We start from the raw sequence: 56,928 nt of genomic DNA on the forward strand, positions 1-56,928 counted from the left end.
ACCTGCCGGTCAACTCCGCCTCGCGTCGGGAGGCCACCTTCTAAGCCCTCACAACAACACCGTCAAACACTTTTTTGAAGTTTTTTCGTCGGTTCCAAAAAAGCGGGGATTCGTAAGGCCGGACCTTGGATTATAGCACATTCTCGCCCTCCGCCAGGAAAACCCGACTCGGTGCCCCGACCCCCATCCCCTGGTGGCCGGGCTCCTGCCGACACCCATCCTTTAGGGGCGGCCCGCTCGGGTGGTTCCGCGGCGCGCTCAGGCGCGGCCGAATCCGGGGATCGCCAGGCCGCGTTCGAGGCGGCGCAGCACCAGCGTGGCGACCGACACCAGCGCCAGATAGTAGAGACCGACCACGAAGAACACCTCGGTGAAGCGGAAGGTCTGGCTGGCGACGATCTTGCCCTCGCCGGTCAGCTCGACGCAGGTGACGACGTAGGCGAGCGAGGAGTACTTGATCAGGTAGATGATCTCGTTGCCGATGCCGGGCAGCGCGCGGCGCACCGCCTGGGGCACCACCACCCACACCAGCGATTGCAGGGTGGAAAAGCCGAGCGCCTGCGCGGCGAGGAACTGGCCGCGCCGCGTCGCCTTCAGCCCGCCGCGGATGTATTCCGACTGGTACGAGGCGGTGCACAGGGTGAAGCCGATCACCGCCGCCGTGTAGGGCTCGAAATAGATGCCGAGGTTGGGCAGGCCGAAATACAGCACGAACAGCTGGCACACCAGCGGCGTGCCGCGGAACACCGCGACGAAGCCGTCGCCCAAACGCCTGATCCACGGCGCGCCGTAGGTGCGCGCCGCGCCGAGGACGACGCCGAAGACCAGGCCGAACGCCACCGAAGGCACGATCAGCTTGAGGCTCATCCAGAGGCCCTGGTTGAGCATCGGCACCACCTCGGACCAGACGAAGCGGAGGCTCTCGTTCATTCCGCGCCCCCGCTTTCGAACTCCGCGAGGTGGGAGCAGAAGTCCAGCGTGCGGCTGCCGCTCTCGATGTCGAGCAGCATCTCGGGCGTGCCCTGCTCGATCACCCGGCCCTCCTGCATGAACAGGATCTCATCCGCCATCGAGCGCACGAAGCCCATCTGGTGGGTGGCCATGATCATCGTCATGCCGGAACGCGCAAGCTCGCGGATCACCGTCAGCACCTCGCCGATCAGCTCCGGGTCGAGCGCCGCGGTGGGCTCGTCGAGCAGCATCACCTGCGGGTCCATGGCGAGCGCGCGGGCGATCGAGACGCGCTGCTTCTGTCCGCCGGAAAGCTCCGCCGGGTAGAGCTTTTCCTTATCCGCCAGGCCGACGCGGGCGAGCTCCGCGCGGGCGCGGCCCTCGGCCTCGGCGCGGGAGAGCTTCTTCACCTTGCGCAGCGCCAGCGACACGTTGTCGAGCGCGTTGAGGTGGTCGAACAGGTTGTAGTCCTGGAAGATCATCCCGACCTTCTGGCGGTAGGCGTAGAGCGGCTTGCGCTGCCGCGGGTCCACCGCCTGCCCGGCGAGGCGCACCACCCCGGCATCCGGCACGTGCAGGAAGTTGAGGCATTGCAGCAGCGTGCTCTTGCCGCCGCCGGAGGGGCCGATCAGCACCTTCATCTCGCCCTTGCGCACCGAGAACGACACGCCGGAGAGGATCGGCTTGCCGCCCAGGGCCTTGCACAGGCCTTCGACTTCGAGGATCGGAGACTGGGTCATCGGCTCAGCGGGCCTCCTGGTTGCCGAAACCCGGGACCGCGACACGGCGTTCCAGCGCGCGCAGGGCGCGCACGCCCACCCAGGTGAGGATGAAATAGATGCCGCAGGCGGCAAGAGAGAGCGCCAGATGCTGGTAGGTGCGCGTCGCCACGAACTGGGTGCGCGCCATGATCTCGGTGGCCCCGAGCACGAAGGCGAGCGCGGAATCCTTCAACAGGATGGAATACTCGTTGGACCAGCCGGGCAGCGAAAGGCGCAGCGCCTGGGGCAGCACGATGCAGCGGATCGCCTGCCTGTCGGACAGGCCGAGCGCGCTTGCGGCGCGGAACTGGCCGCGCGCCAGGGAAAGAATGGCGCCGCGGAAGATCTGCGACTGGTAGGCGCCGCTGGTCATTCCCAGGACCACGGTGGCGGCGGTGAGCGCGCCGATATTCCACTGGAAAAGCTGGAACAGGCCGAAATAGAACAGGAACAGCAGCACCAGGATCGGCACGCCGCGGAAGAACCAGACATAGAGCCCGGCCGCGGCGCGCAGCGGCGCGGGGCCATAGACCTGCGCCACCGCCATCGGCAGGCCGATGATGAGGCCGAGCCCCATGCCGCCCACCACCGCCACGATGGTCAGGCCCGCCCCACCGATGAGGTAGGGGATCGCCTGGAGCAGGACCTCGATCGCCTGGTGCATGCCGCTTGCCGCCGTTTCGTCACATCTTCCCGCGCGGTGTTTATACCACTCGGGCGAAAAATCAAAGGCGCGGTTTGCGCCGCGCCTTCGATCGCCTTGCGGAGCGGGTCCGCTCAGGGCTTGTACTTCGCCTTCAGCTCTTCCCACTTCGGGCTGGCCTTGAGCATCTTATAGCCCTCGTTGAGCTTCTTCAGGATCTCGGCATCGCCCTTGCGCACCGCGCAGCCGTAGTTCTCCGGATAGCCCATGGGCCCGGCGATCTTCACCGCGACGCCGTTCTTGATCGCGTCGTTGGCCGGGGCGTCGTTCATTCCCGCGGCATCGACGCGGCCGTTCAACAGGTCGCCGAGGATCATCTGGGCGGAGCTGTACTGCCGCACCGTGAAGTTCCACTCCTTGTGCTTCTTGGCGTTATCGGAGAGCCACGATTCCTCCGCCGTGCCCTGCTGCACGCCGAGCTTCTTCTTGCCGGTGAGAATCTGCTCCGGCTTCAGCTTGGAGTCCTTCTTCACCACATAGACGTTCTGGGTGGACCAGTAGGGATCGGTGAAGTTGACCTGCTGGGCGCGCTTTTCGGTAATGCCCATGCCCGAGCAGATGAAGTCGATCTTCTTCGCCATCAGGCTCGGAATGATGCCCTCCCAGGCGACCGCCTGGTGCTTCACGGTGAAGCCCATCTTCGCGGCGATCCAGTCCACCGCCTCGACGTCGAAGCCCTTGGGCTTGCCGTCGGTATCGACGTAGGCGAACGGCGGAAAGGCCGCGTCGATGCCGTTGATCAGGGTTTCGGCGCGCGCCGGAACCGAGGCCAGAGCCGCCGCCGCGACCCCTGCCAGCAGAAGGGAGGTCAGTTTCGTCATCTTGCACCCCTGTCGATGATCCGTAAGGAGCGGACGGAGAACCGGAAACTCCCCCCGATCCGCGATTTCGCGGCTCAGACTACCTCCGGCCAACCGCGGAGTCCATGCTCCGATGTCGCGGTTCTGCAACACGTCGCTTGCAGGGAGGGGGGCGGCGGGTTACCTCCTAGGCAGGACTGGACGAGGAGGGGTTCCGATGCGCATGGAAACCGAGGTGAAGCTCGACTACAAGGACGTGCTGATCCGCCCGAAGCGATCGCGCCTGACCTCGCGCTCCAACGTGGATCTCGCCCGCACCTTCCGCTTCCCGCATGCGGAGGGCACCTGGACCGGCGTTCCCATTCTCGCCGCCAACATGGACACCGTGGGCAGCCTGGGCATGGCCGCGGCGCTCGCCCCCCACGGCCTGATGACGGCGCTGCACAAGTTCTACGCCCCCACCGATTATGCCGACTGGCTGCTGCAACAGGCGGCGCTGCCGCCCGCGCCGCCGCCCGGCCTCGCGCCCGCGGACAGCATCTTCCTCTCCTTCGGCATCACCGGCGCCGACATCGAAAAGCTGCACGCCACCGCGGCGGACCTGCGCGCCCGCACCGGCGCGCCGCCGCGCCACATCTGCCTCGACGTCGCCAACGGCTATTCCGAGCGCTTCGCCCAGGTGGTGGCGAAGGTGCGCGACGCCTATCCGCAGGCGGTGCTGATGGCGGGCAACGTGGTCACCGGCGAGATGACCGAGCAGCTCGTCCTCTCCGGCGCGGACATCGTCAAGGTGGGCATCGGGCCGGGCTCGGTGTGCACCACCCGCAAGCTGACCGGCGTCGGCTATCCGCAGCTCTCCGCGGTGATCGAATGCGCCGACGCGGCGCACGGGCTGAACGGCCTGGTCTGCGCCGACGGCGGCTGCACCGTGCCGGGCGACATCGCCAAGGCGTTCGCCGCGGGCGCCGACTTCGTGATGCTGGGCGGCATGCTGGCGGGCCACGACGAGGGCGGCGGCCGGGTGGTCACCCGGCGCTTCCTCACCTGGGAGATGGACGAGAAGAACGAGCGCATCCTGCGCGAGGAGAAGACCGTGGAGTTCTACGGCATGAGCTCCGAGGCGGCGATGGACCGGCACTACGGCGGCGTCGCGGACTACCGCGCGAGCGAGGGCAAGCGCGTGGAAATCCCCTACCGCGGCGCGGTGGCGGCCACGGTGCAGGAGATCCTGGGCGGCCTGCGCTCCACCTGCACCTACGTGGGCGCACTGCGCCTCAAGGAACTGTCGAAGCGCGCCACCTTCGTCATGGTGAGCCAGCAGATCAACCCGGTGTTCGACGGCCGTTGACGCAGCCGCAACGCGTGCATGCGGGAGCGCCCTCCCGCCGATGTTGTCTAGACACAACGTCACGAAAGCTTCACCCGCAGCCTCCGGCGCCGCAGGATAATGTCCGCACTGTTCGTCCACCCTTTCCAGGACCAGCAAGGCGACCCTCATGCGCGTGCCCGCCCCTCACGACCCGGCGATGCCCGGAGCCGCAAGGCTCTGGCGTTTCGGCATTCGCGGCAAGATGTGGGCGACCTTCGGGGCGATCGCCCTGATGGTGATCGGCACCACCCTGGTGTCGTGGTCGAGCTACCGCGAGACCAACGATTCGATGACGCGCATCGTCCACCGCACCCTGCCGCTGATGACGCGGCTCTCCGCGCTCGCCCAGATGTCGCAGAAGATGCTGGCGCTCACCCCCGCGGTGCTGATGGCCAACGACATCGCAGGCATCGAGCGCGCCGCCGCCACCTTCGCCGCCGCGCAGGTGCGCTTCGCCGAGGCGCTGACCCAGCTCGAAAGCGAGGCGGCGCTGCGCCCCGATCTCGCCGCGATGCGCGCCGACGCGGAGCGCATCGACACCGACCTGTCGCTGCTGCTCTCGGCGCAGCGCCAGCGCATCCGCCTCGCCGCCTCGTTCGCCGCGATCAGCGACCAGGTGGACGTGCTGCACCAGGAATACCGCATGCTCGCCGATATGGGCAGCGCGTCCCTGCCGCGGGAGAGGCAGTTCCTGCTCCTGGTCAACCGCGTCCTCGTCGGACTGGCGGAGGTCTCCCGCATCGCCACGCAGGATGACCTGGACGAACTTCAGAACCGCCTGCGCCCGGCGCACGAAACCATGCGCCTGCTGCTCAACCACCCGGAGATGCAGCCGATCCTCCAGGGGGCGGAGCACATCGAACGCCGCCTCGATGGCATCGCCTTCGGCGAAACCTCGCTGTTCGCCCTGCGCGGACGCGAGATCATGACCCGCGACATCGCGGCGCTGCGGCTTTCCGGGATTTCCGAGGCGGCGCGCAGCCTGGAGGGCAACATCAACCGCCTGCTCGACCGCATGGGCGAGCAGACCGTGGCGGAACGCGCCGAAACCGCAGAAAAGCTGGACCGCAGCCAGTCGCTCCTGATGATCCTCGGCTTCTTCAGCAGCCTCGGGTCGCTGGCGCTCGCCTTCCTCTACCTCGGCCACGGCGTGCTCGACCGCCTCGCCCGCCTGGGCGCGACGATGCGCCACATCGCCGCGGGCGACCTCGCGCACCCCATCGACACCACCAGCCGCGACGAACTGGGCGACATGGCGCGCGACCTCTCGGTGTTCCGCGACGCAATGGCGGAGATCAACCACATCGCCTCCCACGACATGCTCACCGGACTGGGCAACCGCGCGATGCTGGACGCGCGCATCTCCCGCCTGATCGCCGAACGGCGCGGCGGCAGCCTGTTCTATTTCAACCTCGACGGCTTCCGCGAGATCACCGAGACCTTCGGCCACGCCACCGCCGACGACGTGCTGTGCACCCTGGCCGACCGGCTGCGCTTTCTGGTGCGGCCGGGCGACGTGGCGGCGCGCATCGCGGGCGACCGCTTCGTCGTCGCCGCGCCCGACCTCACCGACGAGGCGGACATCGCCGCCTGCGCGGCGCGCCTGGCGGCGGAACTGCGCCGCCCGATCCGCATCGAGGAACTCGACCTGGAGATCGACCCCTTCGCCGGCATCGCCCGCTTCCCGGGGGACGGCGCGGGCTCCGAAGTGCTGCTGCACCGCGCCGACATGGCGATGCGCGCCGGGCTGGAAGACCGCACCCACCGCGACGCGGCGCTCTACACCGGCGAGATCGGCGAGGCGGCGACGAAGCGCAAGGAAATCCGCAGCGACCTCAAGAGCGCCATCGAGCGCGGCGACTTCATGCTGCATTACCAGCCGAAGATGCGCATCCTCACCGGCCGCATCGAGGGCGCGGAAGCCCTGGTGCGCTGGAACCATCCGGAAAAGGGCGCGATCAGCCCCGCCGACTTCATCCCTCTGGCCGAAAGCAGCGGCCTGATCCTTCCCCTCGGGCGCTGGATTCTCTATGATTCCTGCCGCCAGGCGCAGGAATGGGCGGAAAACGGCACGGCGCGCCTGCGCATCGCGGTGAACATCTCGCCGGTGCAGTTCCTCCGCGACGACATGGTCGAAGCGGTGCGCCGGGCGCTGGACGACACCGGGCTCTCCCCCGACCTCCTGGAACTGGAGATCACCGAGGGCGTGATGCTCCACCACGAGGAAAACGTGGCGCGCCGCATGGCCGCCCTGCGCGACATGGGGGTGCGGCTCGCCATCGACGACTTCGGCACCGGCTACTCCTCGCTCAGCTACCTCAAGAAGCTGCCGGTCGATACCCTGAAGATCGACCAGGCGTTCGTGCGCGCCATCGAACCGGGCAACGACGACGCGCGCATCTGCACCGCGATCATCGGCCTCGCCCACGACATCGGCCTGGAAGTGGTGGCGGAGGGCATCGAGTGGCAAAGCCATATCGACTTCCTCAACGCGGAAAGCTGCGACCTCGGCCAGGGCTACTTCATCAGCCGCCCCCTGCCCGCGGAAAAGATGGAAGGCTTCCTCGAAACCTGGAAGGCGGAACGCCTCTCCCTCCGCCCGGTCGAAGCCGCCATCGGCCCGCCGATGTAGGACGAACGGGGCTGCCGCCCCGGCCCCCGCCTGGGGCGATGCCCCAGGCCCCCTTCTCTTTGTTTTACGCGCGCAGCGCCATAAAACCATTCCTGGGCAAGGACCGGACTTATCCCGCTACGCGGAAAAACAAGTCATGGGGTCAAGGGGCCTCCCGGCCCCTTGCGGGTCCAGGGCAGAGCCCTGGCCGAGTTTTACACCGTATCGAACAGGCCCGGCGGGGCGGCCTGGCGGCGCACCACGCGGCGCAGGGCGATGCTGGTCTGGATACGGGCGACGCCGGGCAGGCGGGAGAGGGTTTCCTTGTGCAGGCGCTCGTAGTCTTCCGCATCGCGGGCGACGACGCGCAAAAGGTAGTCCGCCTGCCCCGACATCAGGTAGCAGTCCATGATCTCCGGGCAGCCCTTCACCGCCGCCTCGAAGGCGGTGAGATAGTCCTCGGTCTGCCGGTCGAGGGTAATGTGGACGAAGATGCTGAGCTTGTGGCCGAGCGCCGCCTCGTTGATCAGCACCGTATAGCTGCGGATCACGTCCTTCGCCTCCAGCGCCTGGACGCGGCGCAGGCAGGCGGAGGGCGACAGGTTCACCCGCGCCGCCAGATCGACGTTGGTGATGCGCCCGTCTTCTTGCAGGGTGCGCAATATTTTTACGTCGATAGCATCGAGCATCGGGACATTCCATTGCAAGAGATCGCCGGAAACGCAATTTCCTTCGAAAATATGCCGCCGCCGCGCGCCTCTTTGCAAGGATTTTCAGCCCCCTCCGGGCTATACTCAGCGGATCGTTTTTCCCCTGAGGGATCAATATCATGCGCATCGGCGTCCCGACTGAGATCAAGAACCACGAATACCGCGTCGGCCTTGCCCCCGCGGCGGCCCGCGAACTCGTTCATCATGGCCATGAGGTGCTGGTCCAGGCCGGCGCAGGGCTGGGCATCGGCGCCGCCGACGCCGACTATGCCGCCGCCGGTGCGAAGCTGCTGCCCGATGCGGCGGCGGTGTTCGCCAAGGCGGAGATGATCGTCAAGGTCAAGGAGCCGCAGCTCGCCGAATGCAGGATGCTGAAGCCCGGCCAGGTGCTGTTCACCTACCTGCACCTCGCCCCGGACCCGGAGCAGGCGGAGGCCCTGATGGCCTCGGGCTGCACCGCCATCGCCTACGAGACCGTCACCGCCGCCGGCGGCAGCCTGCCGCTCTTGGCCCCGATGAGCGAGGTGGCGGGCCGGATGTCGATCCAGGCGGGCGCGCACCATCTGGAGAAGGCGCAGGGCGGCCGCGGCGTGCTGTTGGGCGGCACCCCCGGCGTGCAGCCGGGCAAGGTGGTGATCCTCGGCGGCGGCGTGGCGGGCACCAACGCGGCGCACGTGGCGGTCGGCGTCGGCGCCGACGTCACCATTCTCGAAAAGTCCCTGGCGCGCATCCGCCATCTCGACGAAGTGTTCAACGGCCGCGTGCGCACCGTCTATTCCACCGTGGACGCGGTGGAGACCCTGGTCTCCACGGCCGATCTGGTGATCGGCTCGGTGCTGATCCCCGGCGCGTCCGCGCCGAAGCTGATCACCCGCGCGCTGTTGAAGAAGATGCTGCCCGGCTCGGTGGTGGTGGACATCGCCATCGACCAGGGCGGCTGCCTCGAGACCAGCCGCGCCACCACCCACGACGCGCCCACCTTCGTCGAGGAGGGGGTGATCCACTATTGCGTCGCCAACATGCCGGGCGCGGTGGCGCGCACCAGCACCATGGCGCTCAACAACGCGACCCTGCCCTATGCCCTGGCGCTTGCCGACAAGGGGTGGAAGACCGCGCTTGCCGACGACGCGGGGCTGAAGGACGGCCTCAACGTGCACGCCGGCAAGATCACCTTCAAGGCGGTCGCCGAAGCCCTTCGCCGCGAGGCCGATTACCGCGCGGCGGATGCCTGCCTCGCCTGAGGCTCCACGATCTGCGGCGGGCCTCCCCCGCGCGCAAAGGCCAGTCCGGAGGCCGGTATGTCCGGACCCCGGCGACCCGGCCGAAAGGCCGGACCACGCCGCCGGTGTCGGTTGGTACGAGTTTCATTCCACAGGATAGACTGGCCCGCCGCGTTTGCGGCGGGCCTCTTTTTTCGCCGGTTGACGCGGCGGCGCATCCCCCGTATGGAAGCGGAATGAACACGCGCACCGTCCCCTCCATCGGCATCGTCAGCCTGGGCTGCCCCAAGGCCCTGGTGGATTCCGAACGCATCCTCACCCGCCTGCGCGCCGAGGGCTACGCGGTGTCGCCGTCCTACGACGGCGCGGACGCGGTGATCGTCAACACCTGCGGCTTCCTCGACAGTGCGCGCGCCGAATCGCTCGCCGCGATCGGCGAGGCGATGGCGGAAAACGGCCGGGTGATCGTCACCGGCTGCATGGGGGTGGACGAGCGGACGATCCGCGACGCCTTCCCCGGCGTGCTGGCGGTCACCGGGCCGCACCAGTACGAGGCGGTGGTGGCGGCGGTGCACGCCGCGGCGCCGCCGGACACCGATCCGCACACCGCCCTGGTGCCGCCGCAGGGGGTGCGCCTGACGCCGCGGCATTACGCCTACCTGAAGATTTCCGAGGGCTGCGACCACGCCTGCGCCTTCTGCATCATCCCGCAACTGCGCGGCCCCCTGGTCAGCCGCCCGGCGGCCAAGGTCCTGGCGGAGGCCGAGGCCCTGGTGGACGCCGGGGTGCAGGAGCTGCTGGTGATCTCGCAGGACACCTCCGCCTACGGCCGCGACCTCGGCCATGCCGCCTCCACCTGGCGCGGCCGCCCGGTGCGGGCGCACGTCGTCGATCTGGCGGAGGCGCTGGGAGACCTCGGCGTATGGGTGCGCCTGCACTACGTCTATCCGACGCGCGAGGCCGACGACCTCATCCCGCTGATGGCGGAGCGCCGCATCCTCCCCTACCTCGACATCCCCTTCCAGCACGCCAGCCCCGCGGTGCTGCGCGCGATGCGCCGCCCCGGCGGCCACGACCGCCTGCTGGAAAAGATCCGCCACTGGCGCGAGCTGGCGCCGGATCTCGCCCTGCGCTCCACCTTCATCGTCGGCTTCCCCGGCGAGACGGAGGCGGACTTCCGCGCCCTGCTCGACTTCCTGGAGGCCGCGGAGCTCGACCGCGTCGGCTGCTTCAAGTACGAGAACGTCGCGGGCGCGCCCGCGGGCGCGCTTGCCGGGCACGTGGCGGAAGAGGTGAAGGAGGAACGCTGGCACCGCTTCATGCAGGCGCAGCAGGAGGTCAGCGCGCGGCGCATGGCGGCCAAGGTGGGCCGCCGCATCGACGTGATCATCGACGAGGTGGACGCCGAAGGCGCGATCGGCCGCTCCAGCGCCGATGCGCCGGAGATCGACGGCGCGGTGTTCTTGAACGGCGACACCGGGGTCGCCGTCGGCGACATCGTGGAAGTGGAAATCGAGCACGCCGAAGACTACGACCTCTGGGGCTCCCGTCCCGACGCCTGACCGCATCCCGTAAAAAACAAAAGACTTTAACCAAAGCAGGGGTTGCCGCGATGACGCGCATCCCCACTTGCTAACAAATCGGCCAGGGTTTTGCCGAATTTCGGCCCATTCAGGCGCCGTACACGGAATGTGTGCGCGACTTCTTTCAAACCCGGGAGTGAAACATGATGATTCGCAAGGGATCGATAATCGTCGCCGCGGGAGCCATGCTCCTCTCCGGCTGCGCCAACTGGGATGTGGACGGCACCGCCGCGATGTCCGACAAGGGCGACGCCTTCGCCAAGGCGCTGCACAAGGAATACATCGAGCGCGCCAAGTTCGAGGTGCACGAGGCGGACTGGATTTCCGTGGACTTCTTCACCAGCCGCGCCAAGCTCGCCGCCGAGGGCATGCCGCCCGCGCCGCAGATGCCGTCGGAGCGCTCGCTGCAGAAGGACATCCCCGAGATCAACGCCGGTTACGCCAAGCTGGCGAGCGCGCTGTCCGCCGGGGCCTCCAAGGTATCGCCGGTCGCCTGCGCCAAGTCGCAGGCCTGGCTCGAGCACTGGATGGAACAGGCGGAGGAAGGCCACCAGGCCAACGACATCGCCTGGACCCGCGGCGAGTTCATGAAGGCGATCCCGGACTGCGTGGCGAAGGCCAAGCCGATGGCCGCCGCGCCCACCCCCGCCTTCCACATCTACTTCCCGTTCGCCGGTTCCTCGCTGACCGATGACGCGAAGAAAGTGATCGCCGACATCGTGTCGTTCTTCTCCGCGGAGAAGCCGAAGGCGGTCAACCTCGCCGGTCATACCGACACCATGGGCAGCGACGCGCTGAACATGAAGCTGGGGCAGAAGCGCGCCGACGCCGTGGCCAAGGCGCTGAAGGCGAAGAAGGTGAATCCGGTCTCCATCACTTCCTACGGCGAGACCAACCTGCCCAAGCCCACCGCCGACAACGTGAAGGAACAGGAAAACCGCCAGGTCACCGTGACCTTCACGAAGTAAGGCGGCGCCCTTTTGCAAAGACCGAGGCCCGGAGCGATCCGGGCCTCTTTTTTTCAGTCTGCGGCAAACCGCGCCCGCCAGGCCTCGACGAGGAAACGGGCGATGGAATCCCGCCGCGGCAGGCGAATCTCCGCTTCTTCCTCGCCCCATTCCGCGGCGGCGGCCAGATCGGCGGCGGAGAACCAGCGCGCGTCGGTGACCTCGACACGGTCGGGCGTGGGCACGGCGGCCTCCGCCATCGCGGAGAACCCCAGCATGATCGACGAGGGGAAGGGCCATGGCTGCGAGGCGCGGTAGACCACCTCGCCGACGGCAAGCCCCACCTCCTCCCACACCTCGCGGCGCACCGCCTGTTCCAGGGTCTCGCCGATCTCGACGAAACCCGCGAGGGTGGAATAGACGGCATTGGGGAAGCGCGCGTTGTGGGCCAAGAGGCAGCGCGGCACGCCGTCCTCCCCCACCGACTCCACCAGCATGATCACCGCCGGGTCGAGGCGCGGATAATGGATGCGGCCGCACGCCTCGTTGAGGCACAGCCTGGCATGTCCGGCCTCGCGGCTCGCCGTGGGACTGCCGCACGCGCCGCAGAAGCGGTGGGTGCGCTGCCAGTGGCAGACGCCGCGCGCGGTGGCCAGCAGCGCCGCCTCGGCGGCGGGCAGCAGCCCGGCAAGGCTGCGGATGTCCGCATAGTCCCCGGCGCCGAAGGCGGCGACCTCGGGGTCGAAGGTGGAGACGTCCACGGCGAAGGCCAGCTCGCCGCCCTCCACCCCGAGCAGGATGCCGGGCGATCCGGTCTCGCCGCCGCCCTGCAACAGGCCGCGCGCCGCCTCTCCGGAGAGAAACGCCGCGCGCGGGCCGCCGCCGGGCGGGGAGAAAACCAGATTGCGGTCGCGCCACACCGGCGCGACGCGAAAGCGCCCGGCCGCCACCTCGGCGGCGAGGAAGGCGTCGTCGAGCCGCCGTTCCGAGGCGCGGTCGAAAGTGCCGCCGGTATAGCCGATCTGCCAGCCGCGTTCGGTCATGGGAGTCTCCGCGTTGCGTCCCTACCTCCTACCCCCATGTCGGGAAGGCGACAAGCTCCCTAGCAGCATTGCAGTTCGATTTCCTCCAAAAGCATCCGTCCTTCCCCCGCATCGTCCTCGAAAATCTCGGCGAGGTACATCACGTGCGAGCACACCAGATAGAGCGCGTCCGGCCCCTCGCCCGCCCCCTCGGCCAGCGCCCGCGCCGCATCGGCGAAGCGCCGCCAGAACGGGTTGGCGAGGCAGTCCCCCGCCGCGAGCCGCGCCAGAGCCAGCGGCAGCAGGCGCGCCGCCATGCCGTCGCAGTCGATGTTGCAGAAGCTGACGTAGCGGTCCGCCGCCGCCGTTGCGTTTCCCCGGCCGTTCATCGGGCACCCATCGTTCACTCGCCTGAAAAAACCGGCCAGAGCCTAAGCAATATCCGGACCAGCGACCAAAAAAGCGCCACTTCCTCCCGCCCGCGCCCGCCGCACGCCCGAAAACCCGTCCTCGCCGGATGGCCCCGAACTTGCTAGGGTGAAGTATCGGAAGTCCCGGAGGTTCCTGGTGGCCCAGCCTGCCTTCTTCGACGAAATGCACAGCGGCGGCGGCGTGCGCGCCCCGTATGGGCGCTACGCCGACTGGCTGCACTCCACGCCCGCCGAGGCCCTGCAGCAGCGCCACGACCAGGCGAACTCGCTGTTCCGCACCGTCGGCATCACCTTCAACGTCTACGGCGAGGAAGGCGGCACCGAGCGCCTGATCCCCTTCGACATCGTGCCGCGCATTCTCGCCGCCGAGGAATGGGCGATCGTCGAGGCCGGGGTGATCCAGCGCGTCAATGGGTTGAACGCGTTTCTCCACGACGTCTACAACGACCAGGAAATCCTGCGCTCCGGCCTGATCCCGCCGGAAATGGTGCTCACCAACTCCGCCTTCCGGCCCGAGATGCTGGGCCTCAAGCTGCCCAAGTCGATCTACGCCCACGTCGCCGGCGTGGACATCGTGCGCATCGACGACAAGACCTTCACCGTGCTGGAAGACAACGCCCGCACCCCTTCCGGCGTCTCCTACATGCTGGAGAACCGCCAGGCGATGATGCGGCTGTTCCCCGACCTGTTTTCCGCCTATGCGGTGGCGCCGGTCAGCCACTATCCCGAGCTTCTGCTCGACACCCTGCGCGCCGTGGCGCCCAGGGAGGTGGACGACCCTGTGGTGGTGCTGCTCACCCCCGGGCAATACAACAGCGCCTATTTCGAGCACGCCTTCCTCGCCCAGGAAATGGGCATCGAGCTGGTGGAGGGGCAGGACCTCTTCGTCGATGACGGCGAGGTGTTCATGCGCACCACCCGCGGGCCGAAGCGGGTGCACGTGATCTACCGCCGCATCGACGACGACTACCTCGACCCGCTGACCTTCCGCCGCGAGTCCACCCTCGGCGTGCCGGGGCTGATGGCGGCCTGCCGCCTGGGCCGCGTCACCGTGTGCAACGCGGTGGGCGGCGGCATCGCCGACGACAAGGCGATCTACAGCTACATGCCGGAGATCATCCGCTTCTACCTGGGGCAGGAGCCGATCCTCAACAACGTGCCGACCTACACGCCGCGCCGGGCGGAGGACCTTTCCTACGTGCTCGCCCACCTGCCGGAACTGGTGGTGAAGGAGGTGCACGGCTCCGGCGGCTACGGCATGCTGGTCGGCCCGGCGGCCTCCAAGGCGGAGATCGAGGCCTTCCGCGCCAAGCTGATCGCCGAGCCGGACCGCTTCATCGCGCAGCCGACGCTGGCGCTCTCCACCTGCCCCACCTACGTGGACGCGGGCATCGCGCCGCGCCATGTCGATCTGCGCCCCTTCGTGCTGTCGGGCAAGAAGACCATGGTGGTGCCCGGCGGCCTCACCCGCGTCGCCATGCGCAAGGGCTCGCTGGTGGTCAACTCCTCGCAGGGCGGGGGCACGAAAGACACCTGGGTTCTGGAGAAGCCGCATGCTCGGCCGCGCCGCTGACAACATCTTCTGGATGGCGCGCCATGTGGAGCGCGTCGAGAGCACGGTGCGCCTGTTGCGCGCCACCGAGCTCAACGCCCTCCTCACCGCCTCCGCCGGGGACGGCGGCGGCGAGGACGAGGCGATCTGGGCGCGGCCGCTTCTGCTCACCGGGCGGATGGACGACTTCATGGTCCGCTACGAACAGCTCTCCAGCGGCCGGGTGATGGCCTACATGCTGTTCGACCGCGACAACCCGGCAAGCGTCAAATCGGTGCTGGAGCGCGCCCGCGAAAACGCGCGCGCCACCCGCCATCTCCTCACCAACGAGGTCTGGGAGAGCCTCAACCACACCTGGATCGCCATCCGCGACCAGCACTACGTGACGATGCAGCGCACCGCCGTGGCCGACCGCCTGGACTGGCTGCTGGAGCGCTGCTTCATGTTCCGCGGCGCGCTCTTCGGCTCGATGCGCCGCGACGAGAGCCTCCGCTTCGCCAACATCGGCATGTACCTGGAGCGCGGCGACCATACCGCGCGCCTCTTGGCCGCGCAGCCCGACCGCGCGGGCGCCGCCGCCGACCCGGCGGCGCAGATGCGCGAATACTACGAGGGCACGGCGCTGTTGAAGGCGCTGGGGTCCTACCGCGCCTACCGCGAGACCTTCGCCAGCAACCTCGATTTCGGGCGCATCGCCGAGCTGCTGATCCTGCACGCCACGGTGCCGCGGTCCCTGCGCGGCTGCATCGACGAGGTGGCCGAGACGCTGCGCATCCTCAACCCCACGGCGGAAAGCCTCAAGGTGGCGCACGAGCTGCAATACCGCCTACAGACCGTCCAGATCGGCCATGTGCGCCGCGTCGGCATGCGCGCCTTCCTGCTCGACTTCTGCAAGGAGCTGGACGAAATCTCCGACCGGATCCGGCACGACTTCATGATGGTGCAGTGAGGCGACATGCGGCTCCTGATCAATCACGAAACCGTCTACTCCCTCACCCACGCCGCCACGCGCAGCGTGCAGTACCTGCGGCTGACGCCGCGCGTGGACCGCTGCCAGCGCGTCGAATCCTGGTCGATTTCCGGCCCCGAGCACCTGCGCGCCTGGACCGACGGCTACGGCAACACCGTGCACGTCGCCTCGGAAACCGCGGCGCACGACGCGCTCACCATCCGCGTCTCCGGCGTGGTGGCGACGCGCGACACCGCGGGCGTTCTGCCGCTCGACGACGGCCTGCCGCCCGGCATGTTCCTGCGTTCCGGGCCGCTGATCGCCGCCTCGGCGGAGATCGCCGCCTTCGCCGCGCCGTTTGCCGGACTGCGCGCCGAAAAGGGCGAGATCGCCGCGCTGCACGCGATGATGAGCGCCCAGGCCGATGCGGTCGCCTTCGAACCCGGAACCACCACCGTGACCACCACCGCGGCGGAGGCGTTCGCCGCCAAACGCGGGGTGTGCCAGGACCACGCCCACATCTTCATCGCCGCCTGCCACGCGATCGGCTTGCCTGCGCGCTATGTTTCCGGTTATCTGGCTGCCGGGCAGGGCGATGTCGCCACCCACGCCTGGGCGGAGGTCTACATCCCCGGCCTCGGCTGGGTCAGCTTCGACGCCGCCAACCGCCAGTCCGCCACCGAGGCCTACGTGCGCCTCGCGGTGGGGCCGGACTACGCGGCGGCCGCCCCGGTGATCGGCATGCGCACCGGCGGCGGCGGCGAGGAGATTGCGGTGCGCGTGCAGATCGAACAGATGCAGAGTTGAGCGGAGCAGGTTGCGGATGAGTTATTGCCTGGGCATGCGCCTCGACGCCGGGCTGGTCTTTCTGTCGGACTCGCGCACCAACGCGGGCGTCGATTCCATCGCCACCTTCCGCAAGACCTTCCTCTTCGACGGACGGGACGACCGCGTCATGGTGCTGCTCTCCGCGGGCAACCTCGCGGTCACCCAGGCGGTGATCAGCCTGCTCACCGAGCGCCTGAACGACGGCGAACCGGCGAAGAGCCTCTACGAGGCGGCCAACATGTTCGACGCCGCGCGCGTCGTCGGCGCCACCCTGCGCGAGGTCAACGACCAGTACGGCCCCTCCCTCGCCGCCCAGGGCGTGGACTTCTCCGCCACCTTCATCTTCGGCGGGCAGATCGCGGGCACGCCGCACCGCCTGTTCCACATCTACGCCGCGGGCAACTTCATCGAGGCGACGGCGGAAACCCCCTACTTCCAGATCGGCGAAACCAAATACGGCAAGCCGATCATCGAGCGCGTGCTGCGCCCGGAAATGCCGCTGCTCGACGCCTCGATCTGCGGGCTGATCTCGTTCGATTCCACCATCCGCGCCAACCTCTCGGTCGGCCCGCCCTTGGACCTCACCATCTGCCTGCGCGACACGCTCAAGGTGGACATGCGCCACGTCCTCGGCCCCGGCGACGCCTATTTCGAACGCCTCGGCCGCGTCTGGGGCAACGGCCTGCGCTCGCTTTTCCTGTCGCTGCCCCATCCGGAATGGGCCGACGAGCTGGACGCCATCGCCCTGCGGGCCGACCGCGAGGCATGAAAAAACGGGGGAATTTCCCCCGTTTTTGCGTTTTGGCCGTTCGCGGACCGCCTATGCCTGGGGAAGGATTCCCTCCTCCTTCCGGAACGCGATGTTCGAGCGCGCCGGTTTCCTGAATTCGATGACGAACAAGGTCACGCCGATGACGATGGCGCCGGTGGTGACCTCGAACGACGGCATCAGGGACAGGATCATCAACCCGAAGAAGGCCACCCGCTTCCACCACACCAGAGGCTGCTTGATGTGGCCGATCATCGCCGCGGCGACGAACAGCACCGCCGCGACGCCGGAAACGATCGCCAGGGCGACATTGGTTTTGTCCCCCTGCAGCAGGTAGGCGTTGTTGTAGAGGAAGAAGATCGGGATGATGAAGGCGATGATGCCCAGCCCCATGGCGGTGAAGCCGGTCTTGTTGGGCGGCGCGCCCGAGATCGAGCTTGCGGCATAGGCGGCGAGCGCCACCGGCGGCGTGATGTTCGACAGGATCGCGTAGTAGAACACGAACATGTGCGCCGAAATCCCGGTGAAGCCGAACTTGGTCATCACCGGCACGCACAGCGCGGCGGCGAGGATGTAGGCGCTGGTCGTCGGCAGCCCCATGCCCAGGATCACCGACACGATGATGATCAGGAACACCGCCACCAGGGGTTGGGACCCCGAGAGCAGGGTGATCGCGCCGACGAACTTGAAACCGATGCCGGTCATCGCGACCGAGCCGATGACCAGCCCGGCGGCGGCGCAGGCGATGCAGATCATCACCAGGTTCTTCATGCCGATGTAGAGGGCGTCCATCACCTCGCGGAGGAACATCCGCCCGCCGGGGTTGAACATGCTGACGCCCCAGGCGGTGACGATGCTGAGGAAACCGGCCATCATCGCGCTGTTGCCGCCGAACAGGAACGCCGCCAGAACGACGATCGGAAGCGCCATATAGCTCTTCTTCAGGACCGCGCCCTTGTTGGGGATGTCCTCGTCGTCCATGACGCGCATGCCGGACTTGATCGCCATGAAATGCACCATCATGAACACGGCGAAATAGTAGAGCAGGGCCGGCAGCAGCGCGGCGGTGATGATGCCGGAATACGGCACCGCCAGGAAGGCGGCCATGATGAAGGCGCCTGCCCCCATCAGGGGCGGCATGATCTGCCCGCCCGCGCTGGCCACGGCCTCGACCGCGCCTGCGAAATAGGCCGGATAGCCGATGCGCTTCATCAGCGGAATGGTGAAGGCGCCGGTGCTGTAGACGTTGGCGACGGCGGAACCGGAAATCGACCCGAACAGGCACGAGGCGATCACCGAGATCTTCGCCGGGCCGCCCATCGCACGTCCGGCGAAGGCCTCGGCCAGGGATTTGAAATAATCGCCCAGTCCGCTTTTCTCGACGAAGCCGCTGAAGATCAGGAAGATCGCGATGAAGGTCGCCGAAACCCCGAGCGGCATGGAGAAGATGCCTTCGTCCGACAGATAGATCTGCTCGACGACCTCTTCGAAGCCGAAGGGCGAACTCCTCATCACGCCGGGGTAGTACTGCCCCAGGTACATGTAGGAGGTGAAGAAGAACGCCAGAATCGTGAGCGGCCAGCCGACGGTCCGGCGCGTCGCCTCGAGCAGGGCGAGCAGCAGCACGACGCCGAGGACGATCTGGGTCTGGGTGAGGGGATCGACCTGCCGGATGCGGGTGGAGATCTCCTCGTAATAGATGATGCCGTAGATGCCGGGCAGAACCGACATCCCCGCCAGGATGAAATCGTAGAACGGGATTCTCCCCGCCAGGCCGGGACTGCCCTTCCTGATCGGATAGAGAAAAAAGGCCATCGGCAGCAGCAGCGTCAGATGGATGGTGCGCTGCAGATAGGCCTCATAGCTGCCGAAATAGGCAACGTAGAGGTGAAAAGCACCTACTACTACAAGGTAGTAGTAGGTGATCTTCCTCTGGAATCCAGAGAGTTCCCTCATTTTCCGGCCTTCGCGGCTTCATTCCAGAACTTCCTTGCGCCGGGGTGAATCGGCAGCTTGGACTCGCTGTTGGATTTGGCCGTCATCGACCCGAAATCCTTGACCGCTTCGCTCAGGCCCTTCTGGTTCTTCAGCATCGCCTTGGCCAGTTCATAGGCCAGGCTGTCGGGAAGATCCTTGCGGATGACGATCGAGGTGAAGTCGCCGATGGTTTCGACCGGCGCGGTGACGCACTTGTACGCGCCGCCGGGCTTGACCGTGTAGGTATAGGTCTTGAACTTGTTTTCCATCGCGGCGAGCGCCTTCTTATCGACCGCCAGCAGCTTCACCTTGGTCTGGCTTTCGATGTTCATCACGATGGCCGCGACCTCGCCGACCGAGAAGGCGAACACGTCGATATGATTATCCGAGATCAGATCGGCGCCGTCGGAATAGGAGGCGTATTGCACCGCGCCGCCCCAGGATTTGATCGCGTCGCGGTAGTCGATGCCGTAACCGGTGTCGAACAGATGGGCGATGATGAATTCGCTCGAGGTGCCCGGCTTCAAGGTGGCGAAGCGCACCGGAATCTTCTTTTCGACGAGGTCGCCGAGATCCTTGATGCCGTTCTTGTCCAGGAAGTCCTGGCGGGCGATGAAATAGGTCACCTGCGGGTAGGCGTTGGCCAGCACCGCGACGTTGGTGGTCTTCTGCTTGAAGGGGGGAATGCCCGCATCCGCGGCGCTCTGCAGCGACGCGACGGAGAAGCCCATATCGCCCTTGGAGCGATCGATGTTGATGATGTTGGAGACGCCGCCGCCGGTGCCGCTGGTGACCTGAACCACCTCATGCGACCACATCTCGGAGAGCGCGCCGCCGAGGGCGAACCAATTGCCACCAGGAGGTCCGGCCAGGAAACGCAGGCCGTCCGGCCACCCTGCCTTGTCCGCCGCCCAGACATTCCCGCTGAACAGCACGGCCAAGGCTGAGATGGCCAAAGCTTTAAACGCTTTCATATTTTCCTCCTTGACGATTTTCGACAGAAACCTCTTACTCTTCTTGTTATTAAAGACAAAAAATTGTCTCACATTCGCCTTTGATTTTCCATGTTTTTCATTAATTTTCCAGGCTTCCCACCCATTCGCCGTATTTCCTCGCCGACCCACCCGCAAAGGGGTTGGGTCCACCCCCGTCTTGCCGTAAAAAGGAGGGGGCCGCCGCAGCCGGAGGGGAAAAACCATGGCGTTCCGGTTTTTCTCCGCCCGGTGAGGGGACTCACAGAACCCGCCGCGCGGGTGTCCGATACTGCCGCGGTTTCCCTTTCCGGATGTCCTGCCATGTTCCGCTCCCGCCTTTCCGCCGCCGTCTTCGCCGCCTGCGCCTGCGCCGCCGCGCCCGCCTGGGCGGGCACCGTCTCCGCGCAGATCGAGAACGACCGGGTGGCCAACACCGACCGCCACTACACCCACGGCACGCGCTTCGACTGGGTCTCCGACAAGACCGAGGGCGGCCCGGAGTGGGTGCGCGAGGGGCTGGATTTTCTCTATCCTCTGGCCGACGTGCGGGCCGGGCGCATCGGTTTCGCCCTCGGGCAGAGCATCTTCACCCCCGAGAACACCGCGACGCGCGCGCCGCAGCCGCACGACCGGCCCTATGCGGCGTGGCTCTATGCCGGGGCCTCGGTGCATGCGGAGACCTCGCGCCGCGTCGGGGCGCGGCGTCTCGACACCCTGGACTCGGTGGAGCTGGACCTCGGCATCGTCGGGCCGCAGGCCTATGGCGAGGACATCCAGAACGGCTTCCACGATCTCATCCGGGTGGACCGCGCCATGGGATGGGACAACCAGTTGAAGAACGAGCCCGCACTGGCGCTGTTCTTCTCGCGCACCTGGCGGCCGCAGGCGTGGGAGGCGGCGGGTCTGGAGGCGGACCTTCTGCCGCAGCTCGGCGGCAGCCTGGGCAACGCCTACACCCATGCGGAGGGCGGCCTGGTGCTGCGTTTCGGCCAGGGGCTGGATATCGACTACGGGCCGACGCACATCCGCCCCTCCTCCACCGGCATCGCGGCGGTGGAGCCCTCGCGGGATGTTTCGTGGTATCTGTTCGCCGGGGCGGCGGGGCGCGCCGTGGCGCGCAACATCTTCCTCGACGGCAACACCTTCGTCGATGGGCCGAGCGTGGAGAAGAACCCCTTCGTCGCGGATTTCCAGCTTGGCGCGATGCTCGCGCTCACCGGCTACCGCATCACCTTCTCGCAGGTCTTCCGCACCCCGGAATTCAAGGAGCAGCATGGCTCCGACCGCTTCGGCTCGCTCACGCTGTCGGCGCGATTCTGATGATCTCGCCGCGCCCGGCGATCTCCACGCGGTTGCGCCCCTTGGCCTTCGCCTCATAGAGCGCCTCGTCGGCGGCGCTGAAGGCCTTTTCCAGGGACTGGCCCTCGGCCCACAACGCCACGCCGAAGCTCGCCGAGGCGGTGAAGCTGCCGTTCGCCACCGCGATCGGCGTGGCGGCGAAGCGGGCGCGCACCCGCTCGGCGACCGCGGCGCCGTTCTCGGCGTCGGAACCGGGAAGCAGCAGGGCGAACTCCTCGCCGCCGATGCGGCCGAGCGCGTCGGAGGGGCGGATCATCTCCTGCATGATGCCGGTGAACACCTTGAGCACCGCGTCGCCGGTGGCGTGGCCGTAGCTGTCGTTGATCCGCTTGAAGTGGTCGAGGTCGCAGATCATCAGGGAGACGGCATAGCCGCTGCGGCGGGCGCGCCCCGCCTCCACGGCGCAGCGCTCGGTGAAGGCGCGGCGGTTCATCGCGCCGGTCAGCGGGTCGGTGGTGGCGAGGCGGTGGAGTTCGCTTTCCTTGCGCTTGCGCTCGGTGATGTCGGAAAACGCGGTGTAGATCAGGGTGTCTTCCTGTAGGCGCAGAACGGTGGTGGCGCCCTGCACCCAGCGGATGTCGCCGTCGGGCCGCCGCATCCGGGCCTCGCGCTCGTCGATGAAGCCGCGGGTGTTGAGCTCGGCGAGCAGCGCCGCGTACTGTTCGGGCGATTCCCAATAGTCCGCCGCGGGCACGCCGACCAGTTCCTTGATCGCCCGGCCGAAGAACTTGGCCGCCGCCTGATTGACGTAGGCCACCGTGCCGCTCGCGTGGCCGGTGAGGATGACCGGGATCGGCGAGGCGTCGATGATGGTGCGCAGCGCCGCCTCGTTCTTCTGCAACGCCTGCTCGATGCGCTTGCGCTCGGTGATGTCGGCGAAGGCGGCGAACAGCATCGGCTCGCCGTCCATCACCACCCGCGCCCCGGAGAACAGCACCCAGCACTTGCGTCCGAAGACGGTGTTCATGGTGATCTCGAAGTTCTCGATGCGGCCGTTGTCGGTGAGGTAGCCCTTGAGCTCCTCGCTGAAGGTGGGGTCGGCGTAGAGGTCGAAGACGTTGGTGCCCGCAAGCTTCTCCGGGTCGATGCCGAAAAGGGCGAGCGCCTGCGGGTTGGCCTGCACCGCGCGGCCGTCGAGGCGCGCCAGCACATAGGGCACCGGCAGGGAATCGAACACCCGGCGCAGCTGGTCGCGGGAGATGCGCAGCGCCTCGCGGTTGTCGCGCAGCAGCGACAGAGCCTCCGCCTGGCGGCGCTCGCGCGCCACCGCCAGCCACACCATGCCGAGGAAAACCAGGGGGGCCACCGCCATCAGCCCGGTCAACGCAAGCAGGCCGAGGCGCAGCATCGCGCCGTCGAACCGGGCGAGCAGCGGCGAAAGCCCGCCGTCGAAACTCAGCACCACGGCGAGCAGCGAGAACGAGGACACCGAGAGCGCCAGCGCGAGGACGAGAGAGATGCGGCGCACCAGGGCGCGGCGCGGCACCGCACGGCCCGCGTCAAAAGCCGCGGCGGCGTCGCTCATAGTATCGCTCTCCTGCCGCCCGATATCGCGCATGTCGTTCAAGCCGATCCTCTTCCCCCGCTCATGAAGAGATGCGCCAGACTTACCTTAGAGCAAATAGCGGCGCGCAAAGCCGCCGGTGCGGCAAAACCCCTTAGAGGTGTGTTGTTATAGACCCGACCTTGGAGCGCGTCCAAGTTTATGAAACGCAACCCCAGGGGGGCGGCGGGATTTTTCCGCCGCGAATCGGCATCAGGATTCCGCGTTGCGCGCCACCTCTTGCAAAAACGTGTCCAATACCATGTTGGGGCGACCGCCCTTCCTCACAATGACCGCATAACGCGTGCGGTAGCCGGTGATGTCGGGGCGAATCGGGCGCATGCGCCCGTCGGCCACCCATTTCGCCGCCACGTGGTCGGGCAGAAAGCCGACGTAGAGCCCGGTGAGGATGAGGAAGGCGATGCCCTCGCGGTCGGTGGCGGTGGCGGCGGAACGCATCCGCTGCAACAAGGGGGCGATCTCCGCCGCCTGGGCGTGGGCGGGCATCACCGCATCGCAGCGGGCCAGCGCCTCGATGTCGATCTCCGCGTCGGGGCGGGAGAACAGGGGGTGCTGCGCGGCGCAATAGAGGTGCGCCTCCTCCTGGTAGAGCTCCTGGTAGTCGAGACCCTGCAAGCGCCGCAACTCGGGGATCACGCCGACGTGCAGGCGGCCGTCGAGCACCCCCTGCTCGACGTCCGAGGGCGGCGCCATGCGGATCCGGATGACCACGTCCGGGCCGTCCTCCTTCAAGGATTTCAAGGCATTGGTCACGCGCATCCGCGGCATGGTGACGAGGTTGTCGGTCAGCCCGATGGCCAGTTCGCCGGTCAGGCGCCGGTGGATCGCGTGCACCTCGGCGCGGAAGCTCTCCACCGAGGTGAGCAGGCGCACCAGCGCGTCGTAGACCCGCCGCCCCTCCTCGGTCAGCGCGAACCCGGCGCGCCCGCGGCGGCACAGGCGTAAGCCCAGGCGCTTTTCCAGGTCGGTCATCGCCAGGCTGACCGCCGAACGGGTGACGTTCAGCTCCGCCTCCGCCTGGGCGAAGCCGCCGCGCTCCACCACGGTGCGGAACACCCGCAGCAGCCGCAGGTCGGCGTCGCCGACCGATCCCATGCGGAAGGCCGAAGTGCGCGCCATCAGTTAAGCATCCTCTTAAGTTTGCGTTATTCGTTTTGGATTTATCAAAACTAGCGCCGCCGCTACCCTGCCTCAAGATTTTTCCGGGAGCCGCCCGCCCGAGAGGGCCTGCGCGCGCCTTTCCCTGCCCTGGAGCCCGCGATGACGATGACCATGCCCAACGACCTTTCCGCCCACTGGATGCCGTTTTCCGCCAACCGCTTCTTCAAGGCGCACCCGCGCATGATCGTCAAGGCGGAGGGCTGCACCTTCACCACCTCCGACGGCAAGACCCTGGTGGACGGCCTGTCCGGCCTGTGGTGCTGCGGCGCGGGGCACAGCCGCAAGGAGATCGTCGAGGCGGTGTCGCGCACCGTCGCCGACCTCGACTACGCGCCGGGCTTCCAGGTCGGGCATCCGCTCGCCTTCGAACTCGCCTCCCGCATCGCGGCGCTGACCCCGGGCGACCTCAACCACGTGTTCTTCTCCAACTCCGGCTCCGAGGCCGCCGACACCGCGATCAAGATGGCGCGCGGCTATTGGAAGGTGAAGGGCGAACCCGCCCGCACCAAGGTGATCGGCCGCATCAAGGCCTACCACGGCGTCAACTTCGGCGGCATGAGCGTCGGCGGCATCGTCGGCAACCGCAAGATGTTCGGCGCGGGCATCGACGCCGACCACCTCTCCCACACCCTCCTGCCGGAGAACGCCTTCTCCCGCGGCCTGCCGGAAAAGGGCGTGGAACTGGCCGAACAGCTGGAGGAACTGGTCGCCCTGCACGACGCCTCGACCATCGCCGCGGTGATCCTCGAGCCGTTCTCCGGCTCCGCGGGCGTCGTCGTGCCGCCCAAGGGCTACCTGAAGCGCATCCGCGAAATCTGCGACAAGCACGGCATCCTGCTGATCTTCGACGAGGTGATCTCCGGGTTCGGCCGCACCGGCCGGATGTTCGCCGCGCAGACCATGGACGTCACTCCGGACATCCTCAACGTGGCGAAGGCGATCTCCAACGGCACCATCCCGCTGGGGGCCACCATCGCCTCGGAGACCATCTACAACACCTTCATGGACAACGGCGGCGCGGACTACGCCATCGAGTTCCCGCACGGCTACACCTATTCCGGCCACCCGGTGGCCTGCGCCGCGGGCCTGGCCACCCTCGACATCTTCCAGAAGGACGACCTGCTGGCGAAGTGCCGGGCGCTGATCCCCTACTTCGAGGATGCGATCCATTCCCTGAAGGGCCTGCCGCACGTCGAGGACATCCGCAACTTCGGCCTCGCCGGCGCGGTGCAGGTGGCGGACATTCCCGGCTCCCCGGCGAAGCGCGCCTTCGAGATCTTCCAGAAGTGCTGGGACCGCGGGGCCTATGTGCGCTGCGGCGGCAACACCCTGCAATTCGCCCCCGCCTTCGTCGCGCAGACCTCGGACATCGACCGCCTGTTCTCCATCGTCGCCGACGCCCTGAAGGCGCAGGCGTGACCCCCACCGCTCAGACCATACGGAACCCAAGCCCATGAAAATCTACGGCCATTACATCGGCGGCCGCGCCATCGAATCCTCCGCGCAGCGCCAGGACGTGTTCAACCCCGCGCTCGGCAAGGCGGTCGCCCAGGTGGCGCTCGCCTCCGCCGCCGAGGTCGGCGCCGCGGTGGAAGCCGCAAACGCCGCCTTCCCGGCGTGGGCCGCCACCCCGGTGGCGAAGCGCGCGCAGGTGATGTTCCGCTTCAAGAATTTGCTGGAGCGCGACGCCAAACGCATCTGCGCCGCGATCTCCGAGCACCACGGCAAGACCATCGACGACGCCATGGGCGAACTCATCCGCGGCATCGAGGTGGTGGAATACGCCACCGGCGCGGGCGAGATCCTCAAGGGCGAGCACTCCAAGAACGTCGGCCCCGGGATCGACGCGTGGAGCGAGTTCCAGCCCCTCGGCGTGGTCGCGGGGATCACCCCGTTCAACTTCCCCGTCATGGTGCCGATGTGGATGTTCCCGATGGCGATCGTCTGCGGCAACAGCTTCGTCCTCAAGCCGTCGGAGCGCGACCCCGGCGCGGCCCTGATCCTCGCCGAACTGCTGGAGGAGGCGGGCCTGCCCGCGGGGGTGTTCAACGTCGTCAACGGCGGCAAGGAGGCGGTGGACACCCTGCTCTCCCACCCGCTGGTCAAGGCGGTGAGCTTCGTCGGCTCCACCCCGATCGCCGAATACATCCATAAGACCGGCGTCGCCAACGGCAAGCGGGTGCAGGCCCTCGGCGGCGCGAAGAACCACGCCATCGTGATGCCCGACGCCGACCTCGACGCCGCGGTCACCGCGATGATCGGCGCGGCCTACGGCTCGGCGGGCGAGCGCTGCATGGCGATCTCGGTCGCGGTGTGCGTCGGCGACGCCGTCGCCGACGACCTGATCGCCCGCCTCAAGACCGCGATCGCCAAGATCAAGGTCGGCGCCTACACCCAGGACGGCATCGACATGGGCCCGGTGGTCACCGCGCAGAGCCTAGAGCGCATCGTCGAATACATCGGCAAGGGCGTGGCCGAGGGCGCGGAGCTGGTGGTGGACGGCCGCGGCCTCACCGTGCCGGGCTTCGAGAACGGCTACTTCGTCGGCCCCACCCTGTTCGACCGGGTGCAGCCGGGAATGCGCATCTACACCGACGAGATCTTCGGCCCCGTCCTCTGCGTGGTGCGCGTCGAGACCCTGCACGAGGGCATGGCGCTGATCGACGCCCACGAGTTCGGCAACGGCACCTGCCTGTTCACCCGCGACGGCGAGGCGGCGCGCTACTTCACCGACAACATCCAGGTCGGCATGGTCGGCATCAACGTGCCGCTGCCGGTGCCGGTGGCCTACCACAGCTTCGGCGGCTGGAAGCGCTCGCTGTTCGGCGACCTGCACATCTACGGCCCGGATTCGGTCCGCTTCTACACCCGGCGCAAGGCGGTCACCCAGCGCTGGCCCGCCAGCGGCATCGAGGAGAAGACCCAGTTCGCCTTCCCCAACATGGCGCGCTGAGCCGTTTCAAAACCAAAACTTCGTGGGGGACCTCGGCCCCCCACGCCCCCCCTTCGGTTTTTCGCCGCGCAGCGGCAGGCAACATCTCTATTGCCGCCGCACGGTCTTATCTCGCTACGCGCAAAAAACAAAAGTCATGGGGTGCGCGAGGGGTCCAAGACCCCTCGCAACGTTTTGGTTCTACGGGCCTCTAGGGCTGTGAACGTATCCCCAGTTCGTCGATGCGCGCCCGCAGGTAGAGCTCGATGAAGTTGCGGCTCAGCTTCGAGAGCGTCGCATGCCGGGGCATCGACAGCACCAGCGGCACCCGCCGCCCGGTGAGAAGCGGCCGGAAGGCGATCCCCTCGCTGCAGATCGAGCGCACGGTGAATTCATCGACCAGAGCCATGTCGTAACCGGCCCGCACCAGTTCCACCGCGGTCAGCACCGCCCGCACCTCCATGTTCGGCGCGTGCCGTTCCTCCTGCTCGATGAAGACGTCGCGCATCACCGAGCCGATGGCGGTGTCCTGCGGGTAGGAGACGAACATCTGCCCCCGCATGTCGCTGAGAAGCACATGAGACTTCTCCGCCAGCGGATGGTCCGCCCGCATCACGCACATCACCTGCCCGGAACAGAGCACCGTGGATTCCACCACCGGATGCGGCAACCGGCAGATGGTCAGGCCGAAGTCCGCCGCATCGGAAACCAGGTCGGCGAGCACGCGGTCGTTGGAAACCGTATCGAAGCGGACGAAGGCGTTGGGATTCTCCCGCTTGAAGCGGGTGAGAATCGGCGGCAGGAAGGTGTTGCCCAGGCTCGGGTTGGACACGATGCGCACCGTCCCCGCCACGCCCAGGCGCAGGTCGCGGGCGAGGTTGCCCGCCATGGCGAAGGCGGCGAAGACCTTTTCGGACTCCTCGTAAAGGGAATGCGCCTCCCGCGTCGGCCGCAGGCGGCCGCCGCTGCGCAGGAACAGGGGAAAGCCGAGCTGCGCCTCGAACTGCTTGAGGAGGTTGCTGACCGCCGGTTGCGAGATCAGCAGAATCTTCGACGCGCCGAGGGTGGACCCGGCGCTCATGACGGCACGAAAAACCTCGAGATGACGCAGTTTCACGATTATTACCTCACCCTATAACCGTCCCCACGCAGGCGCGCGTCCGATTTTTCACGCTTCCACGCCCGGACGCATGGGGCTTGCGCCTTTCCCCGGCGCCGGGGCGCCCCGACGATACGCCGCCCGCGCCGCTCCGGCGCGCTGTGGCTCCTAAAATAAATCGTTGAATTACAATGTGCTATAGTGCGATTTCATAAGAAATTTATGCTATAAGCCGGGGTTATTATAATGGCCCATTTTTTGATTGGTCACAAAAAATAAAAGGTGAAAAGAAAGGCATGAGCGGCGCACGCTGGAACCAGTGACTGAATTATGTGCAACTGCGCCGTCCCGAATTCCGATCCAAGCCATACAGCGAAGGGAGCCCCCCTTATGAAGATCAAGACTTTCCTCGGCTGCGCCGCCTGCGCGGCGGGCCTGCTGCTCCTGCCCTTCCGTGCCGAAGCCCTCACCCTGACCTATGCGACCAACACCGCGCCCACCGGATTGCGCGGCATCGCGGAAAAGATGTTCCTGGACGAGATTTCCACGCAGTCCGGCGGCGCGATCAAGGTGCGCGCCTACTGGGGCGAATCCCTTCTCAAGGGAAAGGAAATCCTCAAGGGCGTGTCCGACGGCGTGGTCGATATGGGGCACGTCAACACCGCCTACTATCCGAAGCGCCTGCTGCTCAACAGCGGGCTGATGATGTTCCCGCAGGGACCGACCGAATACGCCGGCATGATGAAGCTCTACGACCGGCTGTTTCAGGAAATTCCCGAGCTTTCCAAGGAAATCGCGGGCTTCAAGCAGCATATCGCCTACTTCTACGCGGTGAACCCCTACGGCGTCGCCTTCACCCGCCCGGTGACCGGCCTCGCGGGGATGAAGGGCCTGCGCGTGCGCGTCTCCAGCCGCTGGTATCTGTCGGTTCTCGAGGCGATGGGCGCGACCCCGGTGTCGGTGCCGTGGGGCGACTGCTACATGTCGCTACAGACCAAGGCGATCGACGGCGTGATGACCAACTACGACTCCATCCACCGCGTGAAGCTGGACGAAGTGGCGCCGCACCTTCTGGTGATGAAGGAGCTCTGGCTTCCCACTCCCTACCTCCTGACCATCGGCGACAAGGCCTGGAACCGCCTCTCCGCCGAGCAGAAGGCGACGATCGGAAAGGCCGCCGCGGTGTCGCGGCGGAAGTTCACCAAGCTCTACGGCGAGATGTTCGACGAGGTCATCGCCACGCAGAAGAAGGCGGGCTACACCGTCACCTTCGCCTCCAAGAAGGACATCGCCACCTGGGTCGCCTCGCCGCAGAACGAGGCGAACAAGAAGCAGTGGATCGTCGAAGCCAAGGAACTCGGCGCCGCCGATGCCGAAGCCATCCTCGGCAAGATGGGCAAGATCGTGGCCGACGCCGTCGCCGCGGAAAAGTGAGTGCGGGCCGGACGCCCCCGGGGAGAAACCTTTCCCCGGGCGCTCCGGACGAACGCGGAGCCTATGATGCGCGATTACTTCCTCAAGCTTAACCACCTGCTCGCGGAATCCTGCGGCTGGCTGCTTTCCGCCGTCACCGTCCTCATCGTCATCGACTTCGTGGCGCGGGGGCTCGGGCACCCGATCTTCGGGGTCTCGGAGATGGCGATGTTCTCGATGGTCTGCGCCGTCTACTTCGGCCTCGCCCACTGCGAGGAAACCGACAGCCACGTCCGGGTGGAAGCGGTCCTGATCCGCCTTCCCGTCCGCGTGCAGCGGGCCTCCATGACGATCTGCCACCTGCTTTCGGTCGTCACGGTGTTCGGCGTGGCCTATGCCGTCGGCCTCAACGCCCTCGGTTCCTTCCTGGAGCACGAAGCGGTCTCCGGCCCGGTGCCGCTGCCGATCTATCCGGTCAAGTTCGCCATCACCCTCGCCCTGGTGGTCTACGGCATCCAGGTGGTCCTCAACACCATCGAGTGGATCCGCTCGCCGCGCGCCTTGAGCGTGTCCTGAGCCGCCTCCGAACAAAGAGTAACCGTCATGGACCTTGATTTCACGACCGTCGGCGCCGTCGCCATCGCGGCACTGCTCTTCCTGCTGGGCATGGGGCTGCCGATCGGCATCGACTTCCTCCTCGTCGGCGCCTGCGGCGTGGCGCTGCTGCTCGGCCCCGAGGCGATGGTCTCGCTCGCCGGGGAGACCATGTACAGCGCCATCGCCAGCCCCACCTTCTGCGTGCTGCCGCTGTTCATCCTGATGGGCGCCTTCGCCGCGCGCGGCGGCTTCGCCGAGAGGGCCTACCGCAGCATCCACGTCATCGCCGCGCGCGTGCCCGGTTCCCTGGCCATCGCCACCTCCTTCGGCAGCGCGGTGTTCGCCTCCATCTGCGGCTCCTCGCTGGCCACCGCCACGGTGTTCGGCAAGATCGCCTACCCGGAGATGAAGCGCTTCAAATACGACAAGTCCTTCGCCCTCGGCAGCATCGCCTCCTCCGGCACCTTCGCCTGCATGATTCCGCCCAGCGGCATGTTCATCCTGTTCGCGATGTTCACCGACCAGTCGGTGGGGCGCCTGTTCATGGGCGGCATCGTGCCGGGCATCCTCACCGCGGTCACCTATGCCGCGTCGATGTACCTCCGCGCGAAGCGCACCCCCGCGCTGGCGCCGGTGGTGCCCGAGGAACTGACGGTGCGCGCCGCCGACAGGGCCCGCGCCGTCATCGACATCTGGCCGATCCTGCTGCTCTCCGGCATCGTCATCGGCGGCATCTACAGCGGCCTCTTCACCTCCACGGAGGCGGGCGCGGTGGGCGCGGTGGGCGCGCTCCTCTTCGGCATCGTCTACGGCAACCTCAAGCGCGGCTCGGAAATCCGCGCCGCCCTGCGGGAATCGGCGCACACCACGTCGATGCTGTTCTTCATCATCGTCACCGCCCTGTTCTTCAGCCGCTTCCTCGCGATCACCCGCATTCCCTTCGACCTCGCCGACTTCCTGCAAGGCTGGGCGGTGCCGCCGATCGTCATCCTCGGCTGCATCTTCCTGCTGTGGATGATCCTCGGCATGCTGATCGTGCAGGCGGCGGTGTTCGCCCTGACCCTGCCCATCCTCTTCCCCGTGGTGGTCAGCCTCGGCTACGACCCGGTGTGGTTCTGCGTCGTGGCGATGAAGCTGAACGAAATCGCCGGGGTGACCCCTCCGGTGGGGCTGAACGCCTTCGGCCTCGCCGGCGTCGCCGGTTCCGAGGTCAAGGTCGAGGACGTCTTCCGCGGCATCTGGCCGTTCGTCCTGTGCGACCTCATCGTCCTCGTCCTGCTGATCCTTTTCCCCAACATCGTCCTGTTCCTGCCGAACGCGATGATGTGATTCACGAAATAGGCAAGTGACATGCGCAAAACCTACGACCTGATTCTCCGTGGCGGCCACCTCACGGACCCGGCCAACGGCCGGGACGGCCTCTTCGACATCGCCGTCGCCCATGGAAAAATCGCCGCCGTCGCCCCGGAAATCCCCGGCGCTCGGGCCCTCGAAGTGATCGACGTGCGCGGCAAGCGGATCCTCCCCGGGCTGATCGATACCCACGTCCACGTCTCGCCCTGGATCGGCGGCGGCTGCGGCCACAAGATGCTGGCGCTCGCGGGCGTGACCACCGCGCTCGACATGGCGGGCCCGGTGACCGGAGTGATCGACATCGCCGCCGCCCACGGCGTCGGCCTCAACATCGCCTGCATCAACTACGTCCGCCCGAAGGACACGGTCTCGGGCGAAGACCCGGACACCGCCGAACTCGCGGCGTACCTCGACAAGAGCCTGAAGGACGGCGCCATCGGCCTGAAGATTCTCGGCGGCCACTATCCGCTGACGCCGGAAGCCTCCGCCCGCACCATCGCGGCGGCGAACGCGCGCGGCGCCTACGTCGCCTTCCACGCGGGCAGCCTCGCCACCGGCTCCAACCTCGAAGGCGTGCGCGAGGCGTTCCAGCTGATCGGCGGCGGCGCCTGCCACCTCGCCCATGTCGCCAGCTATTGCCGCGGCCAGGTGCTCGACGCCCCGGCGGAAGGCGAGGAGGCGCTCGCCCTGCTCCAGGCGCACCCCAACGTCTATTCCGAGTCCTATCTGGCCACCATCAACGGCACCAGCGGCGAGATCGCCAACGGCGTCCCGGGCAGCCGGATGACCCGCAAATGCCTGGAGATCGGCGGCTTCTCCCCCGACGAGGCGGGGCTGGAAGCGGCGATCCTCGCGGGCTGGTGCCAGGTCAACGCGGAGGACGGCGGCCTCATCGGCCTGAGCGCCGGGCCGGATGCGGTGGCCTACTGGCGGAACCGCAAGACCGACGTCACCGTCAGCTTCCGCGTCAACCCGCCGGAGCCGCGCCTGCGCATCGCCACCGCCAAGCGGCCGGACGGCAGCTTCGCGGTCGATTCCATCAGCACCGACGGCGGCGGCATCCCCCGCAACGTCATCCTGGAATTCGGCCTCGCCCTGGTGAAGCTGGAAACCCTGACGATGCGGGAATTCGCCGTCAAGACCAGCCTCAACCCGGCCAAGGCCCTGGGGCTGAAGAACAAGGGACACCTCTCCGAGGGGGCCGATGCGGACATCACCGTGGTCGATGCCGCCGCGATGAAGGCGGCGATGACCATCGTCGGCGGCCAGATGGTGATGTTCAACGGCCTCGTCCTCGGGCGCGGCAGCACCATCATCACCACCCCCGAGGGCGCCGCGGCGGTGCGCGGCAAGGGACTCGCCGCCCTGGTCGTCGATCCCGCGGCCACCCCCTTCCTGCGGATGCGCCCCTAGACGCAGCGGTTCCCACCGAAAAACCGGCGGAGCGGCGAAGCGCGCTTCGCCGGTTTCGCGTCCGCGTGCTACTCTTCGCGTTGACCCAGCCACCGCGAGGCGCGCTTTTTGTCCGCTCCCTTCTCCTTCGACATGCTGCTGACCTTCGCCGTGCTCGCCGGAGTGCTGGCGCTGTTCACGCGGGATGCGTATCCGCCGCACCTCGTCGCCATGGGGGCGCTCGCCGTCCTCCTCGCCGCGGGGGTGATCGACACCCCCTCCACCCTCGCCCTCTTCGGCAACCCGGCCACCGCCACCATCGCCTGCATGTTCATCCTCAGCGCCGCCCTGGAGCGCACCGGGGTGATCGACCTCTTGGGCCGCGGCATCATGGCGCTGGCGGAAAAACGCCGCTTCGGCGCGGTGGCGGCGCTGATGGCCGGGGTGGCGGCGGTCTCCGCCTTCATGAACAACACCCCGGTGGTCATCGTCATGGCGCCGGTGGTCATCGCGGTCGCCCGCCAACTCCAGGACAGTCCGTCGAAGTACCTGATTCCGCTGTCCTACATGGCGATCCTCGGCGGCACCTGCACGCTCATCGGCACCTCCACCAACATCCTCACCGACGGCATCGCCACGGCGCAGGGGATGGAGCCCTTCAGCATGTTCGAAATCTCCGGCCCCGGCATCGCCATGGCCGCCGTCGGCGCGCTGTTCCTCGCCACCATCGGACGCCGCCTGTTGCCCACGCGCGACACCCTGCAGGCCGAGATTCTGGCGGGGGAGAAAGGCCCGCACAAGCGCTTCCTCGCCGAGGCGGTGGTGCCGCCCGGCTCGCCCCTGATCGGCAAGACCCTCAACGAGGTGCGCTTCAGCAGCGAGGCGGACTACGAAGTCCTCGACCTCATCCGCAACGACAGCGGCGCGCGCAACAACGGTTTCGCCAACCTGATGCAGGCGGTGCGCGAGCTGCGCGGCGCGCCCACGGCGGCGGAACCGGCGCGCCCGCGATCCACCCTGCGCGACATCCCGCTGCAGGCGGGCGACCGCCTGGTGTTCAAGACCGATCAGGAGGAACTGCTGGAAATCCGCGAGAGCACCGGCATCTCCTTCGAGACGGGGTCCTACGCCGCGCTCCCGGCGCGGGAGACCACGCTGGCCGAAGGGGTGATCGGCCCCAACTCCCGCTTCGCCGGGCAGACCCCTTCGGAACTGCGGCTGCGCCGCCGCCACGGCAGCTACATCCTCGCGGTGCACCGCGACCAGCGCAACATCACCGCCAATTTCGATTCCTTCCGCCTGCGCCACGGCGACGTGCTGCTGCTGGAAGGCCCGCAGGAGGAAATCGACCGCCTGTTCGCCCAGGAGGACGTGCTGCCGATCACCCAGGTGACGCACCGCCCGGTGCACAAGGTCAAGGCCGCCATCGCCACCGCTGCGGTGCTCGGCGTCGCCGGTCTCGCCGCGCTGGAGGTGATGCCGATCGCCGGGCTCGCCATCCCCGGCGCGATGCTGGTCATCCTCACCGGCTGCGTCTCGCCGGGAAAAGCCTACGAGGCGATCGAATGGCGCATCCTGATGCTGATCTTCGGCATGCTCGGGGTCTCCCTCGCCATGGAGAAATCCGGCGCGGCCCGCCTCGTCGTGGAAACCGCGGCGAACCTGGTGCAGGACTTCGGGCCGCTCGCGGTGCTCGCCACCGTCTACTTTCTCACCTCGCTGCTCACCGAGGTGATGAGCAACAACGCCACCGCGGTGCTGATGACCCCCATCGTCATCGGCGTGGCGCAGCAGACCGGCATCGAGGCGCGCCCCCTGGTGGTCGCGGTGATGCTGGGCGCTTCGGCCAGCTTCGCCACCCCCATCGGCTACCAGACCAACACCTACGTCTACAACATCGGCAACTACCGCTTCGGCGACTTCCTGCGCATCGGCGTGCCGATGAACCTGTTGATGCTCGTCGTCGCGGTCGCGGTGATCCCGCTGTTCTGGCCGTTGTGAGAAAACCAAAACTTCGCGGGGGACCTCAGGCCCCCCGCACCCCCCATAACCGGTTTTCCGCCGCGCAGCGGCTATCGACCGTCGCGCCGCGTGATGGTTCTATCGCGCGCCGCGCAAAAACCAGTTATGGGGTCTGGGGACCGAGTCCCCAGCGGGGTCCAGGGGCAAAGCCCCTGGCCTGGTTTTCTCCTCTACCGCGCGGAGCTGATCGAGACGATGGCGGCGGAGGTGGCGTCCACGATGAGTTCGCGCGGCGCGCCGGTTTCGTCGTAGAAGGTGATGACATAGACCCACTGCCCGCCGGTGCGCAGCAGCTTGGCGCCGCCGACCTCGCCGTCGATCACCGGCATCACCCGGTCGAGAATGGCGGAAAGCGGCATCACGTCCTGGCCATCGGGCAGGGCGGCGGTTTCGCGCTCCGCCGCGCCCGCCGCCGATGCGCCCAGCATCGCCAGTCCCACCAACGCCCCGCACGCGCCCTTGATCATCGCCCGGTCCGCCGCAGCCGCAGAAGGGCGTATGTTATGCCTGCTCCAAACTTCAGTCGAGCGTCATGCGATAGCGCCGCACCGCGATGAACCCGGCGACGAAGAGGAAGGCGGCGATGGCGGCGAGGTCGGGGGCGATCGCCTCCCAGCCGCTGCCTTTCAGCAGGATTCCCCGCACGATGCGCAAAAAGTGGGTGAGCGGCAGCGCCTCGCCGATCACCTGCGCCCACTCCGGCATGCCGCGGAAGGGGAACATGAACCCCGAGAGCATGATCGACGGCAGGAAGAAGAAGAACCCCATCTGCACCGCCTGCAACTGGTTGGCGGCGACGGTGGAGAAGGTGTAGCCCACCGCCAGGTTGGCGGAAATGAACACCACGGTGACGGCGGAGAGCAGCGTCAGGCTGCCCATCATCGGCACCGCGAAGATCAGCTTCGCCGCCGCCATGATGAACACCACCTGGAGGTAGCCGATGGCGACGTAGGGCAGGATCTTGCCGAGCATCACCTCGAAGGGAGAGAGCGGCATGGCGAGCAGGGTCTCCATGGTGCCGCGCTCGCGCTCCCGCGTCACCGCGAGGCAGGTCATGATCACCATGGTCATGGTCAGCACCACGCCCATCAGGCCGGGCACGATGTTGAAGGTGGTCTCCCCCTCCGGGTTGTAGCGGCGGTGCACCCGCATCTCGAAGGGCGCCTCCCCCTGCTTCAGCCCGGCGAACGGACCGGCAAGTTCCCGCGCCGCCGCTGCCGCGGCAAGGCGGTCGAGCGCGGAAAGCGCGTTGGCGGTGGCCGCGGGGTCGGTGGCGTCCGCCTCCACCAGCAGCGCCGGATGCTCGCCGCGCAGCACCCGGCGGGAGAAGTCCGCCGGAACGGTGACGACGAACTGCGCGTCGCCGTGGGCGAAGGCATCCTCCACCGCCGCCTCGCCGTCGGGAATCAGGGAGACGCGGAAATACTGCGAGGCCTGCATCGCCGCGATGACGGCGCGCCCCACCGGACCGGCATCGGCGTCGCGCACCGCGGTGGGCAGGTGCTTGGGGTCGGAATTGATCGCGAAGCCGAAGAGCAGAAGCTGGATCAGCGGAATCCCCACCATCATGCCGAAGGTCGGCGGGTCGCGCCGGATCTGCACGAACTCCTTGGAAATCATCGCGAACAAACGCGCGCAGGAGAAACAGCGGTTCATGCCGCGCCCTCCGCCATGTTGTCGCGGCTGCCCGCCATCAGGTGGATGAAGGCGTCCTCCAGGGTCGGCTCCTCCGGCTCCCAGTCCACCCCCTCCGCCGCGCAGAAGGCGGAAAGATCGGCCGCCAGCGCCGCGCCGCCGCCGCCCGCCACGTGGATCACCGCGCCGAAGGCGGTGGCGGTCTCCACCGCGGGCAGCGCCTTCACCCGCTCGATCAGGCCGGGGCCGCCGCCCCGCACCGCCGCGGCGGCAAGGCCGGAGCCCGCCACCACCTCCTCCACCGTGCCGTGGGCGAGCAACCGCCCGTAGGCGATATAGGCGATGGCGTGGCAGCGTTCCGCCTCGTCCATGTAGTGGGTGGAGACCAGCACCGTCATCCCCTCCGCCGCGAAGCCGTGGATGCGGTCCCAGAAGTCGCGGCGCGCCTGCGGGTCCACCCCGGCGGTGGGTTCGTCCAGCAGCAGCAGGCGCGGCTTGTGGAGGATGCTCGCGGCGAGCGCCAGGCGCTGCTTCCAGCCGCCGGAAAGGTGCCCGGCAAGCTGATTGCGCCGCGCCGCCAGGCCCATCCGCTCCACCGCCTCGGCGACGCGGGCCTTGCGGTCCGGCACGCCGTGCACGCGGGCGGCGAAGTCCAGGTTCTCCGCCACCGTCATGTCCTCGTAGAGGGAGAAGCGCTGCGTCATGTAGCCCGCCTGGCGCTTGATCGCCGCGGCGTCGCGCCGGATGTCGAGGCCGAGGCAGGTGCCCTCCCCCGCGTCCACCCGCAACAGCCCGCAGAGCATGCGGATGGTCGTGGTCTTGCCCGAGCCGTTGGGGCCGAGAAACCCCATGATCCGCCCCTCCTCCACCGAAAGGTCGATGGAATCCACCACGGCGCGCCCGCCGAAGCGCTTGGTCAGGCCGGTGACCGCGATGGCGGCGGTCATTTCCCCGCCCCCTGCGGCGGCAGTATGGTCACCGGCTGGCCGGGACGCAGCCGCAGCGCGGTGGCCGTATCGGGCCGCAACTCCACCAGGAAGGCGAGCTTCGCCGCGCCCGCCCGGGAATAGAGCACCGGCGGCGCATAGGCCGCCTCGGCGGAAACGAACGACACCGCCGCCTGCGCCCCCTCGCCGCAGGCGTCGCAGCGCAGGGCCGCCTGTGCCCCCGCGGGCAGGCGGGCCAGCATTGCCGCGCCGAGATAGGCCCGCACCACCACGTTGCCCGGCGGCAGCAGGCGCACCACCGGCTGCCCGGCGGCGACCACCTCGCCGGGGTGGAAGAACACGTCCTCCACCCGCGCCGCCCGGGGCGCACGCGCGGTGCGCTCATCCAGCGCCCAGCGCGCATGCGCCAGCGCCGCCTGCGCCGCGGCCTCCGCCGCCACCGCGGAGTCCGCCGCCGCCGTGGCGGAATCGAGCTTCGCCTTCAACTCGGCGGAAGTTCCCCTGAGACCGCGCTGACGCAAAAGCTCGATATCCGCCAGCCGCCGCGCCGCCTGCGCTTCGGCGAGCTTCGCCTCCGCCTCGGCGAGCGCCGCTTCCTCCGCCCGCGCATCGAGGCGGAACACCTCGGCCCCCGCGGCGACCGCATCGCCGCGCGCCACGGCCACCGCCTCCACCCGCCCGGCGGCGGGCAGGCCGAGATCGACGAAGTCGCCCTCCACGTAGCCCTGAACGCCCGGTTCCGCCTCCGGCCCGAAGCAGCCGGAAAGCGCCAAGGCCGCAACCCCGGCCGCAACCCCGCGCAGCAGCATCGCCCTCATCTCCCGCCCTCCGTCCGCAGGCCCCGCCCGATCACCTTGAACATGTCCTCGGCGAACATGCCGGTGGGCAGGGGCCGGTTGAGCACCCGGCCGAGGCCGTGGTTCCACATCGACAGCGTCAAGATCGGCGCAATCGCGATGAACGGCGTCAACGGCCCCAGATCCGCCGCGAACTCGCCCCGCGCCTGGCCGCGCGCGATGATGCCGGAAACCACGGTCAAACCGCGCGACACCACCTCCTTGACATAGAACTCCGCAATGTCGGGAAAATTCCCCGCCTCGGACAAAACGATGCGCGGAATCGCCCCCGCCGCACTGCCGCCGACCATGCGCGCCATTTCGGTAATCACCCGGCGCAGCAGCTCCTCCGAGGAGCCGTCGAAGGCCTGCGCCATCGCCTCCAGGCGCGATACCGTGGTCAAAATCGTCTCGCGCACCGTCGCCTTGAAGATCTCCGCCTTGGTCGGGAAATACAGGTACACCCCGGCCTTCGACAACCCCGCCCGCGCCGCGATCTCCTCCACCCGCGTCGCGGCGAAGCCCTTCTCCGCAAACAACGCCAACGCCGCGGCGATGATCTCGCCGGGCCGGTCCTCCGGGCGCTGCGTCCAGCGTGGCATGCCGTACCCTCATAAACTAACTGACTGGTAAGTTATATAACGATCGGAGATGAAAAACAAGGCCGGGCTCCGCCCGGCCTTGTTTTACGTCAACCGGAAGGGGATGGTGACGCGGAAGGTGAGCGCGGTGCGGTGGAGGTCGTGGGGGAACGGCGGGAACCTGCGCACGCGGTGCAGCAGGGCCTTGGCCTCGCGGTCGAGGACGCCGTGGCCGCTTTCGGCGACGAGGCGGCTTGCGAGGATTTCGCCGTTTGCGGCGACGGAGAACTCCACCTCCACGTCGCCCTGGTATCCCATGCGGCGTGCGACGTCGGGGTATTTGCGGCTCTGCCACAGCGCCTGGAAGACCAGGAGCTTGTAGCGGCCGAGCGGCGTGCCCGCGCCGATGCCGCCGCCGCCGAGGCGTCCGCTGATCACGCCGCCGCCCTGCCCCGCCTCCCCGGCGAGGCCTGCCGCGCCGCCGTTGCCCGCGGAGGATGCGGCGGCGGAGGCCGGGGCCGCGGGCGGCGCGGATTCGGGGGCGGGCTTGGGCGCGGCGGCCACCGGCTTGGGCTGCGGCTTCGGCTTGTGCTTGGGTTTGGGCTCGGGCTTGGGCAGGGCGGCCTCGGCCTTTTCCACCGGCTTGGGCTTGGGCGGTTCCACGTCCTTCGGCTGCGGCGCGGGCGCGGGGGCGGCCTTGGCCCCGCCGCCCGCCGCCGCTGCGGTATTGCCGCCGAAGGCCGCGAGTTCGAGGGAGAACGCCCCGGCGGGCATGTCGTTGACCGGCGCGCTGCGCAACAGCGCAAGACCCAGCGCCGCCCCGGCGTGCAGGCCCAGGGTGAGCATCAGGGAGGCGGACCACAGCCGCATTTCCCCGGCGGCGATCATTCCGCCTTCTCCAGGCCGACGAGGGCGACCTTGAGGTAGGCGGCCTCGCGCAGGCGGTCCATCACCGCCATCAGGGTGGCGTAGTCCACCGCCTTGTCGGCGCGCAGGAAGACGCGGGTATCCTTGGCGCCGCCGGTCCTGGCGTCGAGCGCCGCGCCGAGGCCGGAGAGCGCCACCGGCGCATCGCCCAGCAGCACCGAGGAATCCGCCTTCACCGAGACGAACAGCGGGTCTTCCGGGCGCTTGGCGGGCTGCGCGGTGGAGGACGGCAGGTCCACCGGCACGTCCACGGTGGCGAGGGGGGCGGCGACCATGAAGATGATCAGCAGCACCAGCATCACGTCGATGAACGGCGTGACGTTGATCTCGTGGCATTCCGCCAGATCGTCTTCGTAGAGCGCGGCCATTATTCCGCGGCCTCCTGGAAGCTTTGGCCGCGGCGGTCGAAGTCGCGGCTGACGATGCCCTCCACCGCCGCCGAAATGTCGGCGAGCTGGGCGCGGTAGGCGGCGATGGCGCGGGCGAGCGCGTTGTAGACGATCACCGCGGGGATCGCGGCGATCAGCCCCATGGCGGTGGCGAGCAGCGCCTCGGCGATGCCCGGCGCGACCACCGCGAGGTTGGTGGTGTGCGCCCGCGCGATGCCGACGAAGCTGTTCATGATGCCCCAGACGGTGCCGAACAGGCCGATGAACGGCGCGGTGGCGCCGATGCTGGCGAGGATGCCGGTGCCGAGCGCGATGCGCCTGCCCGCCGCCGCCTCGGCGCGCGAAAGCCGGGTGGAAACCCGCTCCTTCAGCCCGCCGCAGGGCGACCCGGCGGAGAGCCGCACCTCGGCGGCGGCGGCGGCGACCAGCGCGGCGGCGGGGCCGGGCGCGGCGGCGCGGTCCGCATCGGCGAGGCTGCGCGCCTCGGCGAGCATCGCCAGCGCCGCGGCGGCGGCGCGGCGGCCGCGGCGGATTTCCACGGTCTTGGCGATCGCCACCGTCCACGTCGCCACCGAGGCGAGCGCGAGGCCGATCATCACCAGTTGCACCACGATGTGGGCGTTGACGAACATCGTCCACGGCGAGAGATCGTGCGGCACCGCGATGACCGTGCCGGTAACTGTGGTTTCCATGAGCCTTCCCCCTTTTTCAGACCGCGGCGCGCAGGCCGGAGCCGCCGCTGACTTCCCACGGCAGCACGTAGAGCCCGCCGCCGTGGCGTCCGACATGCACGGTGACGCCGTAGGCGGCCTCCAGCAGGCCGGGCGTCAGCACCTCTTCCGGCGTGCCGTCGGCCATCACCCGGCCGCCATGCAGCAGCACCAGGCGCGCGCAGAAGCGCGCCGCAAGCGTCAGGTCGTGCAGCACCACCACGACGCCGCGCCCCTCGGCTGCGAAATCGCGCAGGGTTTCCATCACCTGCAACTGATAGTGCGGGTCCAGCCCCGCCACCGGCTCGTCGGCGAGCAGCACCTCGGGGCACCCGGCGAGCGCGCGGGCCAGCATCACCCGCACCCGCTCGCCGCCGGAAAGGTCGGTCACCGGGCGGCGGCGCAGGTGCGCGACCCCGGTGGCGGCCATGGCGCGCTCCACCGCCGCGGCATCCGCCGCGCCGGGGCGGCCGAAGCGGCTGAGGTGCGGCGTGCGGCCGATCGCCACGACGCGCTCCACGCTCATCGGCCAGGAGCACGGCGATCCCTGCGCCAGATAGCCGACGCGGCGGGCGAGCGCCTGCGGCTCCCACGCGGCGAGCGCCTGCCCGCCGAAGCGCGCCTCCCCCGCGGCGGGGGGCAGGAATCCCATCATCGTCTTCAGCAGCGTGGTCTTGCCCGCGCCGTTGGGGCCGATCAGCCCGGTCACCCCCGCGCCGCCGAGCGCCAGGTCGATGCCGCGCAGCACCGGCCGCCCGGACAGGCTCACGGCGAGGTTTTCGACGGAGAAACCGGCGGGCGGCGGAACGGGAAGGATCGTCGTCATGGCGTTTTCCCTCACGGCGCGTGGCGGCGGGTGTTGAGCACGAGGACCAGGAAGAACGGCGCGCCGATCACCGCGGTGAGCACGCCGAGCTTGAATTCCGGGTCGGTGGAGATCAGCCGCACGCCGATGTCGGCGGCGAGCAGCAGCGCCGCGCCGCCCAGCGCGCTCGCGGCGAGCAGGCGGCCGGGACGGTGCCCCACCAGGGGGCGCAGGATGTGCGGCACGATCAGTCCGATGAAGCCGATGCTGCCCGCCACCGCCACCCCGGCGCCGACCGCGAGCGCGGTGCCGACGATGAGGGAATAGCGCAGGCGGGTGAGCGAAACGCCGAGGCTGGCCGCGGTGTCCTCGCCGAGGGTCAGCGCATCGAGCGCACGCCCGCAGGAAAGCAGCATCGCCCACCCGGCAAGCGAGAACGGCAGCGCCAGGGCGGCGTGCCGCATGCTGACGTTGGAGAGCGAGCCCATCAGCCAGAAGACGATCTCCAGCGCCGAATGCGGGTCGGGCGAGAGGTTGATCGCGATGGAGATCAGCGCCCCGGCAAGGCTGGAGAGCGCCACCCCCGCGAGGATGATGGTGAGCACCCCGGGGGTGCGCCCGGCGAGGCCGAACAGCAGCAGGATGGAGATCACCGCCCCGGCGATGGCGAAGAGCGGCAGCGCCAGGGGAAACATCGCCGCAAAGCCGTAATAGAGCGCGATCACCGCGCCGAGCGCGGCGGAGGAAGAGGTGCCGATCAACGCGGGCTCGGCCAGCGGATTGCGCAAAAGCCCCTGCAAGGCCGCGCCGGAAAGCCCGAGCGAGGCCCCCACCACCGCGCCGAGGATGGCGCGCGGCAGGCGGATATCGCGCAGGATCACCGAATACGGCCCGGCATCCGCACCGAACAGGGCGGCGAAGGCGCGCCCCGGCGGGATCGCCACCGGCCCGACGCACAGCCCCGCGGCGAACAGGCACGCGATGACCAGCGCCAGCGCGGCGAGCAGCCCACCGTAGGAGAGGCGCAGCCCCGCCTTCCCGCCGCGGTCCATGGACGCATCCAACGCTTGTTCCACCGTCACCCCCCGCGCCCTCCGCGCGATCGACGCTGCACGAAGCGGGCCCTGACGGCCCGCCGCTTGCGTGGGGAGATGCGATGAAGGGAAAACCGGGTCGGGAAAGGCGGGTCTTGCGCCATGCCGGAAACACGGTTCCCCCGTGCCTCCGCACGCAAGAAAACGACTCCCGGCAGGTCTCCTGGCTCGCGGGTCGGTGCGTCGGATCGGCCTTCCCAGTTTCCCAGTGGCGTAATTCGATCCTGGCTCGCCGCTTACAGTTACGGAGGCAGCTTCGGCCTTGGCGCGCCGCGAGGCGGCGCAGTCCGCACCGAATTCCCTTTTCACCCGGACGCGCGCGAAACCTCCCACGCGGAGCCGGGAACCGAGGCGTCCGGTTTACCGGCTGCGGCGGGGGGATGTCAAGGGCGGCGACGTTACACTGTTGCGCATTTTTCCGCCTCGGCGGCCCTCGCCGCCTTGGCCGGTGCCCCTGGGCTGCCAGGCAGGCACCAGGTGCGCCTTGCCTGGGCCGATCAGGTCGGCGCGGCCCATGGCGACCAGCGCCTCGCGCAGCATCGGCCAGTTCTCCGCGTCGTGATAGCGCAGGAACGCCTTGTGCAGGCGGCGCCGGCGCAGCCCCTTGGCGGTGGCGACGCCCGGCGCGCCGGCGCGCCTCACCGGGGCGAGCGGGTTGAACCCGGTGTGGTACATCGCGGTGGACAGCGCCATCGGCGCGGGCAGGAAGGTCTGCACCTGATCGACGCGGAAGCCGTTCTTCTTCAGCCACAGGGCGAGATTCAACATGTCCTCGTCGGTGGTGCCGGGATGGGCGGCGATGAAATAGGGAATGAGGAAGAAGTCCTTGCCCGCGGCCTTCGCCGCGGCCTGGAACTGCGAACGGAAGCCCTCGAAGGTTTCGATGCCGGGCTTCAGCATCAGGTCGAGGGTGCCCTTCTCGGTGTGCTCCGGCGCGATCTTGAGGTAGCCGCCGACATGGTCGGCGACCAGGGCGCGGATGTAGGCCGGGCTCTTCACCGCAAGGTCGAAGCGCACGCCGGAGCCGATCAGCACCTTCTTCACCCCCGGCACCGCCCGCGCCTTTGCATAGAGGCGGATCAGCGGCCCGTGGTCGGTGTTGAGGTTGTCGCAAATTTTCGGGTAGAGGCAGGAGAAGCGGCGGCACAGAGCCTCCGCCCGCGGCGAGGAGCAGCCCAGGCGGTACATGTTGGCGGTGGCCCCGCCGAGATCGGAGATGTGGCCGGTGAAGGCGGCGTCGGTGTCGCGGATCGCCGCGATCTCGCGCAGGATCGACTCCTCCGAGCGGCTCTGCACGATGCGGCCCTCGTGCGCGGTGATCGCGCAGAAGGCGCAGCCGCCGAAGCAGCCGCGCAGGATCGCCACGGAATGGCGGATCATCTCCCACGCCGGGATGCGCGCATCGCCATAGGCCGGGTGCGGCGCGCGGGCGTACGGCAGGTCGAACACCGCGTCGAGATCGGCGGTGGAAAGCGGCAGCGGCGGCGGTGCGACCCACACCGCGCGGCCGCCCTGGAACTGCATCAGGGCGCGGCCGTTGCGCGGGTTGCTCTCCAGGTGCGCGATGCGCGCCGCATGCGCATAGAGCGCGCGGTCCGCCGCCACCGCGGCGAAATCGGGCAGCAGCAGCGCGGTCTCCGCATCGCGCGGCGGGCGCTCGCGCGGCGGGGCTTCGTCGGGCAGGCGGGTCTCGTCGATCAGCGTCACGCCCTCCGGCGGCGCGTCCGCCGCCACCGCGACGCCGCGCACCTGCCGCAGGTCCCCCACCCCCTTGCCGGAGGCGAAGCGGTGCGCGATTTCCGAGAGCGCGCACTCGGCATTGCCGTAGACCAGGGCGTCGGCCTTGGCGTCGAACAGCACCGAGCGCCGCACCTTGTCGGACCAGTAGTCGTAGTGCGCGAGGCGGCGCAGCGAGGCCTCGATGCCGCCGATCACCACCGGCACGTCCTTGAACGCCTCGCGGCAGCGCTGCGCATAGACGATCGCCGCACGGTCCGGGCGCTTGCCGCCCTCGTCGCCGGGGGTGTAGGCGTCGTTGCTGCGGATGCGGCGGTCGGCGGTGTAGCGGTTGACCATGGAGTCCATGTTCCCCGCGGTGACGCCGAAGAAGAGGTTGGGCTTGCCGAGCGCGGCGAACGCCGCGGACGAGGACCAGTCCGGCTGCGCGACGATGCCGACGCGGAAGCCCTGCGCCTCCAGCACCCGGCCGATCACCGCCGCGCCGAAGGAGGGATGATCGACATAGGCGTCGCCGGTGACGATCACCACGTCGCAGGAGTCCCAGCCGAGCGCCGTCATCTCGTCGCGGCTCATCGGCAGGAACGGCGCGGGACCGAAACGGTGCGCCCAGAACTTCCGGTACGAAAACAGGCCTTTTTCCGCCGCCACGCGACACATCCTTTCGCCCTGCGCCGCGATCTCTCCGACAAGACGGGCGCCGCGGGGTTTATAGCGTAAAAATATCGTAAGGGAGAGTCATCCGTATGCGATTCCGATTATCGAGACCGGACGGTCTATGTATACTGTCGCGCGCTGCCCCCCTTGGAACGGAAACCTCATCGTGATGCGACGTTTCGGATACCGCCCGGGCCTCTGTGCGGCCCTGATCGTTCTCGGCATGTCCTGCGCCGCCGCGCCCGCCGCCGCCGCGCCGCAAGGCCGCCAGGCGGTCGCCGCGCCGGTGGTGGCGGCGCAGGCGGAGCGCCGCGACGTGCCGCGCCTGGTGCGCACCTACGGCAGCGTGCTCGCCTCCGCGACGGCGCAGATCAAGTCCCTGGTCGAAGGCCGGGTGCTCGAGGCGTTCTTCACCGAGGGCGACACGGTCAAGGCGGGAGACCTGCTCTTCCGCATCGACCCGCGGCCCTTCCAGGCCGACCTGGAACAGACGCAGGCGGTGCTCGCCCGCGACCAGGCGCAACTCGACAAGGCGCGCCTCGAACTCGTCCGCCAGAAGGACCTGAGCAAGCGCGGCGTCGCCTCGGCGCAGAAGTTCGAGCAGGCGCAGGCCGAGGCCAAGGCGCTCGCCGCCACCGTGGCCGCCGATGCCGCGATGGTCGCCAACGCCAGGCTGAAGCTCGGCTACACCGAGATCCGCGCCCCCTTCTCCGGCAAGACCGGGCCGATCCTCATCCACCCCGGCAACATCGTGAAGGCCAACGGCGACACCGCGCTGGTGACGCTCTCGGCGATCGAGCCGGTGCGCATCTCCGTCACCGTGGCGCAGCAGCAGCTGCCGACCCTGCAGGCGCGCATGCGCGAGGGCGGCACCGGCCTGATCGTTTCCATCCCCGGCGACGCCGCGCCGCCGATCACCGCGCGCGTGGACTTCGTCAACGCCACGGTGGATTCGCGGAGCGGCACCATCGAGGTGCGCGCCACCGTGGAAAACCGCGACCATCGCCTGGTGCCCGGCCAGTTCGTCTCCGCCTCCCTGGTGCTGGAGACCTTCCGCGACGCCGTCGCCATACCCTTCGAGGCGATCAACACCGGACAGGAAGGCCCCTACGTCTACGTCGTCGGCAAGGACGGCAAGGCCGAGGTCCGCCCGGTGACCGTGCTCTATGCCGATGCGGGCGTCGCCGCGCTGGGCGCGGGCGTCGAGGCCGGAGAGCAGGTGGTGACCGACGGGCAGTTGCGCCTCGCCCCCGGCGTGCCGGTCGTCATTGCCGCCCCTGCGGCCGGCAAGGCGCAGAAATGAGCGTCGATCTGTTCATCCGCCGTCCGGTCGCCACCACGCTCCTGATGGTGGCGCTGGTGATCTTCGGCATCATCGGCTACCTCAAGATGCCGGTGAGCGAGCTGCCCGCCGTGGACTTCCCCACCATCACGGTGACCGCCGACCTGCCCGGCACCGACCCGGAGACCATGGCCTCGGCGGTGGCGACGCCTCTCGAAAACCAGTTCTCGACGATCTCCGGCATCGATTCGATGACCTCCACGTCGAGCCAGGGACGCACCCGCGTCACCATGCAGTTCTCGCTCGACCGCGACATCGACGCCGCGGCGCAGGACGTGCAGGCGGCGATCTCCTCCACCCTGCGCAAGCTGCCCGCGGACATGACCACGCCGCCCGCGCTGCGCAAGGTCGATCCCGGCAGTTCGCCGATCTACTACATCTTCATGCGCTCCAAGACCCTGCCGATGTCCACGGTGACGCAGTATGCGGAAGGCCAGCTGGCGCGGCGGCTCTCCACGATCAACGGCGTGGCGCAGGTCAACGTCTACGGCTCGCAGAAGTACGCGGTGCGCCTGCGCATGGACCCGGACGCCATGGCGGCGCGCGGCCTCGGCATCGACGAGGTGGCCGCCGCGGTCTCCGCCGCCAACGTCAACCAGGGCACCGGCTCGCTCTCCGGCCCCACCCGCACCGCGCTGATCCACACCCGCGGCCAGCTTCTCTCCGCCGCCGCCTACGTGGACCAGGTGATCGCCTACCGCGACGGCGCGCCGGTGCGTTTCGGCGATCTCGGCGAGGTGGTGGACAGCGTCGAGAACGACCGCCTGGGCAGTTGGGTGGACGACGAGCGCACGGTCACCCTCGCGATCCAGCGCCAGCCCGGTTCCAACACCATCGAGGTGGTGGAGGCGATCAAGGCGGTGCTGCCGGAGTTCGAGGCGCAGTTGCCGCCGAGCCTGGAGCTTTCGATCTTCTACGACCGCAGCCAGACCATCCGCGCCTCGATCGAGGACGTGCAGTTCACCCTGGTGCTCGCCGCGGTGCTGGTGATCATGGTGATCTTCGTGTTCCTGCGCAGCGCCTCGGCGACGATCATCCCCTCGCTCGCGCTGCCGATCAGCATCGTCGGCACCTTCGCGGGCATGGCGGCCTTCGGCTTCTCGCTCGACAACCTGTCGCTGATGGCGCTCACCCTCTCCGTCGGCTTCGTCGTGGACGACGCCATCGTCATGCTGGAAAACATCGTGCGCCACCGCGAGGCGGGGGAGCGTCCCTTCGAGGCGGCGATCAAGGGCGCGCGCGAGATCGCCTTCACCATCGTCTCGATGACCGTCTCGCTCGCCGCGGTGTTCATCCCGGTGATGTTCATGGGCGGCATCGTCGGCCGCCTGCTCAACGAGTTCGCGCTCACCATCGTCATCGCCATCCTGGTCTCCGGGGTGATCTCGCTGACCCTGACGCCGATGCTGTGCAGCCGGATGATCCGCGCCGGGCACCAGAGCCACGGCGCCCTCTACCACCGCCTCGAGGCGGCGTTCGAGCGCATGCAATCGCTCTACGAGGTCTCCCTGCGCTGGAGCCTGGCGCACCCGCGCGTCATCTTCGGCGCCTTCGTGGCGAGCCTGGCGCTCTCCGCCCTGCTCTTCGTGATGGTGCCCAAGGACTTCCTGCCCTCCGACGACACCGGCCGCATCTTCGCCTATACCGAGGGTTCCTCCAGCACCTCCTTCGACGAGATGGTGCGCAACCAGAAGCGCGCCGCCGCGATCGTGCGCCAGGACCCGGACGTCGCCTCGGTGATGATGTCGGTCGGCGCGGGCGGCTCCCGCACCGGCGTCAACTCCGGCATCCTGATCATCAGCCTCACCCCCTACGAGGACCGCTCCGCCACCGCCGACGACGTGGTGCGCCGCCTGCGCAGGGCCACCGCGGAGATTCCGGGGATCAAGGTCTACATGCAGAACCCGCCGGTGATCCGCATCGGCGGCTCGCTCAGCAAGGCGCAGTACCAGTACACCCTGCAGGACCTCGACCTCGGCGCGCTCTACGGCGGCGCGGCCAGGCTCACCGAGGCGCTCTCCCACGAGCACGGCTTCTACGACGTCACCAACGACATGGACATCTCCGCCCCCACCGTCTCGGTGACGGTGGACCGCGAGCGCGCCGCCAAGCTCGGCGTCACCGTGCTGCAAATCGAGGATGCGCTCGCCTCCGCCTTCGGCACGCGGCAGGTCTCCACGATGTACACGCCGAACGACCAGTACCAGGTGATCCTCGAACTGCTGCCGAAATTCCAGAGCGAATCCTCGGCGCTGGAGCGCCTCTACGTGCGCAGCAGCAACGGCGCGCTGGTGCCGCTCACCGCGGTCACCACCATCGCCCCCGGCGTGCTGCCGCAGACGGTGAACCATCTCGGCCAGTTGCCCGCGGTCACCGTCTCGTTCAACCTCGACCGCGAGCTTTCCCTCGGCGAGGCGCTTGCCCGCATCCAGGAGGTGCAGCGCGACATCGGCCTGGCCGGCACCACCCAGACCAGCTTCGAGGGCACCGCCAAGGCGTTCAAGAGTTCGAGCCAGGGCCTCGGCCTGCTGCTGCTGCTCGCCATCTTCGTCGTCTACATCGTGCTCGGCATCCTCTACGAAAGCTTCATCCACCCGCTGACCATCCTCTCCGGCCTACCCTCGGCGGCGGTGGGCGCGCTGCTCACCCTGGAGCTCTTCGGCGTGCCGCTCAGCCTCTACGCCTTCGTCGGCATCATCATGCTGGTCGGCATCGTCAAGAAGAACGCGATCATGATGATCGACTTCGCCCTGGAGCAGGAGCGCAGCGCCTCCCTGCCGCCGGAGCGGGCGATCGTGCAGGCCGCGCTGGTGCGCTTCCGCCCGATCATGATGACCACCATGGCCGCCCTGATGGGCACCCTGCCGATCGCGATCGGCATCGGCGCGGGCGCGCAGGCGCGCCAGCCGCTCGGCCTCACCGTGGTCGGCGGGCTGATCCTCTCCCAGGCGCTGACCCTCTACATCACCCCGGTGATCTACATCTACCTCGACCGCATGGGCGCCTATTTCCGCCGCCTGCGCCGCGGGAACGCCGCCGGCTGATTCCCGCGACTCGGGAAACGCTTTTTCGCGATTCCCGCCATGGCCGCGCCTATGCGGAACGGCAAAGCCGCCGCCGCATTCCGGGCAGGCCGCCGATTCGCTCCCCCACCCGACCGGGGGGCGGCAATTGGGTTGAAACCCCGGCGGTTTCCTGTCTAAATGTTGGGCCATGTCAGGCACTTCGGGGGACCCGGTGCCCGGCAACGAGACTCCGACAGCAATAGAACAGGGTGGAACCTATGAAGCGCCTCACAAGCATTCTCGGCATGTGCCTTTTGGCCATGACCGCATCCGGCCCGGCTATGGCCGCGGCCAAGGTCGTCATCAAGCTCGGCCACATCGCGGAACCCGTTCACCCCTACGGCAAGGGCGCCGACCAGTTCGCCAAGCTCGTCGCGGAGAAGTCGGGCGGCGAGATCGAAGTCAAGGTGTTCCCGAACTCCCAGCTCGGCAACCAGAAGGACCTGATCGAAGGCCTGGTCTTCGGCTCCGTCGATATGGCTCTGGTCGGCACCGCGGTGCTCGGCCAGTTCCAGCCGCAGATTTCGCTGTTCGACCTGCCGTTCCTGTTCGAGGACCGGCCGCACGCCTACCGCTCGCTCGACACCGTCGGCATGGAGATCGGCAAGGGCCTGGAACCGCGCGGCATCAAGCTGCTCGGCTACATGGAAAACGGCATCCGCCACATGACCGACAACCTCCGCCCGATCAAGACCCCGGCCGACATGAAGGGGCTCAAGATCCGCGTGATGACCAACAAGATCTACGTGGAAATGATGAAGGCGCTCGGCGCATCGCCGACCCCGATGGCGTTCAGCGAACTCTACTCCGCGATGCAGCAGGGCACCGTGGACGGCCAGGAGAACCCCTCCGCCCACATCTACACCAAGCGCTTCTTCGAAGTGCAGAAGTACGCCTCGCTCACCGCCCACGCCTACGCGCCGGAGCCGGTGCTGATCTCCATGATCACCTGGAAGAAGCTTTCGCCGAAGCAGCAGAAGGTCGTCCAGGACGCCGCCAAGGAATCCATCGCCTGGCAGCGCAAGGTCTCCGAGGACGAGGACAACGATTACTGGAACAAGATCAAGGCGACCGGCAAGATGGAAGTCCTCACCGTGGACCGCAAGCCGTTCATGGATGCGACCAAGCCGGTCATCGCCATGTTCGCCAAGACCGTCGGCCAGGACAACATCGACAAGGTCAACGCCCTGCGCGCCAAGAAGTAATGCCTAAGGCATTATAAGAAAACGCCTTTTCCTGGCCCGGACACGGCGTGTCCGGGCCATTTTTCCGCCCTGCTTCCGACACAATTTTCAGCGATGTCTATGCCTCCGGAAATCACGGGGGCACACGGGTATGGACGGGCTGTTCAAGCTGCTGCGCAAGGTTCTCTACGGCATCTCGGTGGCCGCGATGCTGGTGATGCTGGCGATCATCTTCATGCAGGTGATCACCCGCTACCTCCTCGGCTTCACCTTCGAGTGGTCGGAGGAACTCGCCCGCTTCCTCTTCGTCTGGGCGGTCTTCCTCGGCTCCGCCCTGATCATGGGCGAGGACGGCCACCTCGCCGTCGAGCTGCTGCCGCGCCTGCTGGCGGGCAGCAAGCCGGGCTTCGTGCTCAACGTCTTCATCAACCTCTGCGGCTACGTCTTCATCTTCCTCCTGATCACCCAGGGCTGGAAGATGACCGAGACGATGAGCTTCCAGGAGGCTCCGGGCCTCGGCATCCCGATGAGCTGGGTCTACATCGTGATGCCGGTCTCCGGCGTGCTGATGCTGCTCTACCACATCAAGGACAGCCTCAAGATCCTCCGCGCGATCCGCGAACCCAAGGCATAAGGGGCATACGATGGAAACCGTTCTGGTCCTGCTTTTCATCGGCCTGGCGCTGATCGGCGTGCCGGTCGCCTACGCCCTGTGCCTCTCGGTGTCGTTCGTCCTGGTCTATTACATGGACCTGCCGCAGGTGCTGATCCTCAACACCATGTTCTCCGGCATCGACAGCTTCTCGTTCATGGCGGTGCCGTTCTTCATGCTCGCGGGCGCGTTCATGTCCGCGGGCGGCGTGACCAAGCGCCTGGTCGGCGTGGCGCAGGCGATGGTCGGCTCGTTCACCGGCGGCCTGGCGCAGGCGGTGGCGGTGGCGGGCATGTTCTTCGCCGCGATCTCCGGCTCCTCGGCGGCGACCACCGCGGCGATCGGCTCGACCATGGTCGGCGAGATGGAGCGCAAGGGCTACCGCCGCGAGCTCGCCACCGGCATCGTCGCCGCCTCGGGCACCGTCGGCATCGTCATTCCGCCGTCGATCACCTTCGTCGTCTACGGCGTCATCGCCAACGTCTCGATCGGCGACCTGTTCATGGGCGGCGTGCTGCCCGGCCTGCTGATGGGCCTGGCGATGTGCGGCATGGGCTGGTACATCGCGAAGAAGGAGGGGATTCCGCCCGAGGGCAACTTCTCCATCGTCAAGCTGTTCCTCACCCTCAAGGAAGCCTTCTGGGCGCTGATGACCCCGGTGATCATCATCGGCGGCATCTACGGCGGCATCTTCACGCCGACCGAGGCGGCGGCGGTGGCGGCGGTCTACGGCATCGTCGTCGGCCTGTTCATCTACCGCGAACTCAAGCTCGCCGACTTCCCGGAGATCGTGTTCAAGGCGGTGATCGGCTCCACCCTGATCATGTTCCTGGTCGGCGCGGCCAAGGCCTTCGGCTGGCTGATGACCAACCTGCAGATCCCGCACCACGTCGGCGCGGCGGTGGTCTCGCTCACCACCTCGCCGGTGATGTTCATGATGATCATGAACGTGCTGCTGCTGGTGCTCGGCACCCTGGTCAACGCCTCGGCGGCGGTGGTCATCCTCACCCCGATCTTCCTGCCGGTGGCGGAGAGCCTGGGCATCGACCCGCTCTACTTCGGCGTGATCATGGTGGTGAACCTCGCCATCGGCTGCATCACCCCGCCGGTGGGGCTCGACCTCTTCGTCGCCTCGGCGATCACCAAGGTGCCGCTGGAAAAGGTGATGAAGGCGACGCTGCCTTACCTCTTCGCCCTCATCGGCGTGCTGCTGTTCATCACCCTGGTGCCGTCGATCTCCACCTTCCTGCCCAACGCGCTGCACTGACGCAACGGCGCATGCAACGACGCGAAAACGGCCCCCCGGGGCCGTTTTTCTTTGCCTGCGCCCACCCGCCGATGTGCCGCAATTATGTTGAAAATCTGTCTATAAGGTGTCTAAATACCGGCGCGCGCGGCCAGGGCCGCATTGCCGCCGGAAGGGCGGCGCGCGCCTGCGCGGCTGCGCCTGCGCCCGACGCACCGGGGATTGGGGAAACCGGTGGGTCGCCCGTCTCCTCCCGAGCTCGCGCCTGAGAAGGGGCCGATACAAAATGGACAGTCTGTTCAAGCTGCTACGCAAGGTTCTCTACGGCATCTCGGTGGCCGCGATGCTGGTGATGCTGGCGATCATCTTCATGCAGGTGATCACCCGCTACCTCCTCGGCTTCACCTTCGAGTGGTCGGAGGAACTCGCCCGCTTCCTCTTCGTCTGGGCGGTCTTCCTCGGCTCCGCCCTGATCATGGGCGAGGACGGCCACCTCGCCGTCGAGCTGCTGCCGCGCCTGCTGGCGGGCAGCAAGCCGGGCTTCGTGCTCAACGTCTTCATCAACCTCTGCGGCTACGTCTTCATCTTCCTCCTGATCACCCAGGGCTGGAAGATGACCGAGACGATGAGCTTCCAGGAGGCTCCGGGCCTCGGCATCCCGATGAGCTGGGTCTACATCGTGATGCCGGTCTCCGGCGTGCTGATGCTGCTCTACCACATCAAGGACAGCCTCAAGATCCTCCGCGCGATCCGCGAACCCAAGGCATAAGGGGCATACGATGGAAACCGTTCTGGTCCTGCTTTTCATCGGCCTGGCGCTGATCGGCGTGCCGGTCGCCTACGCCCTGTGCCTCTCGGTGTCGTTCGTCCTGGTCTATTACATGGACCTGCCGCAGGTGCTGATCCTCAACACCATGTTCTCCGGCATCGACAGCTTCTCGTTCATGGCGGTGCCGTTCTTCATGCTCGCGGGCGCGTTCATGTCCGCGGGCGGCGTGACCAAGCGCCTGGTCGGCGTGGCGCAGGCGATGGTCGGCTCGTTCACCGGCGGCCTGGCGCAGGCGGTGGCGGTGGCGGGCATGTTCTTCGCCGCGATCTCCGGCTCCTCGGCGGCGACCACCGCGGCGATCGGCTCGACCATGGTCGGCGAGATGGAGCGCAAGGGCTACCGCCGCGAGCTCGCCACCGGCATCGTCGCCGCCTCGGGCACCGTCGGCATCGTCATTCCGCCGTCGATCACCTTCGTCGTCTACGGCGTCATCGCCAACGTCTCGATCGGCGACCTGTTCATGGGCGGCGTGCTGCCCGGCCTGCTGATGGGCCTGGCGATGTGCGGCATGGGCTGGTACATCGCGAAGAAGGAGGGGATTCCGCCCGAGGGCAACTTCTCCATCGTCAAGCTGTTCCTCACCCTCAAGGAAGCCTTCTGGGCGCTGATGACCCCGGTGATCATCATCGGCGGCATCTACGGCGGCATCTTCACGCCGACCGAGGCGGCGGCGGTGGCGGCGGTCTACGGCATCGTCGTCGGCCTGTTCATCTACCGCGAACTCAAGCTCGCCGACTTCCCGGAGATCGTGTTCAAGGCGGTGATCGGCTCCACCCTGATCATGTTCCTGGTCGGCGCGGCCAAGGCCTTCGGCTGGCTGATGACCAACCTGCAGATCCCGCACCACGTCGGCGCGGCGGTGGTCTCGCTCACCTCTTCGCCGCTCGTCTTCCTGTTGATCATGAACGTGCTGCTGCTGGTGCTCGGCACCCTGGTCAACGCCTCGGCGGCGGTGGTCATCCTCACCCCGATCTTCCTGCCGGTGGCGGAGAGCCTGGGCATCGACCCGCTGCACTTCGGCGTGGTGATGGTGGTGAACCTCGCCATCGGCTGCATCACCCCGCCGGTGGGGCTCGACCTCTTCGTCGCCTCGGCGATCACCAAGGTGCCGCTGGAAAAGGTGATGAAGGCGACGCTGCCTTACCTCTTCGTGCTGATCTGCACACTCGTAGTGATCACCATGGTGCCGGCGATCTCCACCTTCCTGCCCAACGCGCTGCACTAGGCAGGCGCACCCCGGAAAAAACGGCCCCTCCGGGGGCCGTTTTTGCGTTCAGCGGCGCAGCAGGCGCAACGCGTTGGCGGTGACCAGCACCGTCGCCCCGGTATCCGCCAGCACCGCGGGCCACAGCCCGGTGATGCCGAGCACCGTGGTGACCAGGAAGGCGAGCTTCAGCCCGATGGCGAGCGCGACGTTCTGGCGGATCGTCGCCATGGCGCGGCGCGCCAGCAGGATCATCGCCGCGACGTCGCCGACATGGCCGTGCAGGCTGGCCGCATCCGCGGTCTCCAGCGCCACGTCGGTGCCGCCGCCGAAGGCGATGCCGACGTCGGCGGCGGCGAGCGCCGGGGCATCGTTGATGCCGTCGCCCACCTTGACCACGTGCGCGCCCTGCGCCTGCATCTCGCGCACCGCCGCCAGCTTGTCCTCCGGCAGCAGCCCGGCGCGCGCCTCGATGCCGAGACTGTCCGCCAGCGCCGCGGCGGCGGCGGGCACGTCGCCGGTGAGCATCACCACCCGCGCGCCGATCGCCTTGAGCGCCGCCACGCCCGCGGCGGCGTCCTCGCGCGCCTCGTCCGCCGCGGCGATCAGGCCGAGGATGTCTCCGCCCTTGCGCACCAGCGAGACGGTGCGCCCGCCTTCCGCCAGGGTCTGCGCGGCCGCGGGCGCATCGGCCCCCGGCGCGCCGAAGAACGCCTCCACCCCGTCCACGCGGCCGGAAACGCCGCGCCCCGGCAGCGCGGCGAGGTCCGCCACCGCGGCGGGAGCCACGCCCTCCGCCGCCGCGGCGGCCAGCACCGCGCGCGCCATCGGATGGGTGGAGCCGAGCGACAGCCCGGCGGCGAGCGCCAGCACCTCCGCCCGGCTGCCCGCAAGCGCCGCCACCTCGGCGACGGCGGGACGGCCGCGGGTGAGGGTGCCGGTCTTGTCGAAGGCCACCGCATCGGCGCGGGCGAGGCTTTCCAGCACCGCGCCGCCCTTGATCAGCAGGCCGCGCCCCGCCCCGGAGGCGAGCGCCGCGGCGAGCGCCGCGGGGGTGGAGATCACCAGCGCGCACGGGCAGCCGATGAGCAGCACCGCAAGCCCGCGGTAGATCCAGGTGGTCCAGTCCGCCCCGGCGAGAAGCGGCGGCAGCACCGCCACCGCCGCGCCGGCAGCGACGACGCAGGGGGTATAGACGCGGGCGAAGCGCTCGACGATGCGCTGCACCGGGGCCTTGCGCGCCTGCGCCTCGCGCACCAGGCGCACCACCCGCGCGATGGCGTTGTCGGAGGCATCGGCGGTGACGCGCAGGCGCAGCACCCCCTCGCCGTTCACCGTGCCCGCATAGACCGCATCGCCCGGGCCTTTCGGCTTGGGGCGGGATTCGCCGGTGAGCGGGGATTCGTCCACGCCGCTCATGCCGTCGATCACCTCGCCGTCGGCGGCGATGCGTTCCCCCGCTCCGGCGACGATCACCTGCCCCGGCGTCAGGGAGGCGGCGGCGACGCTGCGGGTGCCGCCCTCCTCTTCCAGCAGCGCGGTCTGCGGCACCAGCGCCACCAGGCGTTCGATCCCCGCCTGGGCGCGCCCCGCCGCAAGGCTTTCGAGAATCTCGCCGACGAGGAACAGCAGCACCACGGTCGCCGCCTCGCCCACCGCGCCGATCGCCACCGCGCCCACCGCCGAGATGGTCATCAGCATTTCGATGGAGAACGGATTGCCGCGCCGCAGTTCGGCCAGAACGCGGCGCAGCACCGGGTAGAGTCCCACCGCCATCGCCGCGACGAAGGGCCAGCCGCCCGCCGCGGGCCACAGCCGCCCCGCCACCGCCGCGGCCTGTAGCGCCGCCGCATAGACCACCGCCTCGCGCAACGTGCCCTCGCGCCACAGGGCGGCAAGCGTGCCGCTGCCGCCGTGGCCGTGATCGTGGCCGTGGTCGTGTCCGTCCTCGGGGCCGCCGCAGCAGACATCCTCGTCGCGGGTGGGGCCGTACCCCTGGCAGCACAGGCAAGACATGGCGAAATCCCTCGCATATTCCT

The 56,928-nt window shown here is 68.3% G+C and carries 48 protein-coding genes and 1 riboswitch; of the genes, 24 read left to right on the forward strand and 24 right to left on the reverse strand.

Annotated features, from left to right (window positions below; genetic code table 11):
* Window positions 1-258: 258 nt before the first annotated feature.
* The 4 genes from O7R11_RS13685 to O7R11_RS13700 form a co-directional block, all read right to left on the reverse strand.
* Complete coding sequence (locus O7R11_RS13685) at window positions 259-930, reverse strand: amino acid ABC transporter permease (RefSeq protein ID WP_337998093.1); 672 nt, start codon at window positions 928-930, stop codon at window positions 259-261.
* Entirely contained in the window at window positions 927-1,691 is a 765-nt protein-coding gene (locus tag O7R11_RS13690) for an amino acid ABC transporter ATP-binding protein (RefSeq protein WP_337998094.1), read from the reverse strand. The genes O7R11_RS13685 and O7R11_RS13690 overlap by 4 nt, the downstream gene beginning before the upstream one ends.
* Before the next feature lie 4 nt (window positions 1,692-1,695).
* Window positions 1,696-2,376: an amino acid ABC transporter permease gene (locus O7R11_RS13695; protein ID WP_337998095.1), complete on the reverse strand. Its 681-nt coding sequence runs from the start codon at window positions 2,374-2,376 to the stop codon at window positions 1,696-1,698.
* A gap of 113 nt (window positions 2,377-2,489) precedes the next feature.
* Window positions 2,490-3,236: an ABC transporter substrate-binding protein gene (locus O7R11_RS13700; protein ID WP_337998096.1), complete on the reverse strand. Its 747-nt coding sequence runs from the start codon at window positions 3,234-3,236 to the stop codon at window positions 2,490-2,492.
* A 196-nt stretch (window positions 3,237-3,432) separates the two neighbouring features.
* On the opposite strand from O7R11_RS13700, the gene O7R11_RS13705 reads away from it, so the two are divergent.
* Together O7R11_RS13705 and O7R11_RS13710 are read left to right on the forward strand one after the other, a co-directional pair.
* Window positions 3,433-4,563, forward strand: coding sequence for a GMP reductase (locus O7R11_RS13705; protein ID WP_337998097.1), 1,131 nt, complete (start codon window positions 3,433-3,435; stop codon window positions 4,561-4,563).
* Between the two features lie 148 nt (window positions 4,564-4,711).
* Window positions 4,712-7,216: a putative bifunctional diguanylate cyclase/phosphodiesterase gene (locus tag O7R11_RS13710; RefSeq protein ID WP_337998098.1), complete on the forward strand. Its 2,505-nt coding sequence runs from the start codon at window positions 4,712-4,714 to the stop codon at window positions 7,214-7,216.
* Between the two features lie 194 nt (window positions 7,217-7,410).
* Here the strand turns inward: O7R11_RS13710 and O7R11_RS13715 are convergent, their stop codons facing one another.
* A complete protein-coding gene (locus O7R11_RS13715; protein ID WP_337998099.1) occupies window positions 7,411-7,884 on the reverse strand; it encodes an Lrp/AsnC family transcriptional regulator in 474 nt (157 codons plus the stop codon).
* A gap of 140 nt (window positions 7,885-8,024) precedes the next feature.
* Here O7R11_RS13715 and ald point away from each other — a divergent pair, with 140 nt between their 5' ends.
* From ald to O7R11_RS13730, 3 genes are all read left to right on the forward strand, one after another.
* Window positions 8,025-9,146: an alanine dehydrogenase gene (gene ald / locus O7R11_RS13720; protein ID WP_337998100.1), complete on the forward strand. Its 1,122-nt coding sequence runs from the start codon at window positions 8,025-8,027 to the stop codon at window positions 9,144-9,146.
* A 215-nt stretch (window positions 9,147-9,361) separates the two neighbouring features.
* On the forward strand, window positions 9,362-10,687 hold the full coding sequence (gene rimO / locus O7R11_RS13725) for a 30S ribosomal protein S12 methylthiotransferase RimO (protein ID WP_337998101.1): 1,326 nt from the start codon (window positions 9,362-9,364) through the stop codon (window positions 10,685-10,687).
* Window positions 10,688-10,851: 164 nt separating this feature from the next.
* Window positions 10,852-11,676, forward strand: a complete 825-nt coding sequence (locus tag O7R11_RS13730) for an OmpA family protein (protein WP_337998102.1) — start codon at window positions 10,852-10,854, stop codon at window positions 11,674-11,676.
* A 53-nt stretch (window positions 11,677-11,729) separates the two neighbouring features.
* Here O7R11_RS13730 and nudC read toward each other — a convergent pair whose 3' ends face one another.
* Complete coding sequence (nudC, locus tag O7R11_RS13735) at window positions 11,730-12,698, reverse strand: NAD(+) diphosphatase (RefSeq protein ID WP_337998103.1); 969 nt, start codon at window positions 12,696-12,698, stop codon at window positions 11,730-11,732.
* A 59-nt stretch (window positions 12,699-12,757) separates the two neighbouring features.
* The gene (gene cowN, locus O7R11_RS13740; protein ID WP_337998104.1) at window positions 12,758-13,066 is read right to left on the reverse strand and encodes a N(2)-fixation sustaining protein CowN; all 309 of its coding nucleotides are present in this window, start codon (window positions 13,064-13,066) and stop codon (window positions 12,758-12,760) included.
* A gap of 178 nt (window positions 13,067-13,244) precedes the next feature.
* On the opposite strand from cowN, the gene O7R11_RS13745 reads away from it, so the two are divergent.
* The 4 genes from O7R11_RS13745 to O7R11_RS13760 are packed head-to-tail and all read left to right on the forward strand — an operon-like array spanning window position 13,245 to window position 17,206.
* Window positions 13,245-14,681, forward strand: a complete 1,437-nt coding sequence (locus tag O7R11_RS13745; RefSeq protein ID WP_476445264.1) for a circularly permuted type 2 ATP-grasp protein — start codon at window positions 13,245-13,247, stop codon at window positions 14,679-14,681.
* On the forward strand, window positions 14,662-15,609 hold the full coding sequence (locus tag O7R11_RS13750) for an alpha-E domain-containing protein (RefSeq protein WP_337998105.1): 948 nt from the start codon (window positions 14,662-14,664) through the stop codon (window positions 15,607-15,609). The genes O7R11_RS13745 and O7R11_RS13750 overlap by 20 nt, the downstream gene beginning before the upstream one ends.
* 6 nt (window positions 15,610-15,615) lie before the next feature.
* Entirely contained in the window at window positions 15,616-16,416 is an 801-nt protein-coding gene (locus O7R11_RS13755; protein ID WP_337998106.1) for a transglutaminase family protein, read from the forward strand.
* Window positions 16,417-16,432: 16 nt separating this feature from the next.
* Window positions 16,433-17,206, forward strand: a complete 774-nt coding sequence (locus tag O7R11_RS13760) for a proteasome-type protease (protein WP_337998107.1) — start codon at window positions 16,433-16,435, stop codon at window positions 17,204-17,206.
* A gap of 51 nt (window positions 17,207-17,257) precedes the next feature.
* Here the strand turns inward: O7R11_RS13760 and O7R11_RS13765 are convergent, their stop codons facing one another.
* Both O7R11_RS13765 and O7R11_RS13770 read right to left on the reverse strand, forming a co-directional pair.
* On the reverse strand, window positions 17,258-19,162 hold the full coding sequence (locus O7R11_RS13765) for a TRAP transporter permease (protein WP_337998108.1): 1,905 nt from the start codon (window positions 19,160-19,162) through the stop codon (window positions 17,258-17,260).
* Entirely contained in the window at window positions 19,159-20,157 is a 999-nt protein-coding gene (locus O7R11_RS13770; RefSeq protein WP_337998109.1) for a TAXI family TRAP transporter solute-binding subunit, read from the reverse strand. The genes O7R11_RS13765 and O7R11_RS13770 overlap by 4 nt, the downstream gene beginning before the upstream one ends.
* Window positions 20,158-20,478: 321 nt before the next feature.
* On the opposite strand from O7R11_RS13770, the gene O7R11_RS13775 reads away from it, so the two are divergent.
* Window positions 20,479-21,477: a lipid A deacylase LpxR family protein gene (locus tag O7R11_RS13775; RefSeq protein ID WP_337998110.1), complete on the forward strand. Its 999-nt coding sequence runs from the start codon at window positions 20,479-20,481 to the stop codon at window positions 21,475-21,477.
* On the opposite strand, the gene O7R11_RS13780 is transcribed toward O7R11_RS13775, so the two are convergent.
* The gene (locus O7R11_RS13780; RefSeq protein WP_337998150.1) at window positions 21,455-23,074 is read right to left on the reverse strand and encodes a sensor domain-containing diguanylate cyclase; all 1,620 of its coding nucleotides are present in this window, start codon (window positions 23,072-23,074) and stop codon (window positions 21,455-21,457) included. The genes O7R11_RS13775 and O7R11_RS13780 overlap by 23 nt on opposite strands.
* A gap of 198 nt (window positions 23,075-23,272) precedes the next feature.
* Complete coding sequence (locus O7R11_RS13785) at window positions 23,273-24,199, reverse strand: LysR family transcriptional regulator (protein WP_337998111.1); 927 nt, start codon at window positions 24,197-24,199, stop codon at window positions 23,273-23,275.
* A 141-nt stretch (window positions 24,200-24,340) separates the two neighbouring features.
* Between O7R11_RS13785 and aptA the strand changes: the two genes are divergently transcribed.
* Window positions 24,341-25,660 carry an omega-aminotransferase AptA gene (gene aptA, locus O7R11_RS13790; protein WP_337998112.1) on the forward strand — a complete coding sequence of 440 codons (1,320 nt, stop codon included), beginning with the start codon at window positions 24,341-24,343 and terminating at the stop codon, window positions 25,658-25,660.
* A gap of 34 nt (window positions 25,661-25,694) precedes the next feature.
* Window positions 25,695-27,194: a CoA-acylating methylmalonate-semialdehyde dehydrogenase gene (locus O7R11_RS13795; protein WP_337998113.1), complete on the forward strand. Its 1,500-nt coding sequence runs from the start codon at window positions 25,695-25,697 to the stop codon at window positions 27,192-27,194.
* Between the two features lie 190 nt (window positions 27,195-27,384).
* On the opposite strand, the gene O7R11_RS13800 is transcribed toward O7R11_RS13795, so the two are convergent.
* Window positions 27,385-28,290 (reverse strand): LysR family transcriptional regulator, encoded by a 906-nt coding sequence (locus O7R11_RS13800; protein ID WP_337998114.1) that lies wholly within the window; start codon window positions 28,288-28,290, stop codon window positions 27,385-27,387.
* 372 nt (window positions 28,291-28,662) lie between these two features.
* Between O7R11_RS13800 and dctP the strand changes: the two genes are divergently transcribed.
* The 5 genes from dctP to O7R11_RS13825 all read left to right on the forward strand — a co-directional run bounded on the left by dctP (window position 28,663) and on the right by O7R11_RS13825 (window position 35,028).
* Complete coding sequence (dctP, locus tag O7R11_RS13805) at window positions 28,663-29,706, forward strand: TRAP transporter substrate-binding protein DctP (protein ID WP_337998115.1); 1,044 nt, start codon at window positions 28,663-28,665, stop codon at window positions 29,704-29,706.
* A 66-nt stretch (window positions 29,707-29,772) separates the two neighbouring features.
* Window positions 29,773-30,261 (forward strand): TRAP transporter small permease subunit, encoded by a 489-nt coding sequence (locus O7R11_RS13810; protein ID WP_337998116.1) that lies wholly within the window; start codon window positions 29,773-29,775, stop codon window positions 30,259-30,261.
* Between the two features lie 27 nt (window positions 30,262-30,288).
* A complete protein-coding gene (locus tag O7R11_RS13815) occupies window positions 30,289-31,611 on the forward strand; it encodes a TRAP transporter large permease (RefSeq protein ID WP_337998117.1) in 1,323 nt (440 codons plus the stop codon).
* 21 nt (window positions 31,612-31,632) lie between these two features.
* Window positions 31,633-33,048 (forward strand): amidohydrolase family protein, encoded by a 1,416-nt coding sequence (locus O7R11_RS13820; RefSeq protein ID WP_337998118.1) that lies wholly within the window; start codon window positions 31,633-31,635, stop codon window positions 33,046-33,048.
* Window positions 33,049-33,156: 108 nt separating this feature from the next.
* Window positions 33,157-35,028, forward strand: coding sequence for an SLC13 family permease (locus tag O7R11_RS13825; RefSeq protein ID WP_337998119.1), 1,872 nt, complete (start codon window positions 33,157-33,159; stop codon window positions 35,026-35,028).
* 191 nt (window positions 35,029-35,219) lie between these two features.
* Here O7R11_RS13825 and O7R11_RS13830 read toward each other — a convergent pair whose 3' ends face one another.
* The 11 genes from O7R11_RS13830 to O7R11_RS13880 form a co-directional block, all read right to left on the reverse strand.
* Complete coding sequence (locus O7R11_RS13830; RefSeq protein WP_337998120.1) at window positions 35,220-35,516, reverse strand: PepSY domain-containing protein; 297 nt, start codon at window positions 35,514-35,516, stop codon at window positions 35,220-35,222.
* Window positions 35,517-35,568: 52 nt separating this feature from the next.
* On the reverse strand, window positions 35,569-36,705 hold the full coding sequence (locus O7R11_RS13835; protein WP_337998121.1) for an ABC transporter permease: 1,137 nt from the start codon (window positions 36,703-36,705) through the stop codon (window positions 35,569-35,571).
* Complete coding sequence (locus tag O7R11_RS13840; RefSeq protein ID WP_337998122.1) at window positions 36,702-37,631, reverse strand: ABC transporter ATP-binding protein; 930 nt, start codon at window positions 37,629-37,631, stop codon at window positions 36,702-36,704. The genes O7R11_RS13835 and O7R11_RS13840 overlap by 4 nt, the downstream gene beginning before the upstream one ends.
* On the reverse strand, window positions 37,628-38,449 hold the full coding sequence (locus tag O7R11_RS13845) for an HlyD family secretion protein (protein ID WP_337998123.1): 822 nt from the start codon (window positions 38,447-38,449) through the stop codon (window positions 37,628-37,630). Before O7R11_RS13845 ends, O7R11_RS13840 begins: the two co-directional genes overlap by 4 nt.
* Window positions 38,446-39,069, reverse strand: a complete 624-nt coding sequence (locus O7R11_RS13850) for a TetR/AcrR family transcriptional regulator (RefSeq protein ID WP_337998124.1) — start codon at window positions 39,067-39,069, stop codon at window positions 38,446-38,448. Before O7R11_RS13850 ends, O7R11_RS13845 begins: the two co-directional genes overlap by 4 nt.
* Window positions 39,070-39,153: 84 nt before the next feature.
* Window positions 39,154-39,936, reverse strand: coding sequence for an energy transducer TonB (locus O7R11_RS13855; protein ID WP_337998125.1), 783 nt, complete (start codon window positions 39,934-39,936; stop codon window positions 39,154-39,156).
* Window positions 39,933-40,343, reverse strand: a complete 411-nt coding sequence (exbD, locus tag O7R11_RS13860; RefSeq protein ID WP_337998126.1) for a TonB system transport protein ExbD — start codon at window positions 40,341-40,343, stop codon at window positions 39,933-39,935. Before exbD ends, O7R11_RS13855 begins: the two co-directional genes overlap by 4 nt.
* Entirely contained in the window at window positions 40,343-41,056 is a 714-nt protein-coding gene (gene exbB, locus O7R11_RS13865) for a tonB-system energizer ExbB (protein ID WP_337998127.1), read from the reverse strand. Before exbB ends, exbD begins: the two co-directional genes overlap by 1 nt.
* 16 nt (window positions 41,057-41,072) lie before the next feature.
* Complete coding sequence (locus O7R11_RS13870) at window positions 41,073-41,900, reverse strand: ABC transporter ATP-binding protein (protein WP_337998128.1); 828 nt, start codon at window positions 41,898-41,900, stop codon at window positions 41,073-41,075.
* An 11-nt stretch (window positions 41,901-41,911) separates the two neighbouring features.
* On the reverse strand, window positions 41,912-42,931 hold the full coding sequence (locus O7R11_RS13875) for a FecCD family ABC transporter permease (protein ID WP_337998129.1): 1,020 nt from the start codon (window positions 42,929-42,931) through the stop codon (window positions 41,912-41,914).
* 178 nt (window positions 42,932-43,109) lie between these two features.
* Window positions 43,110-43,332: riboswitch (cobalamin riboswitch) on the reverse strand.
* A 1-nt stretch (window position 43,333) separates the two neighbouring features.
* Entirely contained in the window at window positions 43,334-45,361 is a 2,028-nt protein-coding gene (locus tag O7R11_RS13880) for a YgiQ family radical SAM protein (protein WP_337998130.1), read from the reverse strand.
* A 175-nt stretch (window positions 45,362-45,536) separates the two neighbouring features.
* On the opposite strand from O7R11_RS13880, the gene O7R11_RS13885 reads away from it, so the two are divergent.
* The 7 genes from O7R11_RS13885 (at window position 45,537) to O7R11_RS13915 (ending at window position 54,910) form a co-directional block, all read left to right on the forward strand.
* Entirely contained in the window at window positions 45,537-46,670 is a 1,134-nt protein-coding gene (locus O7R11_RS13885) for an efflux RND transporter periplasmic adaptor subunit (RefSeq protein WP_337998131.1), read from the forward strand.
* The gene (locus O7R11_RS13890) at window positions 46,667-49,753 is read left to right on the forward strand and encodes an efflux RND transporter permease subunit (RefSeq protein ID WP_337998132.1); all 3,087 of its coding nucleotides are present in this window, start codon (window positions 46,667-46,669) and stop codon (window positions 49,751-49,753) included. Before O7R11_RS13885 ends, O7R11_RS13890 begins: the two co-directional genes overlap by 4 nt.
* Window positions 49,754-49,992: 239 nt before the next feature.
* Window positions 49,993-50,979: a TRAP transporter substrate-binding protein gene (locus O7R11_RS13895; RefSeq protein ID WP_337998133.1), complete on the forward strand. Its 987-nt coding sequence runs from the start codon at window positions 49,993-49,995 to the stop codon at window positions 50,977-50,979.
* A gap of 130 nt (window positions 50,980-51,109) precedes the next feature.
* Window positions 51,110-51,592 (forward strand): TRAP transporter small permease, encoded by a 483-nt coding sequence (locus O7R11_RS13900; protein ID WP_337998134.1) that lies wholly within the window; start codon window positions 51,110-51,112, stop codon window positions 51,590-51,592.
* Between the two features lie 10 nt (window positions 51,593-51,602).
* Window positions 51,603-52,877 carry a TRAP transporter large permease gene (locus O7R11_RS13905; protein ID WP_337998135.1) on the forward strand — a complete coding sequence of 425 codons (1,275 nt, stop codon included), beginning with the start codon at window positions 51,603-51,605 and terminating at the stop codon, window positions 52,875-52,877.
* Window positions 52,878-53,142: 265 nt separating this feature from the next.
* Window positions 53,143-53,625: a TRAP transporter small permease gene (locus O7R11_RS13910; RefSeq protein WP_337998136.1), complete on the forward strand. Its 483-nt coding sequence runs from the start codon at window positions 53,143-53,145 to the stop codon at window positions 53,623-53,625.
* 10 nt (window positions 53,626-53,635) lie between these two features.
* Window positions 53,636-54,910: a TRAP transporter large permease gene (locus O7R11_RS13915; RefSeq protein ID WP_337998137.1), complete on the forward strand. Its 1,275-nt coding sequence runs from the start codon at window positions 53,636-53,638 to the stop codon at window positions 54,908-54,910.
* A 48-nt stretch (window positions 54,911-54,958) separates the two neighbouring features.
* On the opposite strand, the gene O7R11_RS13920 is transcribed toward O7R11_RS13915, so the two are convergent.
* Window positions 54,959-56,905 carry a heavy metal translocating P-type ATPase gene (locus tag O7R11_RS13920; RefSeq protein ID WP_337998138.1) on the reverse strand — a complete coding sequence of 649 codons (1,947 nt, stop codon included), beginning with the start codon at window positions 56,903-56,905 and terminating at the stop codon, window positions 54,959-54,961.
* Window positions 56,906-56,928 lie beyond the last annotated feature (23 nt).

It is taken from the genome of Oleispirillum naphthae (genome assembly GCA_027864655.1).
Taxonomy (GTDB): Bacteria; Pseudomonadota; Alphaproteobacteria; order Rhodospirillales; family Rhodospirillaceae; genus Oleispirillum; species Oleispirillum naphthae.

What these genes read in the sequence shown, in the direction of transcription:
- O7R11_RS13685 (WP_337998093.1), bottom strand. Translation starts at nt 930, where the DNA reads ATGAACGAGAGCCTCCGCTTCGTCTGGTCCGAGGTGGTGCCGATGCTC.
- O7R11_RS13690 (WP_337998094.1), bottom strand. Translation starts at nt 1,691, where the DNA reads ATGACCCAGTCTCCGATCCTCGAAGTCGAAGGCCTGTGCAAGGCCCTG.
- O7R11_RS13695 (WP_337998095.1), bottom strand. Translation starts at nt 2,376, where the DNA reads ATGCACCAGGCGATCGAGGTCCTGCTCCAGGCGATCCCCTACCTCATC.
- O7R11_RS13700 (WP_337998096.1), bottom strand. Translation starts at nt 3,236, where the DNA reads ATGACGAAACTGACCTCCCTTCTGCTGGCAGGGGTCGCGGCGGCGGCT.
- O7R11_RS13705 (WP_337998097.1), top strand. Translation starts at nt 3,433, where the DNA reads ATGCGCATGGAAACCGAGGTGAAGCTCGACTACAAGGACGTGCTGATC.
- O7R11_RS13710 (WP_337998098.1), top strand. Translation starts at nt 4,712, where the DNA reads ATGCGCGTGCCCGCCCCTCACGACCCGGCGATGCCCGGAGCCGCAAGG.
- O7R11_RS13715 (WP_337998099.1), bottom strand. Translation starts at nt 7,884, where the DNA reads ATGCTCGATGCTATCGACGTAAAAATATTGCGCACCCTGCAAGAAGAC.
- ald (WP_337998100.1), top strand. Translation starts at nt 8,025, where the DNA reads ATGCGCATCGGCGTCCCGACTGAGATCAAGAACCACGAATACCGCGTC.
- rimO (WP_337998101.1), top strand. Translation starts at nt 9,362, where the DNA reads ATGAACACGCGCACCGTCCCCTCCATCGGCATCGTCAGCCTGGGCTGC.
- O7R11_RS13730 (WP_337998102.1), top strand. Translation starts at nt 10,852, where the DNA reads ATGATGATTCGCAAGGGATCGATAATCGTCGCCGCGGGAGCCATGCTC.
- nudC (WP_337998103.1), bottom strand. Translation starts at nt 12,698, where the DNA reads ATGACCGAACGCGGCTGGCAGATCGGCTATACCGGCGGCACTTTCGAC.
- cowN (WP_337998104.1), bottom strand. Translation starts at nt 13,066, where the DNA reads ATGAACGGCCGGGGAAACGCAACGGCGGCGGCGGACCGCTACGTCAGC.
- O7R11_RS13750 (WP_337998105.1), top strand. Translation starts at nt 14,662, where the DNA reads ATGCTCGGCCGCGCCGCTGACAACATCTTCTGGATGGCGCGCCATGTG.
- O7R11_RS13755 (WP_337998106.1), top strand. Translation starts at nt 15,616, where the DNA reads ATGCGGCTCCTGATCAATCACGAAACCGTCTACTCCCTCACCCACGCC.
- O7R11_RS13760 (WP_337998107.1), top strand. Translation starts at nt 16,433, where the DNA reads ATGAGTTATTGCCTGGGCATGCGCCTCGACGCCGGGCTGGTCTTTCTG.
- O7R11_RS13765 (WP_337998108.1), bottom strand. Translation starts at nt 19,162, where the DNA reads ATGAGGGAACTCTCTGGATTCCAGAGGAAGATCACCTACTACTACCTT.
- O7R11_RS13770 (WP_337998109.1), bottom strand. Translation starts at nt 20,157, where the DNA reads ATGAAAGCGTTTAAAGCTTTGGCCATCTCAGCCTTGGCCGTGCTGTTC.
- O7R11_RS13775 (WP_337998110.1), top strand. Translation starts at nt 20,479, where the DNA reads ATGTTCCGCTCCCGCCTTTCCGCCGCCGTCTTCGCCGCCTGCGCCTGC.
- O7R11_RS13780 (WP_337998150.1), bottom strand. Translation starts at nt 23,074, where the DNA reads ATGCGCGATATCGGGCGGCAGGAGAGCGATACTATGAGCGACGCCGCC.
- O7R11_RS13785 (WP_337998111.1), bottom strand. Translation starts at nt 24,199, where the DNA reads ATGGCGCGCACTTCGGCCTTCCGCATGGGATCGGTCGGCGACGCCGAC.
- aptA (WP_337998112.1), top strand. Translation starts at nt 24,341, where the DNA reads ATGACGATGACCATGCCCAACGACCTTTCCGCCCACTGGATGCCGTTT.
- O7R11_RS13795 (WP_337998113.1), top strand. Translation starts at nt 25,695, where the DNA reads ATGAAAATCTACGGCCATTACATCGGCGGCCGCGCCATCGAATCCTCC.
- dctP (WP_337998115.1), top strand. Translation starts at nt 28,663, where the DNA reads ATGAAGATCAAGACTTTCCTCGGCTGCGCCGCCTGCGCGGCGGGCCTG.
- O7R11_RS13810 (WP_337998116.1), top strand. Translation starts at nt 29,773, where the DNA reads ATGCGCGATTACTTCCTCAAGCTTAACCACCTGCTCGCGGAATCCTGC.
- O7R11_RS13815 (WP_337998117.1), top strand. Translation starts at nt 30,289, where the DNA reads ATGGACCTTGATTTCACGACCGTCGGCGCCGTCGCCATCGCGGCACTG.
- O7R11_RS13820 (WP_337998118.1), top strand. Translation starts at nt 31,633, where the DNA reads ATGCGCAAAACCTACGACCTGATTCTCCGTGGCGGCCACCTCACGGAC.
- O7R11_RS13830 (WP_337998120.1), bottom strand. Translation starts at nt 35,516, where the DNA reads ATGATCAAGGGCGCGTGCGGGGCGTTGGTGGGACTGGCGATGCTGGGC.
- O7R11_RS13835 (WP_337998121.1), bottom strand. Translation starts at nt 36,705, where the DNA reads ATGAACCGCTGTTTCTCCTGCGCGCGTTTGTTCGCGATGATTTCCAAG.
- O7R11_RS13840 (WP_337998122.1), bottom strand. Translation starts at nt 37,631, where the DNA reads ATGACCGCCGCCATCGCGGTCACCGGCCTGACCAAGCGCTTCGGCGGG.
- O7R11_RS13845 (WP_337998123.1), bottom strand. Translation starts at nt 38,449, where the DNA reads ATGAGGGCGATGCTGCTGCGCGGGGTTGCGGCCGGGGTTGCGGCCTTG.
- O7R11_RS13850 (WP_337998124.1), bottom strand. Translation starts at nt 39,069, where the DNA reads ATGCCACGCTGGACGCAGCGCCCGGAGGACCGGCCCGGCGAGATCATC.
- O7R11_RS13855 (WP_337998125.1), bottom strand. Translation starts at nt 39,936, where the DNA reads ATGATCGCCGCCGGGGAAATGCGGCTGTGGTCCGCCTCCCTGATGCTC.
- exbD (WP_337998126.1), bottom strand. Translation starts at nt 40,343, where the DNA reads ATGGCCGCGCTCTACGAAGACGATCTGGCGGAATGCCACGAGATCAAC.
- exbB (WP_337998127.1), bottom strand. Translation starts at nt 41,056, where the DNA reads ATGGAAACCACAGTTACCGGCACGGTCATCGCGGTGCCGCACGATCTC.
- O7R11_RS13870 (WP_337998128.1), bottom strand. Translation starts at nt 41,900, where the DNA reads ATGACGACGATCCTTCCCGTTCCGCCGCCCGCCGGTTTCTCCGTCGAA.
- O7R11_RS13875 (WP_337998129.1), bottom strand. Translation starts at nt 42,931, where the DNA reads ATGGACCGCGGCGGGAAGGCGGGGCTGCGCCTCTCCTACGGTGGGCTG.
- O7R11_RS13885 (WP_337998131.1), top strand. Translation starts at nt 45,537, where the DNA reads ATGCGACGTTTCGGATACCGCCCGGGCCTCTGTGCGGCCCTGATCGTT.
- O7R11_RS13890 (WP_337998132.1), top strand. Translation starts at nt 46,667, where the DNA reads ATGAGCGTCGATCTGTTCATCCGCCGTCCGGTCGCCACCACGCTCCTG.
- O7R11_RS13895 (WP_337998133.1), top strand. Translation starts at nt 49,993, where the DNA reads ATGAAGCGCCTCACAAGCATTCTCGGCATGTGCCTTTTGGCCATGACC.
- O7R11_RS13900 (WP_337998134.1), top strand. Translation starts at nt 51,110, where the DNA reads ATGGACGGGCTGTTCAAGCTGCTGCGCAAGGTTCTCTACGGCATCTCG.
- O7R11_RS13905 (WP_337998135.1), top strand. Translation starts at nt 51,603, where the DNA reads ATGGAAACCGTTCTGGTCCTGCTTTTCATCGGCCTGGCGCTGATCGGC.
- O7R11_RS13910 (WP_337998136.1), top strand. Translation starts at nt 53,143, where the DNA reads ATGGACAGTCTGTTCAAGCTGCTACGCAAGGTTCTCTACGGCATCTCG.
- O7R11_RS13915 (WP_337998137.1), top strand. Translation starts at nt 53,636, where the DNA reads ATGGAAACCGTTCTGGTCCTGCTTTTCATCGGCCTGGCGCTGATCGGC.
- O7R11_RS13920 (WP_337998138.1), bottom strand. Translation starts at nt 56,905, where the DNA reads ATGTCTTGCCTGTGCTGCCAGGGGTACGGCCCCACCCGCGACGAGGAT.